This is a genomic window from Streptomyces europaeiscabiei (assembly GCF_001550375.1).
GTDB lineage: Bacteria > Actinomycetota > Actinomycetes > Streptomycetales > Streptomycetaceae > Streptomyces > Streptomyces europaeiscabiei.
The window spans coordinates 1-52120 of the sequence record NZ_LRTR01000670.1 but is presented as its reverse complement, the minus strand read 5'-3'; the positions used below and the strand labels follow the sequence as shown (position 1 = coordinate 52120).

Below are 52120 nucleotides of genomic sequence, written 5' to 3'. Positions count from 1 at the left end.
CGACCTCACCGGCCGACCCGCGGCCCCATGCCGGGCGCCCGCGACGACGCCCCGTGCGATCGACGGTACTGGCGGCCTCGCTCGCCATTGCGCTCGCCGGCCTCACCGCATCCGCCTCCGGGCCCCCTTCCGGTGGAGGCGAGTCGTCGGCCTCCGCCCGCACCACACCGGAACCCTCGGCGTCGGCCACGTACAGCGGCGGCGGCCCGCAATCAGCTGCCGTGTCCCCCTCCGGTGGAGGTGAGTCGTCGGCCTCCGCCCCCGCCACATCGAAACCCTCGGCGTCGGCCACGCTCAGCGACGGCGACCCGCAGAAGAACCCGGCGAGCGCCAGCCCGGTCCCGCCGTCGGTCCCGCTCACCTGGACGGCCAACTCCCAGCTCTGGCAGCTCGACTGCGACCATGACTACGTCATCGACAAGCCACCGCAGCAGGTTCCACCGCCGCCGCTCCCGGCGGACGCCGAGGCGTGGGCCGCGTCCCTGGGGGCGGTGCACGGGCGCACCACCAATCTGCGGATCTCGGTGCAGGGGCGTGGCTCCGCCGCCGTCGTCCTGGAGGCACTGCATGTGCGTGTGGCCGGCCGCACCACCCCCGCCGCCGGCCGGGGCATCGCCTACTCCACGTACGAAGGCTGCGGCGCCACCCTCATCCCCCGCTACTTCTCCGTGAACCTTGACGCACACCGGCCCCTGGCCCGTTCGATGCCCGGCAACGACCCGGACAGACCGGCCCCCGCGATCGGCTTCCCCTACCAGGTGTCCCTGCGGGAGCCGGAGGTCCTGATGCTCGCCGCGACCACCGAATCCTGCACCTGCGACTGGTACCTCGAACTCGACTGGTCCTCACAGGGCCGAACCGGCACGGTGCGCATCGACGACCACGGCCGCCCGTTCCGCACCACCAGCATCGAGGGGCTACCGCACTACTGGCACCCCAACCCCCGTGGCTGGGTCCCCATGACGACCACCCACGACGAGACGGAAACCGGCGACTGACGAGCAAGCACAACGCGGAGCGCCGCGGCGACCTCCCCTTTGCGCAAGAGGCAGCAACGGAGACACCGAGGAGGCAGGCGGCAGAGGGGCCCCCTCGTATACGGCAGCCGCATCAGCAGACTGGGCGTCAGGCCTGCGCGTGGAGGACGAGCCCGGGCACCGCCCTGCCCCGCGCGGTCACAGTCTCCCGGCCTGCCGTGTGAGGGCGGCGCAACTGAAGTTCCCACGGGCCTAACAGGCCGGAAACCGGCCGCTACGCCGACCGGACTAGCTTCGTGACTATGAGGGTGTGGACGTCATCTCGGCCGCTGCCCGGCAGGCTCAGCGGACTCGGCGCAATCGCCAAGGGCCGTCTCGGCAGGGGCGGATCAGGGCGCCGCCGCGGCAGCCGAACGACTCCCGGCGACCGTCCGCCGCCCAACAACCGTCGTCCGCTGCCTGGCTGGCGCAGCATCAGAGGCCGTGTGACGGTGGTCATCACGGTCCCGATCTGCTTGCTGCTGGCGGTGGCCGGTCTGTCCATGTACGACCGCGCCGAGGCCCTCGGAGACGCGCGGACCACCCGTGCCGAGGTCGGCCTCAGCCTGCGCGTCCAGGCGCTGGTGCACCAGCTGCAACGCGAACGCGGGCTGACGAACGGTCTGTTGGGCGGTGAGGAGAGCTTCCGCACACCACTCACCGCCACGCGCAAGCGCGTTGACACCGCGCTGCGCGGAATGCGCCACGAACCCGCCGTCGCGGAGGTCATCCAGCGGCACCTGCGGCGCCTCACCGTCATCCGTGCCGCAGCCGACAAGGACACCCCCGTCGGCAAGGACACCCCCGTCGGCAAGGACACCTCCGTCGACAAGGACACCCCTGCCGACAGTGACACCGTAGGCGCGACCGACGAGGACACCGTCGGCACGACCGACAGGGACACCATCGGCACGGACACCGCGGACCGGACCGCCACCCTCGCCTTCTACACCACCGCCGTCGACGCTCTCAACGCCGTCGACCCGGTGACGGAGACCACGACGCGCGCCGACCGCCAACTGCGCGACAGCTTGGCGGCGTTGCAGGAACTGGCCGCGGCCAAGGAGTCCGTCGCTCTCGAACGCGGTCTCCTCAACGGCGTGTTCGCCGAGGGAGCCTTCCACGGCCGCGAGTACCTCACCTTCACCGAGGTGCGCGCCACACGCGTCGCCGCCCTCACTCGCTTCCGCCAGGTCGCCACCGCGCCCGAGCGCGCCGCCCTGAAGAACGCCTTCGGTACCAAGGACGCCCAACGCGCCACCGCCTACGAGAATCAGGCGGAGGGCGCCGCCGACGGCTCCGCACTGCGCGCCGACGCCAGCACGTGGTGGGACGCGATGACCGTACTCGTCGACGATCTGTACGCCGTCCAGCAGTCGGTCGGCGACGACGTACGGGACCGGGCCGACCGGCTCAGTCACGACGCGGAGCTGGGCCTCGCCGCCTACCTCGTCGCGGGAACGCTCATGGCCGCTCTCGTCGCGGGTCTCGCCGCTTTCGCCTCACGTTCCCTCACCCGCCCGCTCGGCGCACTCGCCGCGGCCGCCCACGACGTGGCGCGCCACCGGCTGCCCGCGACCGTCGCCCGTATCCAGCAGTCCCCGCAGGACCAGGGGGAGGTCCTCCCGCCGACGGAGGCCTTGGAGGCCTTGGAGGCACCGGACGCCCCGGATGTCTCCGAGGCACGGTTGCTGGGTGGCGCGGCGGAGATCGCCGAGGTCGCGGCGTCCCTGCGGCAGGTGGAACACACCGCCCTCCACCTGGCTGCCCAGCAGGCCGGCCTGCGCCGCAACACCACCGAATCGCTCGCCAATCTCGGCCGCCGCAACCAGAACCTCGTGCGTCGCCAGCTCAGCCTCATCACCCGCCTGGAACGGCAGGAACTCGACCCGGACGCCCTCGCCGAGCTCTTCGAGCTCGACCACCTCGCCACCCGTATGCGGCGCAACGCCGAAAGCCTGCTGGTCCTGGCCGGGCAGAATCCGCCGCGGCCCATGGCACCACCTGCCGACGGCCTGGAAGTCGTTCAGTCCGCCGTCGCCGAGGTGGAGCAGTACCGTCGGGTCCTGATCGCGGCGGTGGAGCCGGTGCGGGTGCGCGGGCACGCCGTCGCGGATGTCGCCCACCTCCTCGCCGAACTCGTCGAGAACGGGCTGAACTTCTCACCTCCGACCGAACCGGTCGAGGTGCACGGCTGGTACGACACCGAGGACGACACGTACTGCTTCGCCGTCGTCGACCACGGCATCGGCATGTCCGAAGCCGACAAGGAACGTGCGCGCGCTCGTCTCTCCGTATCCGGCGAGGAAGCCCTTCTCGCCGCGCCCACCCGGTTCCTCGGCCACCTCGTCGTCGGCCGGCTCGTCCACCGCCTCGGTGAAGGCGCGCAGGTCCAGCTCTTCGACACCCCTGGCGGCGGCCTGTCCGCTCTCCTCGTCCTTCCCGGGCGCCTGCTCGCCCCCGCCCGGAACGGCTCCGCCGCACCCCCGCCCGCCAGGCCCGCTGTTTCCGCACTGCTCAACGGTTTCCGAGCAGGTGTCGCCCGTGCCGAGGCCAGAAGCACCCAAGGAGTGTCATCGTGACCACCGCCGTCCAGAGTTTCGGCTGGCTCATCTCGGAGTTCGTACGCACCACCGACGGCGTCATCGACGCCGTCGCCGTCTCCTCCGACGGCCTCCTCATGGCCGCCTCGGACGGCCTCGGCCGAGATCGTGCCGACCACCTGGCCGCCGTCGTCTCGGGCATCACCAGCCTCGCCCAGAACGCGGCGACAACACACGGCTTCCGCGGCATGAAGCTCGTCATGATCGAAATGCTCGGCGGCTTCCTCATGGTCGGTCGCATCCGCGACGGCAGCTGCCTCGGCGTCCTCGCTCCCGAGGGATGCGACGTCGGCCTGGTCGGTTACGAAATGGCCGTCCTCGCCGACCGGGCCGGCGAACTTCTCACCCCGCAGTTGATACGCGAACTCAACTCCACGCCCCTGGCGGCGGGATAGCCACGGCGCGTTCCGGCCACCTGCGTCTGGGGACCGGGCAAGGCTGACTGTCTCCGCGAAGCGGATCAGTGCCTCGCGGTACGCCGTTCCGGCGGCGCGGCCCGAGACGCGGCCACCGGCCCGTCCTGCTGTACGGCAGACGTGAGAAGTCCTGCACTCAACAGTCGCCGGACTTCAGGGACCGCCGATGAGAGGGAGCGGGGGTGGGGGCGGGCCGGGGTTGGTGGCCGCCGGTCCGGGGTGTCACTCGTGGTGGCGCCCCGTCAAGGAGGCGAGCGCGTCCTCCAGGCCCTGCCGGAACACGGACCGCCGTTTCTCCGGTATGTCGAGCAGCAACCGGTCCTCCAGCTTCTGCACCGCCGGCGCGCACGCCGCCAGCAGCTCATGCCCCTCCCGCGTCAGTCGGGCCTCCATGATCCGCCGGTTCCCCGGGGCATGGGCGCGCTCGATCAGCCCACGCTCCTCCAACGAGCGCACGATCTCGTGCATCGTCTGGGGTCTGACGAAGGAGCGGCGGGCCAACTGGGCGGAGGAGAGTCCGCCTCGGTGCTGCAGCACGGTCAGGGCCGTGTACTGGAACGTCGTGAGCCCGTACGGCCGCAGGGCCTCGTCCATGAAGGAGCGGATGGCCAGTTCCAGCTGCTTGACGAGGTAGATCGTCAGCGGGCCCTTGTGACCCTCCGGGTCCGGATCGGAATCCTCACCCGGAGCCCGATCGGCTGCCTCCGGCATCGTTCGCACCTCTTGGTCGGTCGTCGGAGAGGTCGGGCGAGGCCGTCGTCGAGGTCAGACGACCGGTGTCTTCACCCGATAGCCGACAGGTAGTAGTTCCAGGTCACGTCGGCGAGCCACGGTACCCCACAGCCCATGGGGCATCCACAGCGTCATCCCGATGGCCAGGGCGCCGAGCCCGATCAGGTACCAGGTGCCTCCGGTGTCCCCGAACCAGTCCTGCACCAGGAAGAACACGATCGCCCCGATGATCGGTCCCTCGAAGGTGCCGAGGCCGCCGATGACCACCATGAAGATCATGTACGCGGACCAGTGGACCCCGAAGATGGAGTCCGGCTGCACCCGCAGGGTGCTCGCCAGGGTGAGTCCACCGGCCGCGGCGCCGCCCACCGCCGCCAGGACGAAGACCAGCCGCTTCGCCGAGGTGACCCGTACCCCGACGGACGCCGCGCCCACCGGGTCGTCGCGGATCGCCTCCAGCGAAGCCCCCAGCCTGCTGCGCAGCAGCACGAACACGGCCAGCAGCAGCACACTCATCAGCGCCAGGGCGAGCCAGTACACCTGGGCCTGCCGCACCGCCGGATCGGTGGCCGACAGATCGGTGAGAGAGCGGCCGGAACCGCCGCCGAGCGAAGGCGTGTTCACGACGACCAGCCGGAAGAACTCCGCGATCGCCCACATGCCGATGGCGAACTGTCCACCGGTGAGCCGGAACGCGAGCAGCGAGGTGGGTACCGCGACCGCGCCGGCGAGCAGGGCCGCCAGGACGACCGCGAGAAAGGGGCTGACGCCTCGGTCGACGAAGAGGAACACTCCGTACGCGCCGAGGCCGATGAAGCCCTGCTGGCCGACGGAGACCAGACCGGCGTAGCCCGCCAGCGCGTTCCACATGGCCGCGACGATGACGAGGACGAACAGGGTCGTCAGCTTGGCGGTCGCCTCGGGAGCGAAGACGAAGGGCGCGAACGCCAGCACGAGCAGCAGGGTGGCCAGGGCGCCGGACGCCGTACGGGAGACGGGGGTCCACCGGTGGATGGTGGCGGTTGCGGTGGCGGTTGCGGTGGCTGTTGCGACCGGTGATGCGGTGGTCATGTGCGGCTCCTTCTCATGCCGAGCAGTCCCTGCGGACGGAAGGCCAGGACCGCGAGGAACACCGCGTGTCCGGCCACGATGGAGAAGCGCGGATCGACCTGCGCGCCGACCGTCTGGGCGATGCCGAGGACCATGCCCCCGACGAGCGTCCCCCACAGCGAACCGAGCCCTCCGATCACGACGACCTCGAAGGCGAACAGGAGCTGGGTCGGCCCCATGGACGGGCTGAACGACGACCGCATCGCGAAGAACGCGCCTGCCAGACCCGCGGTGGCGACGGCGATGGCGGCGGCCCAGGCGTACACCCGGCGGCTGTCGATCCCGACCAACTCGGCGGTGTCCGCGTCGGCGGCGGTGGCGCGGATCGCCCGGCCGATGCCCGTACGGGTCAGCAGCAGTTGCAGCCCGCCGAGCAGCGCGACCGCCACCGCCACGGTCAGCACACCGAGGTACGGGATGCTCACCGACGGCCCGAGCTGGAGACCGGACGTGGACAGCGAACCGACGTCCAGGGAGCGGGAGTCGGCGCTGAAGACCTCCAGCAGTACGTTCTGCAGCACGATGGCGAGACCGAACGTGGCCAGCATCGACGACATCTCGCCGGTGCGCAGCGCCCTGCTGAGGATGCCCCGCTGCAACGCCACGCCGACCAGGCCCATCACGGGCAGGACCAGGAGGACGGCGAAGAACGGGCTGATGCCGACGGCGGCGGCCAGCACCGCGACCAGGAACGCGCCGAGGACCGCGAGGTCGCCGTGGCTCAGGTTGACGGTCCGCATGACGCCGAACATCAGAGAAAGGCCGCAGGCGAAGAGCGCGTAGACACCGCCGAGCATGACGCCCTGCACGAGGGCGTTGATCCAGTTCATGCCGGCTCCTCCTGCGAGGTCGCGGTCGCGGTCGCGGCCGTGGTGCGGTCCGGGCCCGCCGCCCGGCCGAGTCCGAAGTACGCCTCTACCACCTGGTCGCGGGTGACCTCGTCGGCTGGTTCGTCCAGGACGACGCGGCCTTCGAGCATGCACAGCACGCGCCGGGCCACCCCCAGTGCGCGGCCGAGGTCCTGCTCCACCAGCAGTACCGTCGTACCGCCGGAGAGGATCGTGCCGAGCGAGTCGTAGAGGGTGTCGACCACGATGGGCGCGAGGCCCAGCGAGACCTCGTCGAGCAGCAGCAGCCGGGGGTTGGTCATCAGCGCCCTGCCGATGGCCACGGCCTGCTGCTCGCCGCCCGAGAGGTTGCCGGCACGCCGCTTCAGCAGCCCGTCGAGCAGGGGGAAGGCGGCCACGACGGCTGCCAGGTCCCACGGTCCGGGGCGCCGTACCCGGGACGCGACCAGCAGGTTCTCCTCCACGGTGAGGTCGGCGAAGAGCCGCCGTCCCTCCGGGACCAGCGCTATTCCGGCCGCGACACGGTCGTGGGCCCGCCGTGCCGTCACCTCCACACCGTCCAGGCCGATACGGCCCTCGGTCGACTGGTGTGCTCCCGCGACGGCCCGCAGCAGGGTGGACTTTCCGGCTCCGTTGGCCCCGACCACCGCCACGACCTCGCCCTCGTCCACGGCGAAGGAGACGTCGCGGACGGCGCGCAGCAGACCGTGCCGTACTTCGAGATTCTCGACCGACAGCAGACTCATGCCGCGCTCCCGAGGTAGGCCTCGACGACCCGGGGATCGGACATGACGGCGTCCGGTTCGCCCTCGGCCAGGACCCGGCCCTGCGCGAGACAGACCAGCCGGTCGATCACCCGCAGCAGTGCGTGGATGACGTGCTCGATCCAGACGATGGCGATGCCGTCGGCGCGCAACTGCCGGATGGTGGCGATCAGTTCGTCCGTCTCCGCGTCGGTGAGGCCACCGGCGATCTCGTCCAGCAGCAGCACCTGCGGATCGGTCGCCAGCGCCCGCGCCATCTCCAGCCGCTTGCGTTCCAGCAGGGTGAGCGCGGCCGCGGGCCGGTTGGCCTGGCCGAGCATGCCGCAGCGCTCGAGTACGCCGAGCGCGTGCTGCTCTGCGGCCCGGCGCCGGTGCGAGCCGCCCTGCACCGACGCGACCAGCACGTTCTCGTAGGCCGTCATGCCGGTGAAGGGGCGCGGCACCTGATGGGAGCGCCCGATGCCGCTGCGGCACCGGCGGTCGACCTTCCAGCGGGTCACGTCCTGATCCTGGAAGGTGACGCTGCCCTCGGAGGGGGCCTGGGCCCCGGAGAGGATGTCGAGCAGGGTCGTCTTCCCGGCGCCGTTCGGGCCGACGATGCCCAGGGCCTCGCCGGGGGCGAGGGTGATGTCGATGCCTTCGAGGACGACCAGGCTGCCGAAGCGGCGGTGAATGCCGTTCGCCGCGAGGACCGGCGGGGCCGGGGAGGCCGCCGGAGCGGCCTCCCCTGTCCCCGCGGTCACCGGCTCAGCGGAGGGGCTCAAGTTCGCCTCCGAGCGGGATGTCGCGGAAGGCACCGTTGTCGACGATGACGGGCTCGACCGCGAACTTGCTGCCACCCGTGGCCTTGCGCCACTGCGCCATGACCAGCGGCTCCGTGGAGACGTTCTTCACCGGCCCGGACGTGAAGTCCAACGGCCCGGCGACGGTGGTGAGCTTGGCCTTGCCGAGGGCTGCCGCCAGTTCGCCCCGGTCCTTGGGGTCGGAGGTCGACTTCAGCGCGTGGACCGCGACCTCGAAGAGAGCCATGTTGGACCCGATGACCTGGGTCCACTGCTTGCCCGTCGACTTCTCGTAGTCGTCGGCCAGTTGGCGGGCGGTCTGGTCGGTGAGGGTGGACGTGAACGGGAACTGGGGCGACCACCAGAAGCCGGCGCTGAGGCCGTGCCCGAGCGAACCGAGCGCCTCGATCTGGGAGGGGAGGAGACCGGTCTTGGCGATGGACGCGATGCGCGGCCGGTAGCCCTGCTGCCGGGCCTGCTTCCAGAAGGTGGCGAAGTCGGGCGGCAGCGGGAAGGTGTTGAAGATCTCCGCGTCCGCCTTCTTGAACGCCGCGATCTGCGCCGAGTAGTCGTTCGTCCCGTCCTCGTACGCCCCCGGGTCGACGATCCTGAACCCGCTCTTCTTCAACTGCGGCCCGAGCCCCTGCCGGATCGCCTTGCCGTCGGGGTCGTTGGGCCACATGACGCCGACCCGCCGGTTGGTCTCCACCCCGCCCTTCGTCCACAGCGAGAGGTACGCGGCATGGATCTCCGCGACACCTATGAAGAAGTGGTACGTGTACGTGAAGGGCTTCTCGGGGGTGGCACCGCGGCCGAAGTACCAGGCCTCCCACGGCACGGCGGTCGACAGGCACGGGATCTTCGCCGCCTCGCACGCGTCGGCGACGGGGTTGACCGTCTCCGGGGTCGAGGTGACGAGCATCAGATCGATCTTCTCGCTGTTGATCAGGTCGGCGGCGACCTGCGCGGCGGTCTGCGGGTTCGACTGACTGTCGCGGTCGATGATCTCGACCGAGTACTTCTTGCCGCCGATCTGCAGCCCGTCCTTGAAGGTGGCGCGCATCTTCTTCATGAGGAACGCGTTCGGTTCGCCGAAGCCCGCGGCAGGGCCCGTGCTGGGCGAGACATAGCCGATGCGGAGCACCGCGTCGGTCTGCGCCGAGGACTCCTTGATGCCGCCGCAGGCGGTCAGCAGACCGCCCGCGGTGAACAGCCCGGCGGCTCCGGCCGTCCCCCGGAGAACGGATCTTCGGGACAAATCGCCGTTCGCGGGTGTGCTCATGGGTGCGCTCATGGGTGCCTCCGGGCACGTCGAGGGAGCGGAAGTGAGGGTGGTGGAGCTGCTGGGGAAGCCGGAACGGGCGGCTGAAGCCGCTGGGGGAGCCGGAGCCGGTATCGGAGAGCGGTGGCGGGTTCCTTCGCGTCCCGGTAGGGCCGGGCGGCGAGCCCGATATCAGGAACCCTGATGATGACCACGATGATGCACACGCCGACGCCGGATGACAAGGGTGTTGCCGGGGCGTATCGGACGGACTCTCCGGGTGCGGCCTGCCCGGCATCCCGGGGAGAGGGAAGTTGCCGTGATGGCCTTGACGCGGCCCGCGCGGCAGGCGTACTTATTTCTCAGGTTTCCTGACATCTGCGCGAGGTGGACCGAGTCCGACGAGCGCCGCGGCTTCTCGACCTCACACCGTCATGCCTGCCTGCGCGGGGGCAGTAGCTGCGGCTGCCGCTGCCGCGTGTTCTCAGTCGTTCCCGACCTCACCCGACCTCACCCGACCTCACCCGACCTCACCCGACCTCATGTGTGCCGAATCCATTCCGGCTAGCCACTTGATGGGGGGCGATACCTGCTGACGAGGACGACCAGGCGCACGCCGTAAGAACTGCCGCTGTCGCTCGGCGGTCAGGCTGACGGATGCCCCGCCCTCGTCTCAAGGTTGCGAGCGGGCAGGCGGAGCCCCGTAGCTGCTGCTGTCTGCCGCTGTTGATGTCAGATGTGGATGTCAGGCTGTCCGAGGCACTATGCGCACTGCCCGGTAGACATAGCCGTCTTGCTTGAAGCCAGGGGCTTCCCATTGGAGATCTACGCGTTGTCCCGGCGACAGCGTATGGAAGCCCTTCGTCTGGATGTCGGCGTAGTGGCCCCAACAACCGCCGGGTGTCTCGGGAGAGTCGAGTACCCCCCACCCTTCCTCGTCGTGCCACTCACGGACGGTCGCAGTCACCATGCAGCGACTATACGAGTGCCGACTGCGCCGACGTAGCGGGGACCTCAGCTTGGGAAGCTAACGGCATCAAGGGCTTGGACAGGTCCTGACCTGCGACGGAGGGAGGCAGACGCCTGGCGGACGGTCGATGGGTTCCCCGCTGTTCCCCGCTGTTCCCCGCACTATCCGGCATGCGTCTGCCACGAGTCATTCGTCGTCGCACCTCTCCAGGACCAGGCTTGCGGAGCCTTCTTCGAGTCCGTTGTTCTCCTCCAGGTGGAGATGGGCGCCGTCCGGGGTGCCGTCCTGGGCCAGTGTGAGGAGGTGGCCGGCCAGGGTCTTCAACCCGGCGGCGTTGGCCTCAATGACGATCTCGCCGCCCAGGTCGCGGACCTCGATGCGTGCGCCTGCCTCCCATGTGAAGACTCTGGTGGTGCCGTCGGTCACCGCACTCACGTGAGTGGTCATCGCCGGAGCAGCGCCAGGTTCAGGGGTCATACCCCAGCATCGCGTACTCAGGAACCGTCAGACACCGAGGGCGCACGCCTTCCCCCTGGGGTGGTGGGGTGGTGGGGTGTGTGCGGGGTCGTTCACCTGCGTTCATGGGCGGCCGGCCTGCTCGGCGAGCCTGACGGGCGGCCTTCTCCGAACGGCCGTGAACGGTGCTGAATGAGACGGAAACTGCGACGGCGACGCGGGGAGCCTGTTTCACTCCGCCCCGGGTGGGATGAGGCGATCGGCGCTCTCCGCGTCGTCCACGTGCCCGTGCGTGTCGACGGTGATGGGCGTGGCCCGGCCCTTGGGGTGACCAGCCATGCAAGCACCTGCTCGGTCAACGGGTCGTTGTCGGGTCCCTCGTCCTTCCAGGACGCGCGCCGGCCGCCTCCTGGGATGGCTGCCACCACCTGGTCGGCCCGCTCCAGGTGGGAGAAGTCCGGGTAGTCCGTCACCGGGCGGCGGATACCGTGTTTGGGGTCGACCACAAGGGCCACGCCCGTCGCCTCGTCCCAGGCGTCCACGTGCACTGTCCGACCGATCGTCGTCTCCGTGCCGGTGAAGATCGCGAGCCAACCTCCTGTCCCGTTGAAGTAACGCATGCGGTCATCGTCCCTGACGGCGCCGGCCTCGACGGAGGAGTGAACCGCCCGGGGATCAGTGGAGGCTTTATGCGTTGACGCCAGCCGCCGGTTGGGGCTGGAGTCGAGCGTTCTGATTCGTGTGCGAGCCCCGGACGGTGTTTTTCCCGGCCAGTGTCCTCCCCGGCCGGGACCGCACGCGTGCGGTGGCGCGTGACTGGCGGGCGGCTGGATGCGTTGGCCCGGTCATGGATGAAGGCGAGCACGTCGACCTTGACGAGATCGAGTTCGCCCCCATGGATCACACCGCCGAGCGGCTGGCCTTTCTTGCACTGGCCGAGGCACACGATCTGCTCACGCTGCTGTTGACCGTCGCCCAGGACGACGGGCCGGCCTTGTCGTAGGCGGACCGGCATGCGCGGGAGATCGCCGCACGCGTCCCTTCAGAGACCTGACTCCGCCGACGACAGCGGCCGTGAAAACCGTGTGACGGCAGCGCGATGCGTCCGAGTGCGCAGATTCAGCCAGGCTGTTACTCACTTACGGGTGACGGGCCAGATCCCGATGGGGTGGCGTGCTGCGGCGATCAAAAGGCGCGGCCCCGCTCCCGCTACGGCGGATCAACAATCGAGACGTCAACCTCATACATACGAGATATAAATGGACGTTACAGTCAACAGTCACAGAAATATGGGCAACAGGTAACACAGTCCATGTTTTCCCCTCAATTCCTGCACGCGGTGGACAGAGTGTGGTCAGCGGCCAAACCGGCCGCCACCGCACACCGCACCGACTCCCACGGTGGCTCACAAAGGTCGCCATCGCAGGGAGGGTGCCCGCACCATGCAGGGGATTCCATGTCTGCTTCCTCTCTCATCACCGCCCGCCGCCTGGTTGCTGCTGTGCTCGCGGCCGGCGCTGCCATCGGGGTGGCGGCGCTGCCGGCACCGGCCGCCGACCACGACCGCAGCCCCCGCCCGAAGGTGGAGATCTCGGCCGTCCAGTACGACTCCCCGGGACACGACGACCGCTCGCGCCGGTCGCTGAACAGGGAGTGGGTGGAGCTGACCAACACCACACGCCGTACCGTCAACCTCGACGGCTGGACTCTCGAAGAAGACGAGGACGGCCACACCTACACCTTCGACCACTACCGCCTGGCCGGCCGCGCCACGGTCCGCATTCACACGGGCGAGGGCCGCGACACCCGCACCGACCTCTTCCAGGACCGCCGCAACTACGTGTGGGACAACCGCTCCGACACCGCCACCCTGCGCAACGACCGCGGCCGCTTCATCGACAACGAGTCCTGGGGCCACAACCGCCACCACGGCGGCAACCGCCACCACGGAGGCAACCGCCACCACGGCGGCAACCGCCACTGACCACTCCCACACCGCGCCGGTGACGCTCTAAACGCCCCACCCACGCGTGTACATAAAGCATCGGCGCGACCGGCCAACTCCATGGGCCGGGCGCGCCGATGTCTTACGCATAGGAGCACGCCTGTCCGAACCGATCGCCAGTCTGCCGGTAACGAATGACCACACCGCTCCTGTGCGCCTCCACCGAGGTGGGTGCGTGCCCTCCCGGTGGCCGTGATGCTCCTCGCGGAAGTCGATCTCATCAGCACGTTCGCTGCCAACGACGTCGGCGTAATCCTCCGGATCGACCTCCAGCAGCGTCCAGGAAACAACTTCCCCTGGCGCGAAGCTCTGTCCGTCCGCAGCACTGGATCTGCCAGTCATCGACCCAAATCGTCAACGTCATGCCGCCATTGTCCGCCGAGCGACCGGAGCTTGCCGGGGGTACCTGGCGCTGGCGCGCGGTGCCGTTTCCCCTGGTCAGAACCGCACTGCGAGCCACTTGATCCGGCTCGTGCCGCCCTGTATCGGGCAGTCCGCTCACGCATCGCTCACGCGCCGCCGATTGCCAAGCAGCGCGTGGTCGGATCTGGCCGAGGTCGATGGGGAGAAACCCCAGGTCAGAGCGGTAATGCGTGGTGGCCCCGGCAGGATTCGAACCTGCGACACCCGCTTTAGGAGGCTTTAGGAGTTCGATCCCTTCCCGCTTCGGACGCCGTAGTCGACTGGTGCGACGGCCGGACAGGGGTGTTGGTGTACGTCCCCGTCCGGCGTCGTTGATGTCAGCCGTGGATGTCAGAACCTTCTGATCCGTAGCTCTACAGAGGTCGGTCGCAGTTGCTGGCCATCTGGACCGTTACGCACCGGGAGCCCGGTACTGGACTTGCCCGGCTTTGTGCAGGGCATCCATGGTTTCGTTGATGGTCAGGAGAACGGTCGTCTCAAACGAGCTGAGTGCGCCGCCTCCGCTGATCGCCAGGGCGACCGCGGCCATGGAGACGTTATTGGGGGCCTCCCATAGGTTGTAGCCGTCGCGTGTGCCGAACGCGTACCAGAAGCCGTGGAGCTTGCCTCCGACGGACTCGATGTACGACTGAGCGGCCTTGGCGCGGTCCTCGGGGTGGCCGATGAGTCTCTGCCAGGTCTCCGGCGTGTAGCTGAACCTTGATAGATAGAGCGGCATCATGTCTCCCTTTCGTCCCAGCAAGGGATGCCCCCGCGGGGTGGGATACGCCGCCGAGGCCGCGCGCGTATCCCCCGAACGGCCGGGATGATGACCGGCATGGCCACTGCCGGCGCGCGACTCAACCGCCCCGGAACCACGGCATCGAAGCCCTCAGCTTGGGAAGCGACGGCGCTTGGGTGGCTGTACGGCTGCTGACCTGTGTGGATTCGTCGTGTCGGCGCGCTTGCGCGGGCCCTGTCGCACTGTGGTTGACCGTGGCTGTCCGCTCATACAGGCACGCTGTGGGCACGGGTTCGAAGTACGACGGATCGAGCGTCTGCACGAACCGAACGTGCGGCGCTTGACTTTGCTGGTTCGTCCGTCCGGCTCGGGGAGCCTTCGCGAGTGCACTGGGCTCCGACGCATTACGCCCCTGCGTTCCGGGATCGACTGTCGCGCCTCCCTCGGAACTGCCCGCCCGGCCCTGGCGCCGTCGCCGTTGAGCAGCTGTGCGCCGGGGAACGGGGAGGCTCAGGCCGCGACGGGAAGCGGAGCGGAGGTGAATGGGTGGCGGAGTGTGGTCTATTTCAACAACCCCTGTCCCGGTAGCCTCACCTGTGGCCAGTAGCGCACCATCCCCCCACCCCCCAGGTATGCGTGCCGGCGTGGACGACACCCGCCTGTCCCTGCCCCATGGCAGCCGGGTGCTCTCGCCCGTTCGCCGCCTCTAGGAGGATCACGGTGAAAGTTCGCACCAGAAGCTCGGCGGTCGTCGGGGCCCTCTGCCTCGTCGCTTCCCTCGCTTTGACCACGGCGTCTGCCGACGAGCTCAGCACCCCACGTCAGGCAGCGAAGGTCGTGCTCAAGAAAGTGGCCACGGCCCGGAATCCATCCGCCGGCGCCGCCGGTCCCGGTGGCACGGTCTGGATAGCCGAACGCGCAGGCAAGGTAAGGGTCCTGGACGATGAAGGGCTCGGCGACCCCGTCATCGACATATCCGGCGAGACCACCACCAACGGCGAACGCGGCCTGCTGGGCATTACGTTCGACAAGGAGTTCGCGCACTTCTACCTCTCGTTCACGAACCTCCAAGGCACCAGCACCGTGGACGAGTTCGCGGTGCGGGACGGCAAGATCCAGCCGGACACCCGGCGCACCGTCCTCACCCAGACACAGCCCTACGCGAACCACAACGGCGGCGACATCGCGTTCGGCCCCGACGGCTACCTCTACATCGCGCTCGGCGACGGTGGCTCGGCCGGCGACCCACACGGCAACGGGCAGAACCTCAACACGCTGCTCGGCAAGCTGCTGCGGATCGACCCGAGCGGCGGCAAGCCGTACGCGATCCCGCCGGGCAACCCGTTCGTGGACGACCCGAACGCGAAGGACGAGATCTGGGCGTACGGGTTGCGCAATCCGTGGCGGTTCTCCTTCGACGCGGGCACGGGCGACCTACTGATCGGAGACGTCGGCCAGAGCGCCTGGGAGGAGATCGACTGGGCGCCGGTAACCAGCAAGGGTGGCGAGAACTACGGCTGGTCCCAGATGGAGGGCAACCATCCCTTCCGGGGCGGCACGGAGCCCGCGAACCATGTACCGCCGATCCACGAGTACGACCGCAGCGGGCCCGGCTGCTCGGTGACCGGCGGGTACGTCTACCGAGGCGAGGCGATCCCGGACCTCAAGGGTCAGTACGTGTTCAGCGACTACTGCGACGGCACCGTCCGCGCTCTGCAGATGGAGAACGGCGAGGTGACCGGCGTGCGCAACCTCGGAGTCGACGGCGGCCGGGTCGTCTCGTTCGCCCAGGGAGGCAATGGCGAGCTGTACGTGCTCGACCTGCGTGGCAGCGTCTCCCGCATCGACCCGGCGTAACGACGACTGAATGAAGAGGCCACCGAGTAGCCAGTATCACCCAGGTTGGCTGGAACACCTTCGGGATCTCCGGCCCGCTTGAGGCAAGTCCGAGGCCTCGGCCCGAGAGCCTGACGTCCTTCGGGTGCAGGACCTGCAGTTCGGCCACCGCTCCGGACGACGCAGAGTCAGTGTTGCGCCTTCGGGGCCACATCCGGGTCGGGGCTCTCCGAGCCCGGCCCGGAACCGGCGGCATGCCGACCGGCCGTGTCTGTCACCGCTACAACGACGAAGCCTCCGCAAAGATGGCGCTCGGCGACATCGCCCCTGAGACGGTCTACGCGGCCTGCGGCATCGCCCCCGAGCTGACCGCCTCGCCGTCGTCGGCGACACGTCCGGCGGCTGGTCCCGCACCCGTACGCCTCACCTCTCCCTCGCCGAAGCGGCAGCCAATCGCCGCAAGACGGCCCACCTCGCACCCGACGTGCCCGCGCTCGCACCCTTCCGCCCCTACGTCCCGCCCGTGCCGGTGGAGGCATCCGAGCCGGTAGCCACTTCCCGCCCCGTCGCCGAGTAGCCGCACCCCTTCCACGGTCGGCGCGACCGTCCCGCGCCACGTCACTACTCCACCCATGCCATACGGAAGGTGCGGGCCGCCGCCAGGGAGAAGGCGCGAATCTGGCACGCGGCGAGTGATCACAGCGAACAGAAAAATGGCCCAGGTCTCTGACCTGGGCCTTCTTCATGGAGCGGGTGACGAGAATCGAACTCGCGCTCTCAGCTTGGGAAGCTGCGCTCATTCGCGGCCCGTTCAGACACTGAGCTGGGCTGATGTCCAGGACGAGGTCTCATTGCCCTTGGCCGCTTTCACCGTCGTTCCCCGTTGTTCCCCGCTCTATCTGGTGCGCTTGTGGTGCGGTGGCCGCGTCCTTGCTTGATGCCGCCGACTCGTCGGCTTCTCCGTGCATGCTGACCCGGAGGCGTTCCTCCCGACCGAACGGGCACGGGAGGGGCACGCAGTTACGCTGTCGAGCTGTCACACGGTGCGGAAGGGAGACAGGGTGAAGGTCCCTAGCGCCTTGATCGGCGCTCAAGTGGAGCGCACAGCCTTTGATCACCAAGTGAGGCTGAGCCTTGGCGCTCTCGACCCCGATGAGGGCTACCGGTTGGATGCCGAGTTGGTGCTGGAGACGCCGTTCCTGTTTCGGGATGCCGCTGGCGAATGGCATGAACTCGACCCCGGCACGGGTGTGAGCCTCGCCCCCGTTCTGGCCCTGTTCGGGCAGACACTCACGGGGGTCGATGTCCGCGAGCACGGTGCTTTGGTCATCGACTTTCAAGACGGTGCCGGGCTCTGGATCGGCCCAGATCCACAATTCGAGTCCTGGCACCTGACCGGACACGGAGTAGCCCCGATCACGGTCGGCCCTGGTGGCGAGGATGACTGGGAGCTTTGACGACCGCTGGGTGAGGTTACTCAGCAAGGTCGGTGGAGCGGCTTTGGGCGGGAGCTGCCATGGGGCGAGTGATCATGGCCCCGTAAACTTCCGGCGAGTCGGGCAGTCTGTGGACCTGCGACGAAGGGCCAGCCTGGGAGGAAACCCTCCTGAGCTGGCCCTTTTGCTGTGCCCCCGGCAGGATTCGAACCTGCGACACCCGCTTTAGGAGAGAGGCGGGGGGATCGTGCCGCTGAGCTGGGGCTTCGGCTCTTGGGCAGGCTGCCGGAAAATCGACTGTGAGACACCCATGTTGACCGTGGCTGACCCCTGCATCTGGCACGGCAGTGGCACGAGCCTCGGCCGACGACAGTCAGCCACGACTGCGGGTGTGCCGGCCGACCGCGCACGCGTATGCCTCGCTGCACCCCCCACCGGCCTCAGCCACGCTACTGGCTTGTGTCGTCGGCCAGAGGTTCGGGTCCGTCCGTTGTTGTCCGTTGGCGTTGTCGGTACGAGCCCCTCCAGCGTCCCGGACGGAATCAGCCCCCGTCAGGGCAGACAGAAGCACCTTCAGCGCGCCACAGTAATTACCACGCCCCCGGCGCGCACCGAAGGTGCGCTGAGTCGCTGACCTGCGCTTATGCGCAGTGCCTCGTAAACATGCAGGTCAGAGCGTTGCGATCGTCGTGCAGGCTGCTCGATTTGTGGGGACGGTGGGGTCAGGAAGGCTTGACCGACGAGACGGGGGTGACGGTCACCTTGTTGTCGCACTCGGCCCACCACCCGTCGTTCAGGGCGACCTGGTGCTTCCCGGAGTGCGGCAGCCCGATGACCATGGTCGGGAACGCCTTCGGGGTCTTGCCCGACTTGCAGTAGCCGTCGCCCTCCCCCTGGACCTGGACGAAGGTCAGCTTGACCCACGCCTTGCCGTGCGGCCGGACCGTGACGGTGGCCGCCTTGCCGGTGGTGGTGATCTTGAGCGGGGTGTTGTGGGTGGGGGAGCCGTTGCCGGCGCCCGCGACCGTCGTCGGGTGGCCCTTCAGGACGCACGTCTTCTTGGAGACGTTGGTGAACTGCACGACCGCCGCCCCGGTCCCGGTCCCGACGGGCGGGTGGGCGGCCTGCCGGGCGCTGACCTGGAGGGCGGAGGCCGGGCAGGCGGGCGGCGGGGTGGAGGTGGTGGTGCTCGCCGCCATGGCGGTGCCGGGCAGGATGCCGGTCACCGCCGCCGCGACGGCCGCGATCGCCGTCGTCGCCAGAGCCGCCCTGCGAATGCCGTTGCTGTGCCGCATGTTGTCGTCCCCCTGAGTCGTCTCGTCCGCGGGTTTCGGTCGTCGGTTGTTGCCCCGCGGTACGCGTGGTCGTGGTACGTGAGTGCAGACAGGGCGGGAGAGCGGCAGGGTTCCGTGCGGCGACTACTCGTGACGGAACGGTGACGACAGGCTGCACCCGTGCAGATGGCCGTCCTCGGGATACGCGGGAGGCATGGCGGGCAGTACGGCCTCCACGCCGTACCCGGCCTTCTCCGCGACACGGCACGAGGCGGCGTTGTGCTCGCGGACCAGAGCAAGCCGCAGGGCAGGCCCGTGCCGACAGCTTCGGAGCCCTCAGCTTGGGAAGCTGCGAGCATTCGAGGCGGGTTCGGGCGCTGACCTGGGCAAACGGCCGAGCTGTGGCCTCGTAGGGCTTGGCTGCTTCACCGTGGTTCCCCGCTGTTCCCCGCCTGATCTGGTGCGCTAGTGGTGCGCCTCGTCTCCACCTTGCCCGGTTCGCCTATGGCCGCTGGGCCGGGCTTACAGGTCCAGGCGAGACTCGCCGTCGCCTCGCCTGAGAACGACGTGCGCCGGCCGGAACGGTAGACCGCGCAGAGTCGGCTCCATGACCTTGAAAAGAGCATCGGCATCCGGTCCGTAGGCGTACACGACTGCTTCGCCCCCACCGAACTCGTTGCCGTCGACCTCCCCAACGTCGGCTGCCTCGGCCGCGGCCGCCATCGCCTGCTCGGCTTCGTAGACCAGCTCCCGCTGGTCGGCCTCGCCAAAACCGCCACTGGCGAGCCGGAAGTGTGCGATGACGGCGTGCTCCTCATCCCCGCTCTCAGGGGCAACCGGTGTCTCCATGGCCGACACACTCTCATCGGCGTCTGACATCGGTACGAACCAGCTTCTTCCTCGGCGCACACCACCCAACACGCTTTCCAACTGTGGTGGTGGGGTGCTGGGCTCGGTTCGAGGGCGTTCACCTGCGTTCATGGGCGGCTGGCCTGCTCGGCGAGCCTGACGGGCGGCCTTCTCTGAACGGCCGTGAACGGTGCTGAATGAGACGGAAACTGAGACGGCGACGCGAGGGAGGCTGTTTCACTCCTCACCAGGTGGGATGAGGCGATCGGCGCTCTCAGCGTCGTCCACGTGCCCGTGGGCGTCGACGGTGAGCGGGGTGGCTCGGCCCTTGGATGTGACCAGCCATGCGAGCACCTGCTCGGTCAACGGGCCGTTGTCGGGTCCCTCGTCCTTCCAGTACGCGCGCCAGCCGCCTCCTGGGATGGCTGCCACCACCTGGTCGGCCTGCTCCAGGTGGGAGAAGTCCGGGTAGTCCGTCACCGGGCGGCGGGCGCCGCGTTGGGGATCGACCACAAGTGCGACGCCCGTCGTCTCGTCCCAGGCGTCCACTTGTACTGTCCGACCGATCATCGTCTCCGTGCCGGTGAAGATCGCGAGCCAGCCTGTCCCGTTGAAGTAACGCATGCGGTCATCGTCTATGACGGCGGCTGGGCTTGACGTAGGCGGGACCGACTTCGATGCCCTGACGGGGCCTCAGTTGGGAACGTACGACGGCGGACGTGTAGCAGCGTGGCTTTCGGCGATGACCTCTTCGTCCCGAAGCAACTTCGGCGGGGGTGCTGCCTTGGACTGGTGTGGCTCTGAGCTGCGCTGATGGTCCGCTGACGTACGCCGAAGTTCGCCGGTGTTCGTCGGCGTTGTCACGCAGTTACACACTCAGCCTCGTTGCCTTTGTGGTGCGGGAAACACCGGTGCGGGGGCGCTGACGGCTGTCCTACGATCATTCTGCCTGCGTCGGCCGGCGCGCTTAGACCCGCAGCACAGGCCCGCTGTGGAGGGTGCCAGCCCGTTCGAACCGGGTGACGTGGGCTGACATCTGCTGGGCGGTCCGCTGCGAGATTTGCCATGTGCCGCACCCGAGGACAGTCAGCCACGACGGCGGGCGTGCCAATCGACAAGGCGCGCGTGTGCCTTGCTGTACCCCGGCGACCTTAGCCACGCTGTCGGTCTGTGCTTGAGTGCTCTCAATCCAAGGACCATGGTGATCTGCGAACGTTGTCGTGTCTCCATCCAGAGTGCCCGCCCCTCTCGGTAAGGCTTGGTGTTGGCGCGGGGTGAGTGGAGCGCCGCTGTCCGGATTCTGGCGGCGAGAGCTGGTGGGCTGTCCGGGCACACGAACTGGCGCATCTCCGTGCGAGCGGTTCAATACCCGCGCGTGAACCCTCCTGGCCGCTTCGGACAACAGGGGGTGGAATGCACTCCACTCCTATTGCACGAAGAAGCGAGGGCCTCGTGGGGGATCCACCCACCGACGACGCGCTGGTCATCCAGGAATCCCTGGAGCGGCCGGAGATATTCGCCAGGCTTTACGACAGACATGCCGCCGAGATCCACCGGTATGTGATGCGCCGGCTGGGCGACAGTCACGCCGACGACATCACTGCGCAGACCTTCCTCATCGCCTTCCGCAACCGCGCCCGCTACGACGTCGCGCGCGCCAGTGCCAGGCCGTGGCTCTACGGCATCGCCGGCAACCTCATCGGCAGCCACCGTCGCTCCGAAGTGCGGGCGCTGCGGGCGCTGGCCCGTACCGGCGTCGACCCGGTGGCCGAGTCCTGGTCGGAACGGGCCGACGAGCGGGTGACGGCCGAGGCCTCGCAGCAGGCGCTGGCCGGGGCGATCGCGGCCTTGCCCGGGAAGGACCGGCATGTGCTGCTGCTGGTCGCCTGGGCGGACTTCACTTACCAGGAGTGTGCCGACGCCCTCGGGGTGCCGGTCGGCACGGTCCGCTCCCGGCTGAGCCGGGCGCGGCGCAAGATGCGTACGGCGCTCGGCGCCGACCCCACCCTCGTAAGCGACCACAACGGGGCGGTAACCCATGGATGACATGACCAAGATGCACGAGCTGCGCGCCGATGCGCCGACGCCGGACCGGGTGAGGCTGGTTGCCGGCCGTCAGAAGCTGCTGGGAGCAGCGCAGCAGGGCTCTGCCCGCAGGATGCGGCTGGACTGGCGCGTGACGGCTGCGGGGGTCGCCGCGACGGTGGTCACCATCGCGGTGCTGGTGACCATGCTCGTCGGTGGCGGTGGACCCGAGCGGGGCGTGCAGCCTGCCGGGCCCGACCTGACGTCCGCGACGGCAGTCCTGGAGCAGGCGGCGGAAGTGGTGTCGCAGCAGCCGGATCTGCATCCGCGCGACGGCCAGTGGGTCTACCTGAAGACCGCGCAGTGCACAAACGGAGCGTCGGACGCGGCGCCCGATGCCAAGCCCGTGGTGAGCGAGGAGTGGGTCCAGTACGACAGCCCCGTGAGGGAGGACGACAAGGACGGCGACGACGAGCCCTCGCAGCGGCGGCTGTATCGCCTGCTCGCCTCGCTGCCGGACGACCCCGCCGAGATCCGGAAGCAGGCGGCGGACATGTTCCCCATGGGCAAGGACACCGGCTTGACGGGTGAGCAGCTCGAGACCTTCGCGCTCCTGGCGACCCTCGACGAGGCCTATCCCGTGCATCCGCAGGGTATGGCCAAGCTGTACCGGGCCCTGGCCGCGGACCCCGGGATCGAGGTGGTCCCGCACCTGGTGAAGGACCCCATGGGGCATGAGGCCATCGCCATATACCCGGACCTGGGCAGCAAGGCCGTTCAGCGCCGGGAATACCTCCTCGACCCCGACACCTTCCAGTACCAGGGGAACCAGTCGGTCGCGGTGCGCGACTACGAGGAGAAGTACGAGGACGGCTCGTCGGCTGGACGCTCGCACAAGAAGGGCGAGGTCACATTCTGCGAGATGAAGACGACCCAGTCCCTCGTCGACCGGGACGGCGAGAAGCCCTAAACCGCCCGGGCGGGGCGGCCCACGGGCCGCCCCGCCCGCCGACCGAGCCCAAGGCCGTACCGGGGCGCAACACCGCCTGGAGTGTCTTGCCTGTAGTACGGAAGTCGGGGGAGCCTGTTACTCCGTCCAAGGAAGCGCTCTGACTTGGTTCGTTGTGACCGGGAATCAAGCCGCCAGCGATCTTGAAAACCGTCGTGGCGCGAGTCACCGTGGGTTCAAATCCCACACCCACCGCATAGGTGAACGGCCCCTGACCAGGTCATATGGTCAGGGGCCGTTGTGCTGTGCGGTACCCGCTCGTCACCGTGGTTCCCCGCGACTTCCCGCACGATCGGGCACGGGCTTCGTTGTTGTGCCCTCGTGGCTACCGGATCTTCATCAGGAGAGACCGCTGGCCCTTCGCAAGTGATCGGTAATCTCATCTCGGGTCCGCATCAACCGCCGGGCAGGCTCCACCAGGGGCGTGCCATCGCCTGAGCGCTCAACCGCAACAAGCAGCCGGTAGAGAGGGGCGATCTGATCTTCCAACGACTTCACCAGGCCGAAGGCGCTACGCGGTCCTACGAGGCGGACCATCGTGCCGTGCCGTCGCACTTGGGCTATGTGGCTGTCTATCGCCGTGACAACCTCTTGCATCTCGGCGCTGTGGCCCTCGCCGAACTGTTCGGCCGTCTGCCGGAGAGTACGTGCGATGTCCGTGACCGCCTGCAAGAGATCGGCGTACGCCTGGAGTGACCGGGCCTCTTGATCGGTATGCCGGGTCCGCTGCCACTTGCCGCGCTCCAAGTACACGTTGCCTACGAGGGTCAGCGCGACTCCAGCCAGCGCGGATGCCACCGGGAGTACTTGAGTTGCCAGATCAGCCACGGAACAGGAGTGTGCCACTCCTGAGCGTTTCGTTGCGGGCCCATATGGCCTTGTGGGTCACTCACTTGGCTTCTGGGAGCCGCACTCGGCAGGATTCGAACCTGCAACCTGCTGATCCGTAGCTCGACAGAGATCGGCCAACGGGGGTCATAGAAGCCGTCGTTGGGCCTCTCAGGGGGCTGTCGGTCATGGTCGATTGCTGGCGTCGCTGGGGTTGCTGTACCGCAGCTCATCAGCTGTCGCCCCGGCAATGTCCCACCGGGGGCACTTGAGCAAGCAGGATGGCCGCGTGGCGTCGCTACGACGAGGCATTCGGGCGCCGACGCCCGGAGAGCCGGCGCCAAGCCACCAAGAGATTGGTCACGAGTAGCGTCGCTCCCGCCAGGGGCCAACCCACAGATCCACCGTCACGGTAGGTCTGGATGCCCACTGCCAGCGCTATGACGCCGATCACCGGACCCATCAGGTCCATGACGGCGTCCAGACGATCTGCGATCTTCGACAGGTTGGCCACGGCTTGATCGTGACAGGTCAACGCCGCATCTGCACAGAGCTGCCGCTGCCCGGTGTTTGACCACGGCAAGCCGCGACGGCCGGACCGCCGTCGCAGATCCAATGCCCTCAGCTTGGGAAGCTTGGGTTCTACGGGGTCGACAGTCCCGCTGACCTGCTGCTGAGCGGCGTCATGGCCTGAGGGCGTCTCTGGGTGGGTGACCGCTGTTCCCCGTGGTTCCCCGCTGTATCTGGCACGGTTCTGGCGCGACACGTAACTCTGTGGCCGCAGTGTGGCGTCTCGCTCGATGATTGGGCCATGGATGCTGTCGTTCAGCGGGTGTGCACGTCGTGGACGAAGAAGTCGCGTGGCGGATCTGAAGCTGCTCGCAGAAACGCCGCCCCAACGGCCTTCTTGCTGCCTGCGGGCTTGAGTTCTGCCCTCCACGGGGTCGCCATGCGGGAGTCCGATTCCTTCGAGCCTCGTACACAGGTGCAGGATCTGTCGGCAACCGGGACGGTTCTCCGCGAGGTAGATGGGCTGCTGCGCGTGGATCCTCCAGAGGTGAGCATGTTTGCCATGCCACGACGCAATCGGCGCCCGCCCGCCGTTCGTCTGGCTCCTGGCCAATGGTTGCAATGGCAGATCAACTACCGGTTCGTTGGCCGTTGTGACGGAGCCTGGTCCTATCGACTGGAGACGTTCAACATCCTTTACGGCCCTGCGACGCCCGACGTGTTCCTAGGTGTGCCGGCACGTCACGTAGACGAGCGGCGGTCCCTGCGCTGAGCTGCGTCACCAATACAGCAACGGCTCCGGAGGCCCCTTGAGACGGGGGCAACGCAGCAGGTCACGGGCCTGCACGTGGCAGATCAGGCGGGACGAGTCCACGGATAGGCCATGGCCGACTGAGCACTGCGTCAGATTTCTTGGATCACCAGGATTCTGACTTGCAGGTCTTCTCGTTACTTCCCTTCCGAATCACCTCAACGGGATCCGATCGTTCACCTGGAAGAGTGCCGTATTCAATGCGCCACCTGGCTGCACCGGGGACGGGTGAAACCTTGTCATCATAGTCGGTTACGTTTACGGCCGATTTGATCACCATTGAATTGATGTCATCAGACAAGAGAATTGCGAAGATCCGATAGTGGACATTGACGCGATTCTCGCCACCGACATTGACTTGGGCAACCTTCCAGCTACCCTTTCCTCTTGTGCTCGTTTGAGTGGCCTCTCCCTTGCCTACGAGGGTGAAGCGCTTGTCGCCCTCTGCGCTCGAACCTGGCATTACGGCGACCCAGAGATGTTTCCCTTTCGGGATGATTCCATGACCTGAGGCAATTTCCAGACAGCGAGGAATAATTGAACCGTCGCCGGGCTCGTCAAGTGTAATCGATCTATCTGGCTCACTTTTCTCAGGAAACAGAGTCCGCCAGTTCACCAGGAGCGTCGTTACAGTTAGCGCGATCGCAACTACGGCCGTGATCGTCTTACGGACTGCTGTACCAGTTACAAACCGCCAGGCATCCCGTATCCGCTGCTGAAAGGTTGACATGATGGCAGCTTGGCTGTTCGCAACAACCCGTAAACCGCTACCGGTTCCGCTGTGACAATGTCGTTACGATCTGTAATTGCACGCCGCTTCATGCCCACTGTGGAGGCCGATTGGGACTCACTTGGCGAGACAAGACCCGTCCTCTTGCCCTGGGTCTTGTCGGGGATCTTGGTGAGCTGGGTTTTTTGCTGGTCAGGGGTTGTGGGCTCGTGGGCCTGGTGGTCGTCGTTGGTCGTCCTTGGCCACTGTTGAGCGCCCTCGGACGGCCCAGAGACGGCCCAGCCTTGATCGGCTACGGTGCGGCGCTCGACTGACGGCGGCGCCTTCGATGCGGTCCGCCGGAGCCCCAGCCGACGAAAGTCAGCCACGACGGCGGGTGCGCAAGCCGACTGGGCGCGCGTGTGCCTCGCTGCACCCCCACCGGCCTCAGCCACGCTATCGGTGCCGTCGACCAGAGCAAGCCGCGACGGCCGGCCCGTGAAGGCGACTCGGGGGCCATCCACCCTCAAAGCTCTCAGCTTGGGAAGCTGCGATCATTGGGGCCTCATAGTGGCGCTGACCTGGCCGTTCGCATGACACCAGGTCACATCACCGTTGGTCGCCTTCACCGTGATTCCCCGCTGTTCCCCGCTCCAACTGGTGCGCTTGTGGTGCGTCGGTCGTGGGCAAGTCCGATCGTCAACTTGCCGGCTCCCCTGTACAGATCCGCGCGGAGACGCTCCATGGCCGCTTCAAGGCGTGGGCCGTACTCGGGCATGAAGATCTCGCTCAGCGACTTTGTTCAGCGTTCCGGGGATCGCGTAGATCGGCGACCAGACGGCTCGGTCGTGCAACCTGAGCAGTCCTCGGATCTTCACAGCATCGCCGCACAGGGTGCTCGACGAAGTTGCGATTAGGCATGCAACTACCTTGCGTGGTTCTTGACATATGTTCATAGATCCGGGGCGAAGGCAGTCTCATCCACCGTGTCATTGCTGGTGCCAGACTCCTCAAGTTCGAAGACGGCAGCCTCGATGACACAGGCATGATGTACTACCCATAAGGACGCTATCTACGAGGCTCGCAAACGCGCCAGGGGCAAGAGCCACACTCGGGCAGCCCTTGCCCGCCGCCGGGTCAGCGCGCCCTGACCACTATTACTAGGGAAATCCCCCCCTCACTTTTGGTGATCCGTCAGTAGTCCGATAAGCCAGGTGAAGGTTGACCGTGCCGCGCCGCTCGCCGCGCCGCCCAGAATCGAAGACAAAATCGCGCTCTGTTTCCACATCTGTACCAGGCGGAGCGAATCTGATTCTGTTCGAGCATCCGCCACTTGTTCGCGCTTGGCAAGCCCGGTGAAGTGGCGCTTATCGGGCTCGCGTTCCGCATCCGGCGTGCAGCGATAAAAGCGATGGCCAAGAATTCTCCTCATGGTGATCACGCTCGCCTTCTCGGGTTGGGTGGGCATGGTTGCCCGTCCGATGCCTCGATGTTGGGCGACGGAAGGCGGTTGCCTCTAGGCGCAACTAGGTTTTGCTTTTCTAAGAAAATCGGCAGGTCTGTGACGTAGGCTGTTGCCTGTTGAGGCAACGAGCGGCCGAGTGCGTCAGGGTCGGCTGCGGCTGTTCGGGGGGAGTTGAGGGCTGTGGACTCAAGAGAACAACGTGAGGCGAGGCAGCGGTTCGCCCGTGCGCTGGATGAGCTGGTGAATTGCTATACAGCTTCCGATGGAAACAGTAAAGGATCTTTGGCTCTAGGAGTTGGGTGTAAAGCCCCGAATCTATCCAAATATATTCACGGGACTGCACTTCCTCCTGCGAGCTTCCTGAGGAACCTCGGAGAATTCCTGACGAGCGCGGGAATTCAACTCTCCGATGCTGAATTTACGGAGCTTGGTGAATTGCATCATCGGGCGCATATGATTGCTTCGCCGTCTCAACATCAGGCCGCCTATCTTGTCGATTGCCTCAGAGTTGTCGAAGGCCAGGTGGATGAGTTGCGTTCTCGCCTAAATCGCGACAAGGGTCGAATGGTCGCCCCCCTGGAGCGGGAATCGGTCATGCTGAGGATGCGTGAACTCGACCGGGAAGTGCGGATTCTCCAGGATGATTTGACCCTAGCTCGATCCCGACTTCGGGGAATGTCCGGAAGAAGGGAAGTGGACCTTGCCGGAGTCAAGTTGCCCGTCTTGCAGCGTATGAACCTTCGTAGCAGGAGAACAGACGCGGCCCTTGAAGAGGCCGAACTGGAAGCAAGGAAAATCGAGCGAAGCCTGCGCCAGTTGGAGCAAGAAGGGGCAACGGAACACGAGAAGCGCACCGAGCTGACGATCGGTGATCCGGCTGCGCTGACGTGGCACCTAGACAACGCGGACGTTCCCGCTCAACTGAGCCAGGCGCTGCGCACATTACGGGAGCGTGCCGGAGGTGCTGAAGCCTGGCCGGTGCTGCGTATGGCGGAGACCGCCTATCCCGAGCTGCGGACCATCAAGGAAGCGCTTGAGGACACCCTGGAGAGAGCCCTGGACGCTACCGCCTTGCTTGCTGACGAACACCGTTTGAAAGCACTGGTCACTGCGATGGGTGCGTCGGATAGCGAGACTCTGGCCTTCACCGCTGCCTACGTACGAATCCGGCAAAGCCGCCCGCCCATTCCCCTAATGCCGGCCCGGCGCACCCGGAAATGGCTCCGCCTGCCACGCTGGCTCTGAGCGTATTCGGGTCGGTGACGCGCGACGTCTGTTGAGTAGCCAAGGTCGGCGGAGCGGCTTTGGGGTGGCGCTGCTTTGGCGTGAGTGATCATGGCCCCGTAAGCTTCCGGCGCGTCGGGCAGTCTGTGGACCTGCCCGGTAAAGCACGACGTTGGGGCCATGATCTTCGAGGCTCGCGCCAAAGTGGCTCCGTAAAGCCGCGGAGCCGACCGCCCAAGCCACGACGTACCCTTTCTCTGGCATCAGGTGGCTGTATGCCCTGAGCGCGGCACGGGCGCCGGCCGGGCTGAAGCGGGGCGGAGACAGGAGTGCAGGCCCGGCCGGGGGTCGGGCCGCGCGCGACGCGCTTGCGCGGCGCCTTGAACCAGTAGAGAAAGTTGTAACTCAGTCGGTCTGCTGGGGCGGTCGGGGCTTGAAGTCGTATGCGCAAGCTGGGAGTTCTGTGCCTTGGCGGTGTGCGAGGGGTAGGAAAATCGCTGGTCGGATTGTCCATGTGATGCGGGTGGTGAAGAAGGTGACGGACACGGTGCAGGGCTCGGAGCGCAGGAGGGCTCGTCGTGTCTCTATGCGGCCGTCGTACAGCCACTGCCATGCCTGCTCGGATGCTTCCGGGTCGAATGCCGGTGAGATCGTGCGGAGCGCGACGGCAACCCATCGGTCGGCCTGGGGTGCCGTGTAGGCATCGAATGACGCCCGCAGTTCCAGCCCGCCCTCGTCGGCGAGGTCTTTGGTCCAGCACTCGCACCAGTAGCCCCGGCGGGCTTCGCCGTTCAGCACAGGTGGTCTCCCGGGCGGGTGCCGGTGAACAGTTCCGCGGTGACCGTGTAGCCGCCCTCGCTGCCGTGGACCACGACTCGGTGGGCGAGTGCGGTGACCATGCCCAGGCCCCGGCCGTGTTCGGCCGTCTCGTCCTGGTGCTCGGCCTTGGGGGCCGTTCCGGTTCCTCCGCCGTCCGTGACCGACAGGGCGATCACCTGCCGGGTCACCGCGAGGGCCAGGTGGAAGCTGCCGGATTCCATGCCGCTGGCCGTGTGGAGGATCGCGTTCGCGCTCAGCTCGCTCACGATCAGCTCGGCGTCGTCGGCCAAAGGGGATCCGCGCAGGATGTCGCGGGTCCAGCGGCGGGCCCGGCTCACCTCTTCCGGAAATCCTGGGCAAGTGAGTCCCCAGACCCGGGCGGTGCTCGTATACTCGTGCATATAAGTTCCTTCATGCTGGTAGGCCGCCATGTGCAGCGGGTTCGGGCTAGACGAGTTTCACGCCGTCGTGGGCGCGGATGGCCGGCGGGGATGCCGCGTCCAATGCGTCCAGGACGCGGATCGCGTATGCCTCGTCGGCAAGCTCGGTGACTTCTTCACGGGTGGCCCAGCGCAGTGCGCGGGTCTCGTCGCCGGTGGTCGGTGTGCCGTCGGCCGCTTCGCACCGGAAGACCAGCGAGACGATCAGGCCCGTCATGTTCTTGTAGACGCCGGTCAGGGTCGCGGGAAGCGCGATCTTGATGCCGGTCTCTTCGAGCACTTCACGCTGGAGGGCCTCGGGAAGAGTTTCCTCGCGTTCGAGGACTCCGCCCGGGGGTTCCCACTTGCCGTTGTCGCGGCGTTTGATCAAGAGGGCCCGGCCCTGGTCGTCGACGATGACTCCGGCGACGCTCACGGAGTGCGGACGGTCGGTGCTCACGTTCCTCGGCCCTCTCGGCTGGCTAGGCTCTCCACCGTAGCAACAACAATCGCCCACTCGTCTAGATATCTAAAGGAGTACACGTGCCCTCTCTTCCTTCCGGCTTCCTCGGTGATCTCGACCCCACGAGCGATCGTGCGGTGTTTCGGCAGATCGCCGACCAGTTGCGCGAGGCCATCGACCGGGGGCGGTTCAAGGAGGGTGAAAAGTTGCCCTCGGAGGCTGAGCTTGTTGACCACTACGGGGTATCCCGGATGACGGTCCGCAACTCCTTCTCCGTCCTCCAGGGCGAAGGGCTCGTGCACGCCGAGCACGGCAAGGGCGTCTTCGTCCGGCCCCGGCCGCCCGTGCGAAGGCTCGCCTCCGACCGGTTCGCCCGGCGCCACCGCGAGCAGGGCAAGGCTGCCTTCATCGTCGAAGCCAACGCCGCCGGCAGTCACCCGCAGGTCGACAGCCTTGAGGTCAAGGAAGAGAAGGCCAGTCAGGACGTCTCCACTCGGCTCGGCTCCGTGCGGCGGGTGCTGGCTCGTCGGCGGCGCTATCTGCTCGACGGGCGGCCGGTCGAGTTCGCCACCTCGTATCTGCCGCTCGACATCGCCCGCGGTACGCCGATCGCTGAGCCGAACCCCGGGCCCGGCGGTATCTACGCCCGTCTCGAAGAGCTGGGCCACCGGCTCGACCACTTCGAGGAGGAGATTCGCGCCCGGATGCCCTCACCGGCTGAGGTGAAGACGCTTCGGCTGGCCTCCGGCGTGCCGGTGATCCATCTGATCCGTACCGCCTTCAACGCCGAGGGGCGGGCCGTGGAGGTCTGCGACACGGTCATGGCGGCGGACGCGTACGTGCTGTCGTATCAGCTTCCGGCGACGTGATGAGGTGATTTGCGGTGGTGCGCGGGGGACGCTTCTCCGACTCGTACACCCCAACAGGCATACTCGTATAGACGAGTGGGCAAGTGGTGTGGCAGGGTGGTCCGCATGAGCCCGGAGATCGGGTTCGCAGACCGCATCATGTATAGACGAGTAGATGGGTGATTTGCCTTGCGCACCATTCGTGTTGAGACCTCGGCCGCCACGATCCTGCTGACCGAGGCCCCTGAGCCCAAGGTCCGGGACCGGCAGACGGGCGAGATCGCCAAGGACGCCGTCAGCGGTGAGGCGCTGATGACGCTCGGCGTCGTCTACATCGAGGACGGGGAGTCGTCGCTGGTCAAGGTCACCGTTCCTGAGGGCGGTGTGGCTGAGGGGCTGGCGCTGGGGGCGCCGGTCTCGCTGCCGGGGCTGGTCGCCCGGCCGTGGGAGAGCGTGTTCAACGGGCAGCAGCGGCATGGCATCGCCTTCCGTGCCGCCGCCGTGACTCCGGCCGCCTTCCCGGCCGCCATGGGAGCCACCGCCTGATGTCCGATCTGGTGACTCTTCTGGAGGTGGGTGGTCCTGTCGCCGCGCTCGGTGGCGGGGCCGCCTACACCCGGGCCAAGTACCCTCGCGTGTACTGGCCCACGGTCGGCCTGCCGATATCCACCGCCCGGCTCCTCGGCTCCTACGGCGCGGTCATGGAGGCCTGCGGTCTCACCGTGGCGCCGTCCCGGCTGCGGGTCCTCGCTGTGAAGGCCACCACCCGGCGGGAGGTCCGGCCCGTTCCGCCCCGTCGGGGCATCATCCGGCCCACCTCGACCGGGCTGCGGCTTCGCCTCCGGCTCGCTCCCGGGCAGGAACCCGCCGACGTCGCCGCCTCGGCCGAACGGCTGCGGCACGCCTGGGGCGTTCACGCCGTGTACGTCTCGACCGTCAAGCCGGGCGTGGTCGAACTGCGGCTCGTCGGCTTCGACGTGCTGCGGAACGTGCGGATGCCTCGGAAGGCCGCCGCCGAACTCCTCAAGGTGCCCGTGGCACTGCGGGAGGACGCCACCCCGTTCGTGCGCGACTACCGCACCATCCCGCACCAACTCACCCTCGGCGCCACGCTCTCGGGCAAGTCCATGTACCTGCGACACCTGATCACCGGACTCGCCCGACAGCCCATCGCCCTGGTCGGCATCGACTGCAAGCGGGGCGTGGAGCTGGCGCCGTTCGCCTCCCGGCTCTCCGCCCTCGCCACCGACGCCGACGAAGCCGCCGAGCTGCTACCCGTGCTGGTCAAGGAGATGGAGGACCGATACGACCTGATCAAAGCCCGGCAGGGCATCGCCCCCGGCACCCCCGACGAGGAGATCACCTCCGACATCTGGGGCCTGCCCGACAGCGAACGCCCCGTGCCGATCGTGCTGTTCGTCGACGAGGTGGCAGAACTCTTCCTCGTCGCCACGAAGAAGGACGAGGAACGGCGCGACGAGATGGTCACCCAGCTCATCCGCTTTGCCCAGCTCGGCCGCGCCGCCGGGATCTACCTGGAGGTCTGCGGGCAGCGCTTCGGCGCCGAGCTGGGCAAGGGCGCCACCATGCTCCGGGCCCAGCTCACCGGCCGGGTCTGCCACCGCGTCAACGACGAAGCCTCCGCGAAGATGGCACTCGGCGACATCGCCCCTGAGGCGGTCTTCGCCGCCTGCGCCATCGCTCCCGAACTGCCCGGCCTGGCCGTGGCCGGTGACACCTCCGGCGGCTGGTCCCGCATCCGCACGCCATACCTGTCCCTCGGCGCCGCTGCCGGGATCTGCCGGGACTCGGCCCATCTGGTGCCCGACCTGCCCACGCTCAAGCCCTTCCGGCCCGACATCCCCGTACGGCCCGTGGAGTCCTCGGCCCCGACGGTGCAGCCGCACCCGGTGACCGACTGACCTTCGCCCACCCCTCACCCCGGTCGGCGTGACCGCCTCGCGCCAACTCCCTACCCCCGCCATGCCTGAAACCGGAAGGAGCCGCACCATGCGCGCCCAACTGGCCCGTGTCGACGCGGTGCTCGTCCAGGCGCTCATCGCCGCCGCGCTGTCCTTCGCCCACCTGCACGACATCGCCTCGGCTGCCGGTCAGGACGGGTGGAAAGCGTGGGCCTATCCCGTCTCGGTCGACCTGCTGCTCGTCGCCGCCTGGCGCCGACTGCGGACCGGTGAGGCGAAAGCGGCCGGGTGGTGCTGGTTCGTCATCGCCCTCACCGCCTCCCTCGGCGCGAACGTCGCCACCGCCGGCCTACTCGACCTCAACGATGTCCCGGCCTGGCTGCGCATCCTCGTCGCGGGCTGGCCCGCCGTCGCCTTCCTCGGCGGAACCCTCCTCGCCCACACTGCCCCCGCGACAACCGGCCAAGACCACAAGGACCGCGAGGACACGGAGCACACCGTGGACCAGGGGCACGCGCCCGAACTCGCCCCCGAGGAACCGCCGCCGACACCACCGGCCATCGAGCCACCGCCGCCCGAGCGGCCCGCCGTACCCGTCCCGGCCGCCCTGGTCGAACACGCCCGCAAGGTCGCCGCCGAACACCACACCCGCACCGGAACACCTATCGACACCCCGACCCTCCGGGCTCGCCTCGGCGTCCCCGCGCCCATGGCCGAAGCCATCGCCGCCCACCTCGCCCCGACCGGGAGCTGACCCGTGCCCCTCTTCTCTTTCAACACCGCCGCCGACTACCTCGAAGCAGCCCGCGAGATGGCCCTCAGCGGTCGGACCACGCTGGCCCGGCTCCTCGCCGAAGAAGCCGCCGACCGCGTCACGGACCCCGCCGAAGCCGCCCGCATCCTGCACGAATTCCCCGGCCCCAGCCTGCGACAGGAGGACTGATCATGCCCAACCGCCGCTTCCGCAACGGCACCCGCATCGGCCCCGTCCAGGTCGCCACGTCTTACGACGGCCGGGGCCGTGAAAAGCACACCGCCGCCTGTACGGCTCCGCGCTGCGGCTTCTCCGCCGACTACGACAGCCGAGCCGCCGCCGAGCTGGCCGCCCGCACCCACCGCTGCCCCGTCCGCTGAAAGGGAGCTCCGCACCGTGACCGTCAGCCTGCCGCTCGTCGTCGTCCTCGGCTTCTTCGCCTGGGGAGCGGTCAAGTTCCTCGGCGTCCGCACCTGGGTCGTCGTACTGATCGCCCTCTTCGGCTTCTACCTCTCGCAGACCTTCCTCGCTCCCGCCATCGAGTCCGGCACCCGCTCCGGCGTGGACGTCATAAACGGCTCACATACCTAGACGAGTAGATGAGGAGAGTCTGACCGTGTTCCTGCCCAAGTACCCCGACAGCGCCACCCCGCCGCCCGCACACACCCACGCCCCGGCCGATCCGATGCCCGTACGGCGCTCGCTCCCGGCGGTCTCCGTCAGTCCCGGAGTCGTGGCGGCCGTGGTCGTCGGCGGTGTCGTCCTCACCGCGCTCCTGGCCGCCGTCGCCGTCTCGGCCGTCTCCGTCGCCATCGCGGCCGTGGTCCTGCGCTCCTTGATCCGCGAACAGAACCGGCGCTGAACGCGCCCGGTACCCGGGGCGGCACACACGACCAAGCATCCGCCGCCCCGGGGCCATCACTCCTGACCGAGCCAGTCAGAAGGAGAATCGCCATCTTCACCCGCACCACACCGCCCCCGCTCCCGGAACTCGCGAAGCTGGCCGAGCACGGCACCCTGCCCGGTATCCTCCGCCAACTCTCCGGACTTGGTGGCTGCGTCAACCCGATCCGCCTCGACGGCCACCGCACCGAGCACGACGTCGACACCACGACCGGCGAGATCGGCCGCGTCCTCCAGCACCTCGACTCCACCCACCTCCCGGCCGGCCAACTCCTCGTCCGCTGCAACAACCGCCGCACGACTCGGTGCGCGGCCTGCTCCGAGGTCTACCGCCGCGACACCTTCCACCTGATCACCTCCGGCCTGCGCGGCGGCAAGGGCACCCCCGAACACGTCGCCACCCACCCCCGCGTCTTCGCCACCTTCACCGCCCCGAGCTTCGGCCCGGTCCACAACCGCCCCTCCAGCGGGCGCCCCTGCCGCTGCGGCACCCGCCACGACCAGGACTACGCCGAACTCGGTACCGCACTCGACCCGGACACCTACGACTACGAAGCGGCCGTTCTCTGGAACGCGCACGCCGGTCCGCTTTGGCGACGCTTCTCCACCTACCTGCGCCGAGAGGTCGCCAAGCGTGCGGGCCTGTCACAACGCCGGTTTCGCGACCACGCCCGCGTCTCCTTCGCCAAGGTCGCCGAGTACCAAAAGCGTGGCGCCGTCCACTTCCACGCCGTCATCCGCATCGACGGCCCCACCGGCGGCGACACCCCACCCCCGGCCTGGGCAACCGCCGAACTCCTCACCGACGCCATCGAGGCAGCGGCAGTCAAGGTTCGCGTGGACGGCCCGGCCATCGACGGACGCGCCCACACCTTCACCTTCGGCCGCCAACTCGACGTGCGCACCATCCGCTCCGCCGACTTCAACGACGGCCAGGAACTGACCGAACGCGCCGTCGCCTCGTACATCGCCAAGTACGCCACCAAGGGCGCCGAAACAGCCACGGGAGCTCTCGACCGACCGCTGAAGTTCGCCGCCGAGCTGGCTCATCTCGACATCAGCGACCACGCCCGCCGCCTCATCCGAACCGCCTGGACCCTCGGCGCACGCAAGAGCCTCGAACACCTCCGCCTACGAGCCTGGGCCCACATGCTCGGCTTCCGCGGCCACTTCTCCACCAAATCCCGCCGCTACTCCACCACCCTCGGCGCCCTCCGCGACGCCCGCGCCGAATGGCGCCGCGCCCAAGCCGCAACGGCCAACGGACCGGCGCCCGACACGACGTACGTCCTCGCCCACTGGGTCTTCGCCGGAACCGGACTCTCCGACACCGAAGCCTGGCTCGCCGAATCCCTCGCACCCGCCCCCGGAACAGAAGGAGAACCGACGCATGCGTGACGACGAGCTGCTGACCGTGGCTGACGTCATGGCGCGCCTCAAGCTCGGCCGGTCGACGGTCTACGACCTGATCCGCTCACGACGGCTCCCCTCGATCACCATCGGCCGTTGCCGCCGTATTCCCGCGCGGGCCCTCAGCGACTACATCACCCACGAAATGGAGGCGGCAGCCTGATGGCCGGCCAGCGCAAACGCAACCCGAACGGGGCGGGCACGATCACCAAGCGCAAGGATGGTCGCTTTCAGTGCGCCGTCTACGTGCTCCAGCCGGACGGCACCCGCGCCCGTAAGTTCGCCTACGGCAAGACCTGGGCCGAGTGCGACACCAAGCGCCGGGAGTTGCTCGCCAAGGTCGACCAGGGCGTGCCCGTGCCGACCCGCTCTGCCAAGCTCTCCGAGTGGCTGCCGTACTGGCTGGACAACGTGATCAAGCCTCGGCGGAAGCTCAGCACGTACGACAAGTACGAGTCACACGTTCGGCTCTACCTGGTGCCTCTGCTTGGTGCCAAGCGGCTCGAATCCCTCGGCGTCGCCGATGTACGCCGCTTCCTCGTCCGCCTGGAGAAGGAGGCCACCGCAGCAACAGCCAAGGAATCGCACCGCGTGCTGCGTTCCGCTCTGTCATCCGCCTGTCGAGAGGAGCTGATCGCGCGCAACGTCGCCAAGCTCGTCGAGCCGCCCTGTACGGACAACCGGGAGCTGATGCCCTGGAGCCTGGACGAGACGCTCGACTTCCTCGCCGCGTCCCGCAGAGACCCGCTCTACGCGGCCTTCGTGCTCGCCATCGCCATGGGCCTGCGCCGGGGAGAGATCATCGGTCTGCGCTGGTCTGACCTCGACCTCGAAAACCGCGTCCTCTACGTCCGCCAGCAGACCCAGCGACGCCGTGGTGTCCTGTACGACGACGACCCTAAGAGCCGTCGCCGACGTGTCGTCCCTCTGCCCGCACTCTGCGTCGCCCCGCTGCGCTGGCACCGCATGCGGCAGACCGCCGCTCGCGCCAAGGCGGGGGAGCAGTGGCACGAGTCGGGGTACGTCTTCACTACCCGCACCGGTCGCCAGGTCGAGCCTCGGAACGTCTACCGCTCCTTCACCCGCGTCGCCGAGACCGCCGGCCTTCGAGTCATCCGGCTCCATGACGCTCGGCACGGCACGGCCACCCTCCTCACGGCTGCCGGAGTCGCGCCCCGCGTCGTGATGGAGATCCTTGGGCACAGTCAGATCAGCATCACCATGGACGTGTACACGCACGTCGTGCAGGACACGCAGCGCGAGGCGATCAGCCACATGGATCGGCTGCTCAAGAGGCGGCCGGTTGCGAGTGACCGCCCTCGTTGATGTCAAAAGTGGATGTCAAAGGCCCCGGACCATGATCGGTCCGGGGCCTTTTGGCTGGTGCCCCCGGCAGGATTCGAACCTGCGACACCCGCTTTAGGAGAGCGGTGCTCTATCCCCTGAGCTACGAAGGCAAGGTGCCCGGTCAGTGTAGCGGGTGGTGGGTGGGTGGGTGTGGGTAGGGACTCGGGGTGGTCAGGCGGGGGTGGTGGTCCCGGGGGTGGGGTGAGGGCGGCCAGTAAATCGGTTTTCTGGTTCGGGTGGCGGGCCTAGCATGCCGCCGTTGCTTCGGATGTTGTTCGGTATTTCGAATGGGCTGGTGTGAGGGGATGTGATGGCGTTGTCTGCGGTGATCGAGGCGCGCGGGCTGTCCAAGGTGTTCCGGACGACCGTACGGCGGCCCGGCTTCGCGGGGGCGCTCAAGTCGCTCGTCAGTCCGTTGCGCGTGGACAAGGTCGCTGTGCAGGACGTCGACTTCAGTGTGGGTGAGGGGGAGTTGCTCGCACTGCTCGGTCCCAACGGGGCCGGGAAGTCCACCACCATCAAGATGCTTACCGGGATCCTGACGCCCACCTCCGGTGAGGCGCTCGTCGCCGGGGCCGTCCCGCACCGGGACCGGGAGCGCAACGCCCACAACATCGGGGCCGTGTTCGGGCAGCGGACGCAGCTGTGGTGGGATCTGCCCGCCCGTGAGTCGTTCGAGATTCTGCGGGATATCTACGGCGTTCCCGAGGCTCAATTCCGGGCGAGGATCGAGGAGTTCGACGGGCTGCTCGAACTCTCCGAGTTCTGGGACACCCGGGTCCGGCATCTGTCGCTGGGGCAGCGCGTGCGGTGCGATCTCGCCGCCTCGCTGCTGCACGACCCGCCCGTCGTCTTCCTCGACGAGCCCACCATCGGCATGGACGTGGTGGTGAAGGAGCAGGTACGGCGGTTCCTGCGGCACCAGGTCGAGGAGCGGGCCCGCACCGTCCTGCTCACCACGCACGACATGACCGAGGTGGAACGGCTTGCCGAGCGCGTCGTGCTGATCAACCACGGCCGGATCGTCCTCGACGGCTCGCTCCAGGAGATCCGGCGCCGCTTCGGCGGCACCTGGCAGGTCCGCGCCACGCTCGCCGACCCGGCCGACGTCGAACAGATCGAACAGATCGAACAGATCGAGCAGATTGAACAGATCGACCAGGTCGAGCAGATCGGCCCCGTGCCTCTGCCCGGGTTCGCCGGTATCGGTGTGCTGCGCCGGGAAGGGCCGCGGGTCGTCTTCGGGCCGGTCGGGGAGGACGCGCCCACCGTCCACGAGGCTCTCAAGGCGATCATCGGGCGGTTCCGCGTCGCGGATCTGGCGCTGGAGGAGAACGACCTGGAGGACGTCATGCGCGCCGCCTACCTCAGCGACATCCCGTCCCGGGAACCGGCCACCGTCACGTCCGCCCCCCAGGGCGGCTGAGCCATGGCCGCCACAGCCACCCCGGCCACCCCGGCCACCCCCTCCACCCCGTCCGCCCTCTCCCGCGCCCGCCGCGTCTCCTGGATCACGCCCCGGGGCGAGCTGCTCACCCCGCCCCGGATGACCGCCACCGCCATACGGCTCCTCGTCCAGGTCTGCCTGGTCGTCTACCTCTGGCGGGGGCTGTACGCGAACACCGACTCCAGCGCCGGGCTGAACGAGACCCAGGCCGTCGGCTACGCCGTACTCGCCGTGCTCGCCAACCGCATCCGCGGCCTCGACCGGCGCGCGGGCCGCGACACGGTGATCCAGCATCTGCACTTCGGGACGATCGTCTACTGGTACCTGCGGCCGATGAAGCCCCAGCGCTACTACGCGCTGCGCGCCCTCGGCGACCAGCTGTACGGCTTCGGCTGGGTGCTCGCCGGATACGTGCTGTCTCTCGCCGTCGGGGTCGTCGCCCCGCCCGCCTCCCCCTCGGTGGCCGGGGTCTTCGCGGTCAGCATGCTGCTCGGCCAACTCGTCCTGTACTACGTGATGATGCTGGTCGACCTGATGTGCTTCTGGACCCTGCGCAACGAGGCGGCCCTCATGATCCTCGTCTTCGCACAGAACCTGCTCTCCGGTGTGTACGCCCCGCTCTGGTACTTCCCGGACTGGTTCATCACGCTCAGCGCGTTCCTGCCGTTCCAGGCGACCCTCGGCGTACCGCTCTCCATCTACGTCGGGCGGATCGGTATCGGCGACGCCTTCGGGCAGATGGCGATCCAGGCCGTCTGGATCGTGCTGCTCGCCCTGCTGACCCGCCGGCTCTGGGACCTGGCCGGCCGTCGCGTCGTGTCCCAGGGAGGATGACCATGACGACCACACAAGGGACCGACGTACGAGACGTACGACACGGAACCGCTCCGCACGGGCCCGCTCCGCACGGAACCGCTCCGCACGGGCCCGCGCACGCCTGGCGCGTCGTCTGGCGGATCACCAAGCTCAACTTCAAGGCCCGGCTGGAATACCGGGGCGAGTTCCTGATGAACGTCTCCGTCGGGGCGATCTGGCAGGTCTCGATCGTCGTCTTCGCCTCCGTCCTGCTCACCCGGTTCCCCGGCCTCGGTGGCTGGTCCAGCTCCGACGTGCTGCTCATCGCCAGTATGCGCATGCTCGCCCACGGGCTGTACGTGCTGTTCCTCGGCCGGGTCCAGTACATGAACGTCCTCGTCCAGGAAGGAGTCGTCGACCCCTGTCTGATCCGCCCGATGCCGGTCTACCGTCAGGTCCAGCTGACCTTCTTCCCGGTCAACGCCCTCGGTGACCTGGTCGTCGCGGCCGGGCTGTTCGTCGCCGCCCTGCAGCGCAGCTCCCTCGACTGGACGGCGGGTCGGATCGCGTACGTGGTGGCGGGTGTCCTCGGCGGCATGCTGGTCGAAGCCGCGCTCTTCACGGCCCTGGCCGCCGCCGCGTTCCACTTCCCGGCCACCTCGTACTGGAGCCAGTGGCTGGAGGAGTTGATGGGGACCTTCGGCAGCTATCCCCTCAGCATCCTCCCGAAGGCTGCCTCCGCCGCGTTCACCTTCGTCGTACCGCTCGCCTTCATCGCGTACTTCCCGGCCGGGGTACTGACCGGCCACGGCGACGCGATGGGTGTACCGGAGGCGCTGGCGGTGGCCTCACCCTTCATCGGCCTCCTCGCCTTCGTCCTGTCGCGGCTGCTGTGGAACTGGAGCCTGAGCAAGTACACGGGCGTCAACGGGTGAGCTCCTGAAGGGGGTTGGAGACGCGGCCCGGTTGACGTCATCTCACGTCGGCCGCGTCTCGGGCCAGTCCCGTCACGTCGGCCGCGTCTCCAGCCCGTCCCGTCACTTCAGCCGCGTCTCCAGCCCGTCCAACACGCGGTCGAGCCCGTACTGGAACCCCTCCTCCCGGGCCGCCCGCGGATCCGCTCCGCGCTGTTCGGCGTAGCCCTCGCGCAGCAGCGGGAAGTCCTGGGCGGCCTCCTCGGCGGCCGGCCACAGCCGTTCGACCATGGTCCGCTCGTCCTGACCGCTGCGGGCGAGGACGTTGAGCCAGGCGGCCTCGCTGGTGGCCGTGCCGGTGACGTACGCGACGAGCGTCGAGAGCGCCCGGTCGGCCTCGTCGGCCGGGAACCCGGCGGTGGTCAGCAGCTTCAGCATGGCTTCGGAGGTCCGCATCCAGTTCGGGCCGAGGTAGGACATGCCCAGCTCGCCGAGCACGGAGGCCAGCCACGGGTGGCGCAGGATCGTGGCGCGCAGGCTGTGGGCACAACTAGCCGTGTCCTGACGCCAGTTCGCCAGGTTCGGGGAGGCCTGGACCTCGATCTCGCCGTAGATCTCGTCGACCGCCAGCTCCAGCAGCTCGTCCTTGTTGGCGACATGGCGGTAGAGCGAGGTCGCGCCGGCGCCCAGCCGGCCGCCGAGCTTGCGCATGCTCAGCGCGTCGATGCCCTCCTCGTCGAGCAGGCGCAGCGCCTCGGCCACGATGTGCTCCCGGCTCAGCGCGGGCTGCTCCCGCCCGGTCCGGGGCCGGGTCCACACGGACTGGAACCCCTCCTGCTTCCTGACCGGCTTCTCGGGTGCCATGGGAGCGCCTCTCCTCTGCCTGCGTACGGTTGACGCGACCAGCGTACGGTGTTCGCACCGCAGGTCGGGCTTCGAGGCGGGCTTCGGGGTGGGCTTCGGGGTGGGCTTCGCGTCGGGCTTCGGGGTGGGCTTCAGAACGGCCTCCCCGTCGGACATCCGTCGGACATCCGACGGCCTTCCGTCAGACTTCCGGGACGCGGCGGAACATCCCCGCCACCGCCAGCTCCCCTTCTATCCGCCCCACCGCGTCCCGCAGCTCGGGCAGTACCTCCGTCACGCACTCCTCGACCGACCGCCGACTGCTGTGCATGGCGACATTCACCGCGGCGACGACACGCCCGCCCCGCTCCCGCACCGGCACGGCGACGGACCGCAGGCCCTCCTCCAACTCCCCGTCGACGAGGGCGTATCCGGCGCCCCGCACGCGCTCCAGGACGGCCAGCAGTTCGCGTCGGTCGGTGACCGTGTGCGGGGTCAGTCGGGCAGAACGTTCCGGCAGGGAGACCTCCGGGAGCAGGTCGGCGAGCATGACGCGGCCGAGCGAGGTCGCGTATGCCGGCAGCCGTGTGCCGAGGGTGATGTTGACGCTCATGATGCGGCTCGTGGCGACCCGCGCCGTGTACTGCACCTCGTCCCCGCCCCCGGTGAGGATCGCGAGGGACGCCGAGTCGTGGACCCGCGCGGAGAGTTCCGCCAGATGCGGTGCGGCGATCCGGGGGAGGGGCAGCATCGACAGGGGTGGGAAGCCCAGGCCCAGCACCCGGGGCGTGAGGCGGAAGACACGGTCGTACGCCTCGACGTACCCGAGGTGTTCGAGGGTGATCAGCGCGCGCCGGGCCGTCGCCCGAGCGAGCCCGGTGGCCTGGGCGACCTCGGTGAGGGTCAGTGTGGCCCGCCCCTCGCCGAACGAGGTGATCACGGTGAGCCCCCGGGCGAGCGACTCGATGAACTCCCGGCCCAGTTCCTGCTTGGACGCGCCGGTCCAGGCGGCGAGACCGGACGGGCGACCCATAGGACCGGAGGGGCCCGAGGCGCCGACCCGCGGCGAGGCGGCCGCCACCGCGGGCTCCCGCAGCTCTCGTTCCATCGCCCCCACGGCCGCCCGCAACCGCGGCAGCAGCTCCGAACGCAGGGACTCCGCCGTGTGCCGGCTCGTATGGCTGACGACGTTCGCCACACACACGACCCGCCCCGTACGCGGATCCCGCACGGGTACGGACACCGCCACCAGCCCCGGCTCGATCAACTGGTCGTCCAGTGCCCACCCTTGGGCGCCCGCCCGGGCCGTACGGTCCTCGAAGTCGTCGTACGCGCCGCTGCGCGGAGGCACCGCCGGGAAGCCGTGGCCCTCCGGGTCGGCCGCGCGGCGGGCGTGCCACCGGGCCCAGTCCGCCGGCTCCCACTCGGTGGCGAACAGGGGGCCGGGTGCGGTGCGTTCGGCGGGGAGGAGGTCGCCGATGCGGAAGCTGAGGGACATCGCGCGGCGGCGGGTCGCCTGGTGGATGAAGCGGACGCCGTCCCGGTCGCGGACCGCCAGGGACACCGACTCGTCCAACTCGTCGGCGAGGGCGTCCGCGTGGGCGTCGAGGAGGCGGGGGAGACGGATGGCGGCCAGATAGGCGTTGCCCAGCTCCATCAGGCGGGGGGCGAGGACCGCGTCGCGGCCGTCCAGCCGTACGTAGCCCATGCGGGCCAGCGTCGCCGTGATCCGGTCGACCGTGGAGCGCGCGAGACCGGTGGCCCGCTCCAGCTCGCTCGGACTCAGCGCCCCGTCCGCCTCGGTGAGCCGACGCAGCACGGTGATCCCCCGCATCAGGGGTGCGACGGCTTCGGCGGGCGCGGGGACCGCGCGCGGGGCGTTCGGGAGCATGGGGTCACGGTAATGCGGTCCTGCCGCGCCGCCGCGCCGGGCGCCCAGTAGCTCGTGTGTGTGGTCTGGCGGGGCGACGGGGCTGGAGGCGAGAAGCATGGGGCGCAGCCCCTGCTTCTCAGGGGCGCGGGGAACTGCGCGAGAAGCCCCACCGGACCCGCACCCGACCGACATACCCCAGACACCTAGCCCGCCCTGTCTCCAGCGCCCCCCGTTCTCCAGCGCCCCCCGTTCTCCAGCCCGCCCCGTTCTCCAGCCCGCCCTGTCCTCCACCCCCGCCCTGTCCTCCACCCCCACCCAGTCCTCCACCCCCACCGTCACCGTCGACTCACCACCACCCGATGGTTCCCCCCGACATCCGCCCCCGCCACGGCGATCTCCACCCCCGTCCGCACGTCCTTGAAGGTCTCACCGGGGACGAACGGCGCGTCGGACAGCTCCGCGTGGACGTTGGGGCTGCGGGTGCACCCCCCGCTGTCCCGACGGGAGTCATGGACCTTGATGGGCCCGTTCCCGGTGTCGACGGTCGCGTCGACCCGGTAGACGAGCACACCCGGCCGGCACACCGCCGCGTCGTTGCCCGCCCGCGTGCGCAGCTCGGCGACGTACGCCGCTCGGGAGCCGAGCGGGACGACGACCAGCTTCGCGCCGCCGGCGACGGGGAGCGGGGTCAGCGTGTACTCGGCCGTGCCGACGGCGGCCACGCAGCCGACCTGCGTCTCGTCGAGCCATCCGAGCTTCCACTTGTGCCAGCCCAGCAGATCGTTCTCGACGCCCCAGTCCTCGCTCATGATGTCCCAGTGCCCGACCGCGCCCCCACCCTCATGGGTGTAGAGGTCGGGCAGCCCGAAGACATGGCCGTTCTCGTGGGGGAGGACCCGGTACCCGGTCTCCCCATACGAGCCCGAGCCGTCGTCCTGGCGGCTGTAGACGAAGGACGCGTTGGCGACCGGCACACCGTCCGCGACCGGCGCCTCCCGGTTGCCGGCGAAGGTCACCGACAGGACGGTGTCGAGGGCGGAGGGGCCCGCGTTCGGGGTGACGAGGACGTTGATCAGGTCGTACGACCGGAAATCCACCAGCGGATCGGCGGCCCGCACCATGTCCTGGACCAGCCGGCGGTAGCCGGGATCGAAGGGGGCGCCGCGCTCTATGCCGTACGAGCGGAAGGACTTCGGCATCCGCAGCCACTCGGTGAGCGGGGCCTCGGGGCGGTAGTCGATACGGCCGTAACTGCTGGTCCTGAACCACTTCTGGGTCTGCGGGGCGAACTCCGCGAATCGGTCCATCGCACTGCCCTCGCCGGGCGCGTCGGAGAAGTCGATCATCAGGTTGAGCGCGCGTACCGTGCCGGTGGAGCGGGCGTAGCCGGGCGGGGTCGGTATGCCCTCGGACATCTGAGTGCCGAGCGGACCGCGGATCATGCAGGGGTCGAGCGCCGAACCGCGGGCCAGGGCCGTGGCCCCCGCGGCCGTCGTCGCCTCCTTCGCCATCAGGTGCCCGGTGCCGGCGGAGGTGCTGACCGCGAGCGTGAGGGCGGTGACGGAGGCGAGCGCGACGACGCGGCGCGGACGTATCCGGCGCGCGGGTATCCCACGTCTGCGGAACGGCTGCTGCATGCACGCGCCCTTCGCTCCACGGCAGCCGCCCGGGGACGGGGCTGCACCCTCTCGATCACCCTGGGTCGAGGGGTGCGCGGGCGCGCGCTGGAAGAGCCGAACGTGGGCATCGGAGCAAGGAAAGCAAGGACCATCAATGTGTGATCCAGGTCACAGGAAAAGTCTTCGGTGGCGGAAATAACCGGGGATCATTTCCCCGTTTAGCCATGTGTCCGAGCGAAACGGGGACTCCATCCCCGGATAGCCACCGGGCGCCCCCCACACCACTGGATCAGGGAAGAGGAGTACGTCGTGGAGACCGCCACCGCCACCGCCGTACGTCGCAAGGTGCCCCGCCCTCGGGCCGACGCCCTGCGCAACCGGGAGCGGATCGTCAGCGCCGCACGGGAGATGTTCGTCGAGTTCGGCCCCGAGGTGCCGCTCGACGAGGTCGCCCGCCGGGCCGGCGTCGGCAACGCCACGCTGTACCGCAACTTCCCGGACCGCGACGCGCTGGTCCGTGAGGTCGTCTGCTCGGTCATGGACCGTACGGCCCTCGCGGCCGAGGCCGCGCTCACCGAGACCGGTGACGCGTTCGAGGCGCTCTCGCGCTTCGTGCACACCTCGGCCGACGAACGGATCAGCGCGCTCTGCCCGATGATCCAGAGCGCGTTCGACAAGCACCACCCCGACCTGGAGGCGGCGCGGGAGCGTCTGGAGGAGCAGGTCGAGGGGATCATGAAGCGCGCCCGGGACGCCGGGCAGCTCCGCTCCGACGTGGGCGTCGGCGACCTGATGATCGCCGTCAGCCAGCTCAGCAGGCCCCCGGCCGGCACCCAGTGCGCGGGTGCCGACCGTTTCCTCCACCGCCACCTGCAACTGTTCCTGGACGGCCTGCGTGCCCCGGCCCTCTCCGAACTGCCCGGTGCCCCCATCACCGTGGAGGACCTACGGAGGCCCTGCCCGTCCTGACCCACCTGATTCGACCTGACCCACCTGACCTGGCCACTGGCTTGGCCCCACCCGACCTGGCCCCACCCACCTGGCCCCACTGTCCTGACCAGACCCCGACCCGGTCCGGCCCGAACCTGACCTGACGTCCGATCGCACCGATCCCACGGATCCCGCCGATCGCACCGATCCCACGGATCCCGCCGATCGCTCGATCGCACGGATCCCGCCGATCGCCCGATCCCACCGATCGCATCGATCGCACCGATCGCCCGATCTCACCACTGTCGACGACGACAGACCGCAGACAAGCCGCCACCTCTCGACGCCCTTTTCACCACCCGATACCGATTTTTCCGTCACGAAGTCCCGAAGTGGGTATCCCCATGTCCGAAACAGTCCGCAACGCCGCCGGATCGGTGGACGATCCGCGCAACGACGCTCATGCGAACCGCTGGAAAGCGCTCGTCTTCATCGCCCTCGCCCAGCTGATGGTCGTGCTCGACGCGACCATCGTGAACATCGCCCTTCCGTCCGCCCAGCAGGACCTGGGGATATCGGACGGCAACCGCCAGTGGGTCATCACCGCGTACGCGCTGGCCTTCGGCGGTCTGCTCCTCTTCGGCGGCCGTATCTCCGACCTGTGGGGCCGCAAGCGCACCTTCGTCACCGGTCTGATCGGCTTCGCCGGCGCCTCCGCGCTGGGCGGCGCCGCCACCGGTGAGGCCATGATGCTGGGCGCCCGCGCGCTCCAGGGCGCCTTCGGCGCACTGCTCGCGCCCGCCGCGCTCTCCCTCCTCGCCGTGATGTTCACCGACGCCAAGGAGCGCGCCAAGGCCTTCGGCATCTACGGCGCGATCGCCGGTGGCGGCGGCGCCGTGGGCCTGATCCTCGGCGGCTTCCTCACCGAGTACCTGGACTGGCGCTGGACCTTCTTCGTCAACATCCCGTTCGCGGTGATCGCGGCGGTCGGCGCGTACTTCGTCATCCGTGAGCCCGCGGGCGGCCGCAACCGCTCCCCGCTCGACATCCCCGGCGTGATCCTGTCCACCCTGGGCCTGGTCTCTCTGGTCTACGGCTTCACGCGGGCCGAGTCCGACGGCTGGGGCGACTCGATGACGATCACCCTGTTCATCGCCTCGGCGGTGCTTCTCGCGGCCTTCGTGTTCGTCGAGTCCAAGGTCAAGGCCCCGCTGCTGCCGCTGCGCGTGATCGTCGAGCGCAACCGCGGTGGTGTCTATCTCTCCCTCGGCCTCGCGATCATCGCGATGTTCGGCCTGTTCCTCTTCCTGACCTACTACCTGCAGATCGTGAAGGGGTACTCGCCGGTCAAGACCGGTTTCGCCTTCCTGCCCATGATCGTGGGCATGATCACCGGCTCGACCCAGATCGGCACCCGCCTCATGACCCGGGTCCCGCCGCGCCTGCTGATGGCCCCCGGCTTCCTGGTCGCCGGCCTCGGCATGCTCCTGCTGACCCAGATGGAGGTCGACTCCTCGTACGCCGGTCTGCTCCTGCCGGCCCAGCTGCTGCTCGGCCTCGGTATGGGTACGGCGTTCATGCCGGCGATGTCCCTCGCGACGTACGGTGTCGAACCGCGTGACGCGGGCGTGGCCTCCGCCATGGTCAACACCTCGCAGCAGGTCGGCGGTGCCATCGGTACGGCTCTCCTGAACACGATCGCCGCCTCCGCGACCACGTCCTACATCGAGGACCACATGAGCGCGGCCACCTCGAAGCCGGCCGCCCAGCTGGTCCAGCTCCAGGGCATGGTCAACGGCTACACCAACGCCATCTGGTTCGCGGTGGCCATCCTCGTGGCCTCCGCCGCCATCGCCTTCACCCTCATCACCACCGGCAAGCCGGACATGACGGCAACGGCCGGAGCGGGCGAGGACGCGGCGGACGAGATCAAGGTTCCGGTGATCGCCCACTGAGAAGGGCCCTGGAGGGGAGGGGTGGGCGAGGGGTGAAGCCCCTGCCCCTCCCCTCCAGGGGCGCCGGAACTGCGCGGGAACCGCGTGGGAACGCGCTGGAATCGCGCGGCGACTGCGCGATAACCCCGCCCACCCGCACATCTCCGTGACGGAAAGGCCCCTACCGCAGCCAGGGCAGATCCGCACCCGCCTCAGACGGCTGCAGGCCCTCCGCGATGACCGCCATGATCTCGCCGAGGGCTTTGCGCTGTTCCGCCGACAACCGGTCGAACAGCGCCTGTCGCACCGCGGCCACATGCCCCGGCGCGCTCTTCGAGAGCATCTCGGACCCGTCGTCCGTCAGTACGGTGAACTGCCCCCGCTTGTCGGACGGACAGTCCTCGCGCCGCACCCACCCGTTCTTCTCCAGCCGGGACACGGCGTGCGACAGCCGCGACCGTGTGATCTTCGTCTGCATCGCCAGCTCGGTCATCCGCAGCCGCCGCTCCGGCGCCGCGGACAGCACCACGAGCAGGTGGTAGTAGAGGTGCGGCATGCCCGCGTCGCGCTGCAACTGGCGGTCGAGATGGTCCTCGAGCAGGGTTGTGGCGTGCACATAGGCGAGCCAGGTGTGTTGTTCCTCGTCGGTGAGCCAGCGGGGTTCTTCCTCAGCGGATGCATCCTTCATGCCTCCACTGTACGAGGCTCCTTCTTGAAATTTGAACTATAGAGATGTAAGGTGAAACGAGAAATATTGAGACTTCAACTACTGGGGAGTTGGGGGGAGTCTCAAGAGCCTGGAGTGCCAGGCGAAACCAAGGAGACAGAAAGCGACCACCGGGCCCGCCGAGGCGCGTGTGTCGTGTGCGTCGCGCGTGTTGAGGGAGTCACCCCTATGTCCGCCGCCACCGCCGAGCGCATGCCCGCCCTGTACCTGAGTCACGGGGCCCCACCGCTCGCCGACGACCCGATCTGGCCCGCCGAGCTCGCCGCCTGGTCCGCGACCCTGCCCCGCCCCAAGGCGATCCTCATGGTCTCCGCCCACTGGGAGGAGGCTCCTCTCGCCCTCGGCGCCGTCGCCCCCGTCCCCCTGGTCTACGACTTCTGGGGCTTCCCCGAGCACTACTACAAGGTCCAGTACGGGGCCCCGGGCGCCCCCGAGCTGGCGGCCTCGGTCCGCAAGCTGCTCCAGGCCCCCGGCATCCCCGTCCAGGACATCCCGGACCGGGGCCTCGACCACGGTGCGTACGTCCCCCTGGTGGAGATGTACCCCGACGCCGACATCCCGGTCCTGCAGATCTCCATGCCGACGCTCGACCCGGTGAAGCTCATGGACGTCGGCCGCAAGCTCGCCCCCCTCCGGGACGAGGGCGTGCTGATCATCGGCTCCGGATTCTTCACCCACAACCTGGCCGCCCTCCGCCAGGCCGGCGTCCCCACCTGGTCCGCCGAGTTCGACGACTGGGGCCACCGGGCCCTCGAATCCCGGGACTGGGACGGCCTCCTCGACTTCCTCCACAAGTCCCCGGCCGGGCAGCTCGCCCACCCCCGCACGGAGCACTTCGCCCCCCTCTTCGTCACGATGGGCGCGGCCGAGGCCTCCGGTGAACTGGACGCCCAGCGGTCGGTGATCGACGGCTTCTGGTTGGGGCTGGCGAAGCGCTCGGTGCAGTTCGGCTAGTCGCTTCCGACGGCGGCCCCGGCGACGGGGCGGGTCGGTTCTCACGGGCCTGCGGGCCGGGGTCGTTTACCTGTCAGGTCATCGACCCCGGCCCGTCCGGCTGTCAGGCTCGTCGGCGTACGGAGCCCGACCGCCAGGCCGCCCGACAGTCCGACCGGAAGGACACCATGCCCGCCTACGCCATAGCCCACCTGAGGGACGCCGCCCCGCACCCGGAGATCGCCGAGTACATCGAGCGCATCCCCGCCACCTTCGAGCCGTACGGCGGCCGCTTCCTCGTGCACTTCGCCCAGCACGAGGTGAAGGAGGGGAGCTGGCCCGGAGCCGTCGTGGTGATCGGCTTCCCCGGGATCGCCGAGGCGCGGAGCTGGTGGGACTCACCCGCGTACCAGGAGATCGCCCCGCTGCGGTCACGGCATGTCGAGGGCGACATCATCCTGGTCGAAGGGGTGCCGGAGAACTACGACCCCACCGCCTCCGCGAAGGTCATGCGGGAGGCCCTGTCGGCCGGGCAGTGAGTTCGGCTGGGCAGTGGGTTCGGCTGGGCAGTGGGTTCGGCCGGGCAGTGAGTTCGGCCATGCAGTGGGTTCGGCCGGTCGGAGGCCCGGGCCTCCGACCGGGAGTCACAGCCCCTTCTCGTACCAGGCCACATCCCAGTACCGCCCGAACTTCCGCCCGACCTCCCGATACGTGCCGACGTACCGGAACCCGAACCGCTCGTGCAACCGTGTCGACGCCTCGTTCGGCTGGGCGATCCCGGCATAGGCGCGATGGACGTCCTCGTCGGCGAGCGCCTCGAACAAGGCCTTGTACAGCAGCGTGCCCACGCCCCGGCCGCCCGCGTCCGGGGCGAGGTACACCGACACCTCCACGGAGGTGTCGTACGCCGGTTTCACGCGAAACGCGCTGCTCGTGGCGTACCCGAGAATCCGCTGTGAGTCCGTGGACGTGGCAACCATCAGGCGGTGCGGGCCGTCTTCAGGGTGGGAGAGGAGCCAAGGGCGGCGCTCTTCCGGAGTGAAGACAGCGGTATCGAATGTGATGGGCGTCTCACGGACGTAGTGGTTGTAGATGTCGGTGAGGGCGGCGAGGTCGGTCTCGACTCCTGGTCTGACCTGCACCTCTACGGACTCCCCGGACATCTCGCCTCCCCCTGTGGCGGCACAGGGTACTGCAAGATCAGAAAAATAGTGGGACGGGTTGGGAATTCTGTCCTGATTCCAGTCGTTGTTTCCTTCGGAAGCAGGGCACTCGGGAGAGTGTCCGAGCGGCCGCATCAAGACCCGTGCAGGACCCGATACGACCCTGCCAGCCCACCATCGCAAGGGAGCACGCATGGCAACCCGTGCCGTCGCCGCTCGTCGTTCGTCCGCCGGCCGGACCGACGCGGCTCGCAGCGTTCGCGCCTCTGGCGGCGAGATCGCCGACCGCGACCTGGTCGGCATGTACCTCGACGAGATCGCGCGTACACCGCTGCTCGACGCCGCCAAGGAAGTCGAGCTGTCCCAGATGATCGAGGCGGGTGTGTTCGCGCAGCAGATCCTCGACGGCGCCGAGGAGCCCAAGGCGGACGCCACCCGCGAGGAGCTCGAAGCCCTCGTCGCCGACAGCGAGCGGGCCAAGGACATCTTCATACGGTCGAACCTGCGCCTTGTCGTGGCCGTCGCCCGGCGCTATCCGCGCAGTGGCCTCCCCCTGCTCGATCTCATCCAGGAGGGCAACGCCGGCCTGGTCCGCGCGGTCGAGAAGTTCGACTACCGCAAGGGCTTCAAGTTCTCGACGTACGCCACCTGGTGGATCCGTCAGGCCATCACCCGTTCGATAGCGGACCAGTCGCGCACCATCCGGCTGCCCGTCCACCTCGTCGAGGAGCTGGGCCGGATCCGCCGCGTGCAGCGCGAGTTCAACCGCGAGCACGGGCGCGACCCCGAGCCCCGGGAGATCGCCACCGAGCTCGGTTCCAACGCGGACCGTGTCATCGACGTCCTCGACTGGGCCCGCGACCCGGTCTCGCTGAACATGTCGGTGGACGACGACGGCGACACCCAGTTCGGTGACCTGCTGGAGGACACCTCCGCGGTCTCTCCCGAGCAGTCCGTGCTCACGCTGCTGCGCAGCGAGGAGCTGGACGACCTCATCGGACGCCTCGACCAGCGCACCGCGTCCATCATCAAGATGCGGTACGGCATCGAGGACGGCCGCGAGCGCACCCTCACCGAGGTCGGCAAGGAACACGGGCTCACCCGTGAGCGGATCCGCCAGATCGAGAAGCACGCCCTGCTCGAGCTGAAGAAGCTCGCCCGCGACACCGGTTTCGACGCGGTCGCCTGACCCGTTCGAGGGTCAGGTACGGACGATCCGGCCCGGTACGGACCAAGGCCCCGTACGGCCCAACCCCTGGGGCCGCCACGGGGCTTGGTCCGGCGTACCACCCCTACGTCGGCCACATCTTGGCCGTACTGTGCCGCTACTTGGCCGTACTACGCCGCTTCAACTCCCCGTTCCCGGGGCACAAGACTTCCGGGCCACGACTTCACCGGGCCCGGAGCCGCCAGGCCCGGGACCCGGAGTTCGAGGGAGTCGGGGGCACACGACACACCGAAGTGCACCTGTGCCGCTGTACGCCGTCACCACTCGAAGTCCTGTCACGGCCCTGAACAGGACTTCACCGCAGGACCCCGGACTTCACCGAAGCCCTCCGAAGCCGAGTCCCGACGCTCTCCCCCCAGCGCCGGGACTCTCCGAGAGCCGGGCTCCGGCGCCACCCCCCCCGGCGCCGGAGCCCGGCTTCTTTTCCGCTGTCGTAGGAAGCCACGGCTGTCACGGGAAGCCTCGGGAAGCCACAGCAGGGAAGCCGTCGGAACGGGCCGACCGGCCCGAGGGGGCTGGCCCGAGAAGGCACGCCCGAGGGGTCCGGGCCAGGCAGACCGCAGGGTCACCCCGGACCTGAACCCAGGGGGTGAGCCGAACGGGGCAGATCGTGCCGCGGAGGCAATCCCCGCCCGGGGCATGGCGAGTGTCATACCCGTACGTCAGAGGCCCGCGCCGCGCGTCCGACCCTGGGCCGCACGCCGCACGCCGCACGCCGCACGCCGCACGCCGCACGCCGCACACCC

Annotated in this window: 54 protein-coding genes, 2 tRNA genes and 1 pseudogene; 30 read left to right on the top strand and 27 right to left on the bottom strand. The window is 68.5% G+C overall.

From position 1 onward, the window contains the following. The first annotated feature begins 53 nt into the window (after positions 1 to 53). The 3 genes from AWZ10_RS32980 to AWZ10_RS32970 all read left to right on the top strand — a co-directional run bounded on the left by AWZ10_RS32980 (position 54) and on the right by AWZ10_RS32970 (position 4014). On the top strand, positions 54 to 998 hold the full coding sequence (locus AWZ10_RS32980) for a hypothetical protein (RefSeq protein WP_060892818.1): 945 nt from the start codon (positions 54 to 56) through the stop codon (positions 996 to 998). A gap of 464 nt (positions 999 to 1462) precedes the next feature. After that, complete coding sequence (locus AWZ10_RS32975) at positions 1463 to 3598, top strand: nitrate- and nitrite sensing domain-containing protein (RefSeq protein ID WP_244172620.1); 2136 nt, start codon at positions 1463 to 1465, stop codon at positions 3596 to 3598. Beyond that, positions 3595 to 4014 (top strand): roadblock/LC7 domain-containing protein, encoded by a 420-nt coding sequence (locus tag AWZ10_RS32970; protein WP_046706395.1) that lies wholly within the window; start codon positions 3595 to 3597, stop codon positions 4012 to 4014. Before AWZ10_RS32975 ends, AWZ10_RS32970 begins: the two co-directional genes overlap by 4 nt. A gap of 243 nt (positions 4015 to 4257) precedes the next feature. On the opposite strand, the gene AWZ10_RS32965 is transcribed toward AWZ10_RS32970, so the two are convergent. From AWZ10_RS32965 to AWZ10_RS32935, 8 genes are all read right to left on the bottom strand, one after another. Further along, entirely contained in the window at positions 4258 to 4746 is a 489-nt protein-coding gene (locus AWZ10_RS32965) for a MarR family winged helix-turn-helix transcriptional regulator (protein WP_078935264.1), read from the bottom strand. 54 nt (positions 4747 to 4800) lie between these two features. Then, entirely contained in the window at positions 4801 to 5838 is a 1038-nt protein-coding gene (locus AWZ10_RS32960) for a branched-chain amino acid ABC transporter permease (protein ID WP_060892817.1), read from the bottom strand. After that, complete coding sequence (locus AWZ10_RS32955; protein WP_046703932.1) at positions 5835 to 6707, bottom strand: branched-chain amino acid ABC transporter permease; 873 nt, start codon at positions 6705 to 6707, stop codon at positions 5835 to 5837. Before AWZ10_RS32955 ends, AWZ10_RS32960 begins: the two co-directional genes overlap by 4 nt. Further along, complete coding sequence (locus tag AWZ10_RS32950) at positions 6704 to 7471, bottom strand: ABC transporter ATP-binding protein (RefSeq protein WP_060892816.1); 768 nt, start codon at positions 7469 to 7471, stop codon at positions 6704 to 6706. Before AWZ10_RS32950 ends, AWZ10_RS32955 begins: the two co-directional genes overlap by 4 nt. Continuing rightward, a complete protein-coding gene (locus AWZ10_RS32945; RefSeq protein ID WP_208618594.1) occupies positions 7468 to 8253 on the bottom strand; it encodes an ABC transporter ATP-binding protein in 786 nt (261 codons plus the stop codon). The genes AWZ10_RS32950 and AWZ10_RS32945 overlap by 4 nt, the downstream gene beginning before the upstream one ends. Beyond that, the gene (locus AWZ10_RS32940; protein ID WP_052769549.1) at positions 8237 to 9553 is read right to left on the bottom strand and encodes an ABC transporter substrate-binding protein; all 1317 of its coding nucleotides are present in this window, start codon (positions 9551 to 9553) and stop codon (positions 8237 to 8239) included. The genes AWZ10_RS32945 and AWZ10_RS32940 overlap by 17 nt, the downstream gene beginning before the upstream one ends. Before the next feature lie 724 nt (positions 9554 to 10277). Further along, complete coding sequence (locus AWZ10_RS54200) at positions 10278 to 10502, bottom strand: hypothetical protein (RefSeq protein ID WP_078935263.1); 225 nt, start codon at positions 10500 to 10502, stop codon at positions 10278 to 10280. A gap of 186 nt (positions 10503 to 10688) precedes the next feature. Then, a complete protein-coding gene (locus AWZ10_RS32935) occupies positions 10689 to 10949 on the bottom strand; it encodes an Imm32 family immunity protein (RefSeq protein ID WP_240439313.1) in 261 nt (86 codons plus the stop codon). 856 nt (positions 10950 to 11805) lie between these two features. On the opposite strand from AWZ10_RS32935, the gene AWZ10_RS52555 reads away from it, so the two are divergent. Together AWZ10_RS52555 and AWZ10_RS32920 are read left to right on the top strand one after the other, a co-directional pair. Further along, positions 11806 to 11961 carry a DUF6417 family protein gene (locus tag AWZ10_RS52555; RefSeq protein WP_162948136.1) on the top strand — a complete coding sequence of 52 codons (156 nt, stop codon included), beginning with the start codon at positions 11806 to 11808 and terminating at the stop codon, positions 11959 to 11961. A 453-nt stretch (positions 11962 to 12414) separates the two neighbouring features. Beyond that, positions 12415 to 12942: a lamin tail domain-containing protein gene (locus AWZ10_RS32920; protein WP_046703929.1), complete on the top strand. Its 528-nt coding sequence runs from the start codon at positions 12415 to 12417 to the stop codon at positions 12940 to 12942. A gap of 27 nt (positions 12943 to 12969) precedes the next feature. On the opposite strand, the gene AWZ10_RS55540 is transcribed toward AWZ10_RS32920, so the two are convergent. Both AWZ10_RS55540 and AWZ10_RS32915 read right to left on the bottom strand, forming a co-directional pair. Then, a complete protein-coding gene (locus tag AWZ10_RS55540) occupies positions 12970 to 13305 on the bottom strand; it encodes a DUF6578 domain-containing protein (RefSeq protein WP_338135320.1) in 336 nt (111 codons plus the stop codon). Between the two features lie 472 nt (positions 13306 to 13777). Next, the gene (locus tag AWZ10_RS32915; protein WP_046703934.1) at positions 13778 to 14104 is read right to left on the bottom strand and encodes a GYD domain-containing protein; all 327 of its coding nucleotides are present in this window, start codon (positions 14102 to 14104) and stop codon (positions 13778 to 13780) included. 723 nt (positions 14105 to 14827) lie between these two features. Here AWZ10_RS32915 and AWZ10_RS32910 point away from each other — a divergent pair. The 3 genes and pseudogenes from AWZ10_RS32910 to AWZ10_RS32905 all read left to right on the top strand — a co-directional run bounded on the left by AWZ10_RS32910 (position 14828) and on the right by AWZ10_RS32905 (position 17400). Further along, positions 14828 to 15964: a PQQ-dependent sugar dehydrogenase gene (locus AWZ10_RS32910; RefSeq protein WP_060892813.1), complete on the top strand. Its 1137-nt coding sequence runs from the start codon at positions 14828 to 14830 to the stop codon at positions 15962 to 15964. A 239-nt stretch (positions 15965 to 16203) separates the two neighbouring features. Further along, a pseudogene (locus AWZ10_RS54195) lies at positions 16204 to 16520 on the top strand (FtsK/SpoIIIE domain-containing protein); the annotation flags it as partial. Positions 16521 to 17022: 502 nt separating this feature from the next. After that, a complete protein-coding gene (locus AWZ10_RS32905) occupies positions 17023 to 17400 on the top strand; it encodes a DUF6188 family protein (protein WP_234360659.1) in 378 nt (125 codons plus the stop codon). A 169-nt stretch (positions 17401 to 17569) separates the two neighbouring features. On the opposite strand, the gene AWZ10_RS32900 is transcribed toward AWZ10_RS32905, so the two are convergent. From AWZ10_RS32900 to AWZ10_RS32885, 4 genes are all read right to left on the bottom strand, one after another. Continuing rightward, positions 17570 to 17644: transfer RNA gene (locus tag AWZ10_RS32900), tRNA-Arg, on the bottom strand. Positions 17645 to 18101: 457 nt separating this feature from the next. Next, positions 18102 to 18674, bottom strand: a complete 573-nt coding sequence (locus AWZ10_RS32895) for a DUF4232 domain-containing protein (protein WP_060892812.1) — start codon at positions 18672 to 18674, stop codon at positions 18102 to 18104. A 501-nt stretch (positions 18675 to 19175) separates the two neighbouring features. Next, positions 19176 to 19532 (bottom strand): hypothetical protein, encoded by a 357-nt coding sequence (locus tag AWZ10_RS32890; protein WP_060892811.1) that lies wholly within the window; start codon positions 19530 to 19532, stop codon positions 19176 to 19178. A 207-nt stretch (positions 19533 to 19739) separates the two neighbouring features. Then, positions 19740 to 20126 carry a hypothetical protein gene (locus AWZ10_RS32885; RefSeq protein WP_060892810.1) on the bottom strand — a complete coding sequence of 129 codons (387 nt, stop codon included), beginning with the start codon at positions 20124 to 20126 and terminating at the stop codon, positions 19740 to 19742. 828 nt (positions 20127 to 20954) lie between these two features. On the opposite strand from AWZ10_RS32885, the gene AWZ10_RS32880 reads away from it, so the two are divergent. After that, positions 20955 to 21548, top strand: a complete 594-nt coding sequence (locus tag AWZ10_RS32880) for an RNA polymerase sigma factor (protein WP_060892809.1) — start codon at positions 20955 to 20957, stop codon at positions 21546 to 21548. 1 nt (position 21549) lies between these two features. Then, on the top strand, positions 21550 to 22497 hold the full coding sequence (locus tag AWZ10_RS32875) for a CU044_5270 family protein (RefSeq protein ID WP_234360657.1): 948 nt from the start codon (positions 21550 to 21552) through the stop codon (positions 22495 to 22497). Between the two features lie 378 nt (positions 22498 to 22875). Here AWZ10_RS32875 and AWZ10_RS32870 read toward each other — a convergent pair whose 3' ends face one another. The 4 genes from AWZ10_RS32870 to AWZ10_RS51755 all read right to left on the bottom strand — a co-directional run bounded on the left by AWZ10_RS32870 (position 22876) and on the right by AWZ10_RS51755 (position 26835). Beyond that, complete coding sequence (locus AWZ10_RS32870; RefSeq protein ID WP_234361161.1) at positions 22876 to 23364, bottom strand: hypothetical protein; 489 nt, start codon at positions 23362 to 23364, stop codon at positions 22876 to 22878. A 298-nt stretch (positions 23365 to 23662) separates the two neighbouring features. Continuing rightward, a complete protein-coding gene (locus AWZ10_RS48505; RefSeq protein WP_079076821.1) occupies positions 23663 to 23878 on the bottom strand; it encodes a hypothetical protein in 216 nt (71 codons plus the stop codon). 913 nt (positions 23879 to 24791) lie between these two features. Further along, positions 24792 to 25415, bottom strand: coding sequence for a hypothetical protein (locus AWZ10_RS51760; RefSeq protein WP_159058434.1), 624 nt, complete (start codon positions 25413 to 25415; stop codon positions 24792 to 24794). A gap of 1156 nt (positions 25416 to 26571) precedes the next feature. Then, entirely contained in the window at positions 26572 to 26835 is a 264-nt protein-coding gene (locus tag AWZ10_RS51755) for a hypothetical protein (protein ID WP_159058433.1), read from the bottom strand. Positions 26836 to 27039: 204 nt separating this feature from the next. Here AWZ10_RS51755 and AWZ10_RS51750 point away from each other — a divergent pair, with 204 nt between their 5' ends. Next, the gene (locus AWZ10_RS51750; protein WP_159058432.1) at positions 27040 to 28104 is read left to right on the top strand and encodes a hypothetical protein; all 1065 of its coding nucleotides are present in this window, start codon (positions 27040 to 27042) and stop codon (positions 28102 to 28104) included. Between the two features lie 384 nt (positions 28105 to 28488). Here the strand turns inward: AWZ10_RS51750 and AWZ10_RS48495 are convergent, their stop codons facing one another. From AWZ10_RS48495 to AWZ10_RS32855, 3 genes are read right to left on the bottom strand one after another with little or no spacing between them, the layout of a single operon-like run. Beyond that, positions 28489 to 28881, bottom strand: a complete 393-nt coding sequence (locus AWZ10_RS48495; RefSeq protein ID WP_079104532.1) for a hypothetical protein — start codon at positions 28879 to 28881, stop codon at positions 28489 to 28491. Beyond that, a complete protein-coding gene (locus AWZ10_RS32860; RefSeq protein WP_060892805.1) occupies positions 28875 to 29303 on the bottom strand; it encodes an ATP-binding protein in 429 nt (142 codons plus the stop codon). The genes AWZ10_RS48495 and AWZ10_RS32860 overlap by 7 nt, the downstream gene beginning before the upstream one ends. A gap of 46 nt (positions 29304 to 29349) precedes the next feature. Beyond that, on the bottom strand, positions 29350 to 29757 hold the full coding sequence (locus AWZ10_RS32855; RefSeq protein WP_060892820.1) for an NUDIX hydrolase: 408 nt from the start codon (positions 29755 to 29757) through the stop codon (positions 29350 to 29352). Between the two features lie 107 nt (positions 29758 to 29864). Between AWZ10_RS32855 and AWZ10_RS32850 the strand changes: the two genes are divergently transcribed. The 11 genes from AWZ10_RS32850 to AWZ10_RS32795 all read left to right on the top strand — a co-directional run bounded on the left by AWZ10_RS32850 (position 29865) and on the right by AWZ10_RS32795 (position 36947). Continuing rightward, a complete protein-coding gene (locus tag AWZ10_RS32850; protein ID WP_060892804.1) occupies positions 29865 to 30653 on the top strand; it encodes a GntR family transcriptional regulator in 789 nt (262 codons plus the stop codon). Positions 30654 to 30821: 168 nt separating this feature from the next. Then, entirely contained in the window at positions 30822 to 31178 is a 357-nt protein-coding gene (locus AWZ10_RS32845; protein ID WP_060892803.1) for an SCO3933 family regulatory protein, read from the top strand. Next, on the top strand, positions 31178 to 32554 hold the full coding sequence (locus tag AWZ10_RS32840; RefSeq protein WP_060892802.1) for an FtsK/SpoIIIE domain-containing protein: 1377 nt from the start codon (positions 31178 to 31180) through the stop codon (positions 32552 to 32554). The genes AWZ10_RS32845 and AWZ10_RS32840 overlap by 1 nt, the downstream gene beginning before the upstream one ends. A gap of 88 nt (positions 32555 to 32642) precedes the next feature. Next, entirely contained in the window at positions 32643 to 33308 is a 666-nt protein-coding gene (locus AWZ10_RS32835; RefSeq protein WP_060892801.1) for a DUF2637 domain-containing protein, read from the top strand. 3 nt (positions 33309 to 33311) lie between these two features. Next, positions 33312 to 33497 carry a hypothetical protein gene (locus tag AWZ10_RS32830; RefSeq protein WP_060892800.1) on the top strand — a complete coding sequence of 62 codons (186 nt, stop codon included), beginning with the start codon at positions 33312 to 33314 and terminating at the stop codon, positions 33495 to 33497. Beyond that, positions 33497 to 33688 (top strand): mobile element transfer protein, encoded by a 192-nt coding sequence (locus AWZ10_RS32825; RefSeq protein ID WP_107417542.1) that lies wholly within the window; start codon positions 33497 to 33499, stop codon positions 33686 to 33688. Before AWZ10_RS32830 ends, AWZ10_RS32825 begins: the two co-directional genes overlap by 1 nt. 16 nt (positions 33689 to 33704) lie before the next feature. Continuing rightward, positions 33705 to 33899 (top strand): hypothetical protein, encoded by a 195-nt coding sequence (locus AWZ10_RS32820; RefSeq protein ID WP_013002341.1) that lies wholly within the window; start codon positions 33705 to 33707, stop codon positions 33897 to 33899. Positions 33900 to 33924: 25 nt separating this feature from the next. Then, entirely contained in the window at positions 33925 to 34170 is a 246-nt protein-coding gene (locus tag AWZ10_RS32815) for a hypothetical protein (RefSeq protein WP_060892798.1), read from the top strand. A 155-nt stretch (positions 34171 to 34325) separates the two neighbouring features. Further along, a complete protein-coding gene (locus tag AWZ10_RS32805) occupies positions 34326 to 35609 on the top strand; it encodes a replication initiator (RefSeq protein ID WP_079104531.1) in 1284 nt (427 codons plus the stop codon). Beyond that, entirely contained in the window at positions 35602 to 35784 is a 183-nt protein-coding gene (locus tag AWZ10_RS32800) for a helix-turn-helix domain-containing protein (protein WP_037705495.1), read from the top strand. The genes AWZ10_RS32805 and AWZ10_RS32800 overlap by 8 nt, the downstream gene beginning before the upstream one ends. After that, a complete protein-coding gene (locus AWZ10_RS32795) occupies positions 35784 to 36947 on the top strand; it encodes a tyrosine-type recombinase/integrase (protein WP_107417540.1) in 1164 nt (387 codons plus the stop codon). Before AWZ10_RS32800 ends, AWZ10_RS32795 begins: the two co-directional genes overlap by 1 nt. Positions 36948 to 37002: 55 nt before the next feature. Here the strand turns inward: AWZ10_RS32795 and AWZ10_RS32790 are convergent. After that, a tRNA-Arg gene (locus tag AWZ10_RS32790) sits at positions 37003 to 37078 on the bottom strand. A gap of 200 nt (positions 37079 to 37278) precedes the next feature. Between AWZ10_RS32790 and AWZ10_RS32785 the strand changes: the two genes are divergently transcribed. The 3 genes from AWZ10_RS32785 to AWZ10_RS32775 are packed head-to-tail and all read left to right on the top strand — an operon-like array spanning position 37279 to position 40145. Beyond that, a complete protein-coding gene (locus AWZ10_RS32785) occupies positions 37279 to 38394 on the top strand; it encodes an ABC transporter ATP-binding protein (RefSeq protein WP_060892795.1) in 1116 nt (371 codons plus the stop codon). 3 nt (positions 38395 to 38397) lie between these two features. Then, positions 38398 to 39249, top strand: coding sequence for an ABC transporter permease (locus AWZ10_RS32780; RefSeq protein WP_060892794.1), 852 nt, complete (start codon positions 38398 to 38400; stop codon positions 39247 to 39249). A 2-nt stretch (positions 39250 to 39251) separates the two neighbouring features. Beyond that, positions 39252 to 40145 carry an ABC transporter permease gene (locus AWZ10_RS32775; RefSeq protein ID WP_234361162.1) on the top strand — a complete coding sequence of 298 codons (894 nt, stop codon included), beginning with the start codon at positions 39252 to 39254 and terminating at the stop codon, positions 40143 to 40145. 102 nt (positions 40146 to 40247) lie between these two features. Here the strand turns inward: AWZ10_RS32775 and AWZ10_RS32770 are convergent, their stop codons facing one another. The 3 genes from AWZ10_RS32770 to AWZ10_RS32760 form a co-directional block, all read right to left on the bottom strand. Then, positions 40248 to 40988: a TetR/AcrR family transcriptional regulator gene (locus tag AWZ10_RS32770; RefSeq protein WP_046704791.1), complete on the bottom strand. Its 741-nt coding sequence runs from the start codon at positions 40986 to 40988 to the stop codon at positions 40248 to 40250. A gap of 181 nt (positions 40989 to 41169) precedes the next feature. After that, positions 41170 to 42858, bottom strand: coding sequence for an IclR family transcriptional regulator domain-containing protein (locus AWZ10_RS32765; protein WP_060892793.1), 1689 nt, complete (start codon positions 42856 to 42858; stop codon positions 41170 to 41172). Between the two features lie 317 nt (positions 42859 to 43175). Next, positions 43176 to 44477: a M6 family metalloprotease domain-containing protein gene (locus AWZ10_RS32760; RefSeq protein ID WP_060892792.1), complete on the bottom strand. Its 1302-nt coding sequence runs from the start codon at positions 44475 to 44477 to the stop codon at positions 43176 to 43178. Between the two features lie 291 nt (positions 44478 to 44768). Between AWZ10_RS32760 and AWZ10_RS32755 the strand changes: the two genes are divergently transcribed. Further along, positions 44769 to 45428 carry a TetR/AcrR family transcriptional regulator gene (locus tag AWZ10_RS32755; protein ID WP_078935340.1) on the top strand — a complete coding sequence of 220 codons (660 nt, stop codon included), beginning with the start codon at positions 44769 to 44771 and terminating at the stop codon, positions 45426 to 45428. A 365-nt stretch (positions 45429 to 45793) separates the two neighbouring features. Further along, on the top strand, positions 45794 to 47344 hold the full coding sequence (locus AWZ10_RS32750; protein WP_060892791.1) for an MFS transporter: 1551 nt from the start codon (positions 45794 to 45796) through the stop codon (positions 47342 to 47344). A gap of 160 nt (positions 47345 to 47504) precedes the next feature. On the opposite strand, the gene AWZ10_RS32745 is transcribed toward AWZ10_RS32750, so the two are convergent. After that, the gene (locus AWZ10_RS32745; protein WP_046704884.1) at positions 47505 to 48011 is read right to left on the bottom strand and encodes a MarR family winged helix-turn-helix transcriptional regulator; all 507 of its coding nucleotides are present in this window, start codon (positions 48009 to 48011) and stop codon (positions 47505 to 47507) included. A gap of 207 nt (positions 48012 to 48218) precedes the next feature. Between AWZ10_RS32745 and AWZ10_RS32740 the strand changes: the two genes are divergently transcribed. Both AWZ10_RS32740 and AWZ10_RS32735 read left to right on the top strand, forming a co-directional pair. Beyond that, complete coding sequence (locus AWZ10_RS32740) at positions 48219 to 49004, top strand: dioxygenase family protein (protein ID WP_060892790.1); 786 nt, start codon at positions 48219 to 48221, stop codon at positions 49002 to 49004. A gap of 167 nt (positions 49005 to 49171) precedes the next feature. Further along, positions 49172 to 49522, top strand: a complete 351-nt coding sequence (locus AWZ10_RS32735) for a DUF1330 domain-containing protein (protein ID WP_046704882.1) — start codon at positions 49172 to 49174, stop codon at positions 49520 to 49522. Between the two features lie 105 nt (positions 49523 to 49627). Here the strand turns inward: AWZ10_RS32735 and AWZ10_RS32730 are convergent, their stop codons facing one another. Beyond that, entirely contained in the window at positions 49628 to 50146 is a 519-nt protein-coding gene (locus AWZ10_RS32730; RefSeq protein ID WP_046704881.1) for a GNAT family N-acetyltransferase, read from the bottom strand. 193 nt (positions 50147 to 50339) lie between these two features. Between AWZ10_RS32730 and AWZ10_RS32725 the strand changes: the two genes are divergently transcribed. Beyond that, positions 50340 to 51335, top strand: a complete 996-nt coding sequence (locus AWZ10_RS32725) for a sigma-70 family RNA polymerase sigma factor (RefSeq protein WP_046704880.1) — start codon at positions 50340 to 50342, stop codon at positions 51333 to 51335. Positions 51336 to 52120 lie beyond the last annotated feature (785 nt).

Bases quoted from the DNA above. Each gene is read 5' to 3' on its own strand.
- AWZ10_RS32965 (WP_078935264.1), bottom strand. From the start codon at position 4,746: ATGCCGGAGGCAGCCGATCGGGCTCCGGGTGAGGATTCCGATCCGGAC.
- AWZ10_RS32960 (WP_060892817.1), bottom strand. From the start codon at position 5,838: ATGACCACCGCATCACCGGTCGCAACAGCCACCGCAACCGCCACCGCA.
- AWZ10_RS32955 (WP_046703932.1), bottom strand. From the start codon at position 6,707: ATGAACTGGATCAACGCCCTCGTGCAGGGCGTCATGCTCGGCGGTGTC.
- AWZ10_RS32950 (WP_060892816.1), bottom strand. From the start codon at position 7,471: ATGAGTCTGCTGTCGGTCGAGAATCTCGAAGTACGGCACGGTCTGCTG.
- AWZ10_RS32940 (WP_052769549.1), bottom strand. From the start codon at position 9,553: ATGAGCACACCCGCGAACGGCGATTTGTCCCGAAGATCCGTTCTCCGG.
- AWZ10_RS54200 (WP_078935263.1), bottom strand. From the start codon at position 10,502: ATGGTGACTGCGACCGTCCGTGAGTGGCACGACGAGGAAGGGTGGGGG.
- AWZ10_RS32935 (WP_240439313.1), bottom strand. From the start codon at position 10,949: ATGACCACTCACGTGAGTGCGGTGACCGACGGCACCACCAGAGTCTTC.
- AWZ10_RS52555 (WP_162948136.1), top strand. From the start codon at position 11,806: ATGGATGAAGGCGAGCACGTCGACCTTGACGAGATCGAGTTCGCCCCC.
- AWZ10_RS32920 (WP_046703929.1), top strand. From the start codon at position 12,415: ATGTCTGCTTCCTCTCTCATCACCGCCCGCCGCCTGGTTGCTGCTGTG.
- AWZ10_RS55540 (WP_338135320.1), bottom strand. From the start codon at position 13,305: ATGACTGGCAGATCCAGTGCTGCGGACGGACAGAGCTTCGCGCCAGGG.
- AWZ10_RS32915 (WP_046703934.1), bottom strand. From the start codon at position 14,104: ATGCCGCTCTATCTATCAAGGTTCAGCTACACGCCGGAGACCTGGCAG.
- AWZ10_RS32895 (WP_060892812.1), bottom strand. From the start codon at position 18,674: ATGCGGCACAGCAACGGCATTCGCAGGGCGGCTCTGGCGACGACGGCG.
- AWZ10_RS32890 (WP_060892811.1), bottom strand. From the start codon at position 19,532: ATGTCAGACGCCGATGAGAGTGTGTCGGCCATGGAGACACCGGTTGCC.
- AWZ10_RS32885 (WP_060892810.1), bottom strand. From the start codon at position 20,126: ATGCGTTACTTCAACGGGACAGGCTGGCTCGCGATCTTCACCGGCACG.
- AWZ10_RS32875 (WP_234360657.1), top strand. From the start codon at position 21,550: ATGACCAAGATGCACGAGCTGCGCGCCGATGCGCCGACGCCGGACCGG.
- AWZ10_RS51760 (WP_159058434.1), bottom strand. From the start codon at position 25,415: ATGTCAACCTTTCAGCAGCGGATACGGGATGCCTGGCGGTTTGTAACT.
- AWZ10_RS32860 (WP_060892805.1), bottom strand. From the start codon at position 29,303: ATGCACGAGTATACGAGCACCGCCCGGGTCTGGGGACTCACTTGCCCA.
- AWZ10_RS32840 (WP_060892802.1), top strand. From the start codon at position 31,178: ATGTCCGATCTGGTGACTCTTCTGGAGGTGGGTGGTCCTGTCGCCGCG.
- AWZ10_RS32835 (WP_060892801.1), top strand. From the start codon at position 32,643: ATGCGCGCCCAACTGGCCCGTGTCGACGCGGTGCTCGTCCAGGCGCTC.
- AWZ10_RS32800 (WP_037705495.1), top strand. From the start codon at position 35,602: ATGCGTGACGACGAGCTGCTGACCGTGGCTGACGTCATGGCGCGCCTC.
- AWZ10_RS32795 (WP_107417540.1), top strand. From the start codon at position 35,784: ATGGCCGGCCAGCGCAAACGCAACCCGAACGGGGCGGGCACGATCACC.
- AWZ10_RS32785 (WP_060892795.1), top strand. From the start codon at position 37,279: ATGGCGTTGTCTGCGGTGATCGAGGCGCGCGGGCTGTCCAAGGTGTTC.
- AWZ10_RS32780 (WP_060892794.1), top strand. From the start codon at position 38,398: ATGGCCGCCACAGCCACCCCGGCCACCCCGGCCACCCCCTCCACCCCG.
- AWZ10_RS32775 (WP_234361162.1), top strand. From the start codon at position 39,252: ATGACGACCACACAAGGGACCGACGTACGAGACGTACGACACGGAACC.
- AWZ10_RS32770 (WP_046704791.1), bottom strand. From the start codon at position 40,988: ATGGCACCCGAGAAGCCGGTCAGGAAGCAGGAGGGGTTCCAGTCCGTG.
- AWZ10_RS32765 (WP_060892793.1), bottom strand. From the start codon at position 42,858: ATGCTCCCGAACGCCCCGCGCGCGGTCCCCGCGCCCGCCGAAGCCGTC.
- AWZ10_RS32760 (WP_060892792.1), bottom strand. From the start codon at position 44,477: ATGCAGCAGCCGTTCCGCAGACGTGGGATACCCGCGCGCCGGATACGT.
- AWZ10_RS32750 (WP_060892791.1), top strand. From the start codon at position 45,794: ATGTCCGAAACAGTCCGCAACGCCGCCGGATCGGTGGACGATCCGCGC.
- AWZ10_RS32745 (WP_046704884.1), bottom strand. From the start codon at position 48,011: ATGAAGGATGCATCCGCTGAGGAAGAACCCCGCTGGCTCACCGACGAG.
- AWZ10_RS32740 (WP_060892790.1), top strand. From the start codon at position 48,219: ATGTCCGCCGCCACCGCCGAGCGCATGCCCGCCCTGTACCTGAGTCAC.
- AWZ10_RS32735 (WP_046704882.1), top strand. From the start codon at position 49,172: ATGCCCGCCTACGCCATAGCCCACCTGAGGGACGCCGCCCCGCACCCG.
- AWZ10_RS32730 (WP_046704881.1), bottom strand. From the start codon at position 50,146: ATGTCCGGGGAGTCCGTAGAGGTGCAGGTCAGACCAGGAGTCGAGACC.
- AWZ10_RS32725 (WP_046704880.1), top strand. From the start codon at position 50,340: ATGGCAACCCGTGCCGTCGCCGCTCGTCGTTCGTCCGCCGGCCGGACC.